This window comes from Gibbsiella greigii (assembly GCF_039540155.1).
In the GTDB taxonomy this organism is placed as follows: domain Bacteria; phylum Pseudomonadota; class Gammaproteobacteria; order Enterobacterales; family Enterobacteriaceae; genus Gibbsiella; species Gibbsiella quercinecans.
This window is the reverse complement of the sequence record NZ_BAABEM010000006.1, coordinates 172,823-230,493: the sequence shown is the minus strand read 5'-3', so window position 1 is coordinate 230,493 and position 57,671 is coordinate 172,823. Positions and strand designations below refer to the sequence as shown.

At 57.8% G+C, this 57,671-nt stretch carries 47 protein-coding genes (2 of these 47 running past the window's edge); 26 read left to right on the top strand and 21 right to left on the bottom strand.

From position 1 onward, the window contains the following. The 3 genes from rsmE to AC559G_RS04285 all read right to left on the bottom strand — a co-directional run. A protein-coding gene (rsmE, locus tag AC559G_RS04295; protein WP_498911555.1) for an RsmE family RNA methyltransferase crosses the window boundary here: on the bottom strand, positions 1 to 336 show its 5' portion. It extends 396 nt beyond the left edge of the window; 336 of the gene's 732 nt are visible here — the first part of the coding sequence; it begins with the start codon at positions 334 to 336; the stop codon falls past the left edge of the window. A 77-nt stretch (positions 337 to 413) separates the two neighbouring features. Next, complete coding sequence (gene endA / locus AC559G_RS04290; protein ID WP_438596574.1) at positions 414 to 1,109, bottom strand: deoxyribonuclease I; 696 nt, start codon at positions 1,107 to 1,109, stop codon at positions 414 to 416. 98 nt (positions 1,110 to 1,207) lie between these two features. Next, positions 1,208 to 1,723 (bottom strand): SprT family zinc-dependent metalloprotease, encoded by a 516-nt coding sequence (locus tag AC559G_RS04285; protein ID WP_498911553.1) that lies wholly within the window; start codon positions 1,721 to 1,723, stop codon positions 1,208 to 1,210. Between the two features lie 321 nt (positions 1,724 to 2,044). Between AC559G_RS04285 and fumA the strand changes: the two genes are divergently transcribed. Beyond that, a complete protein-coding gene (gene fumA / locus AC559G_RS04280; protein ID WP_498911551.1) occupies positions 2,045 to 3,691 on the top strand; it encodes a fumarate hydratase in 1,647 nt (548 codons plus the stop codon). Between the two features lie 86 nt (positions 3,692 to 3,777). Here fumA and AC559G_RS04275 read toward each other — a convergent pair whose 3' ends face one another. Continuing rightward, positions 3,778 to 5,154 carry an amino acid permease gene (locus AC559G_RS04275; protein ID WP_438599370.1) on the bottom strand — a complete coding sequence of 459 codons (1,377 nt, stop codon included), beginning with the start codon at positions 5,152 to 5,154 and terminating at the stop codon, positions 3,778 to 3,780. Between the two features lie 613 nt (positions 5,155 to 5,767). Between AC559G_RS04275 and pdhR the strand changes: the two genes are divergently transcribed. From pdhR to AC559G_RS04230, 9 genes are all read left to right on the top strand, one after another. Beyond that, positions 5,768 to 6,532 carry a pyruvate dehydrogenase complex transcriptional repressor PdhR gene (gene pdhR / locus AC559G_RS04270; protein WP_438599371.1) on the top strand — a complete coding sequence of 255 codons (765 nt, stop codon included), beginning with the start codon at positions 5,768 to 5,770 and terminating at the stop codon, positions 6,530 to 6,532. Between the two features lie 216 nt (positions 6,533 to 6,748). Beyond that, on the top strand, positions 6,749 to 9,412 hold the full coding sequence (gene aceE, locus AC559G_RS04265) for a pyruvate dehydrogenase (acetyl-transferring), homodimeric type (RefSeq protein ID WP_498911548.1): 2,664 nt from the start codon (positions 6,749 to 6,751) through the stop codon (positions 9,410 to 9,412). A 13-nt stretch (positions 9,413 to 9,425) separates the two neighbouring features. After that, a complete protein-coding gene (aceF, locus tag AC559G_RS04260) occupies positions 9,426 to 11,309 on the top strand; it encodes a dihydrolipoyllysine-residue acetyltransferase (protein WP_498911547.1) in 1,884 nt (627 codons plus the stop codon). Positions 11,310 to 11,519: 210 nt separating this feature from the next. Further along, on the top strand, positions 11,520 to 12,944 hold the full coding sequence (gene lpdA, locus AC559G_RS04255; RefSeq protein ID WP_346081700.1) for a dihydrolipoyl dehydrogenase: 1,425 nt from the start codon (positions 11,520 to 11,522) through the stop codon (positions 12,942 to 12,944). Between the two features lie 160 nt (positions 12,945 to 13,104). Further along, positions 13,105 to 13,389, top strand: coding sequence for a hypothetical protein (locus AC559G_RS04250; protein WP_498911545.1), 285 nt, complete (start codon positions 13,105 to 13,107; stop codon positions 13,387 to 13,389). A 325-nt stretch (positions 13,390 to 13,714) separates the two neighbouring features. Further along, entirely contained in the window at positions 13,715 to 16,312 is a 2,598-nt protein-coding gene (gene acnB, locus AC559G_RS04245; protein WP_438599375.1) for a bifunctional aconitate hydratase 2/2-methylisocitrate dehydratase, read from the top strand. A 137-nt stretch (positions 16,313 to 16,449) separates the two neighbouring features. Then, positions 16,450 to 16,815, top strand: coding sequence for a YacL family protein (gene yacL, locus AC559G_RS04240; protein ID WP_498911542.1), 366 nt, complete (start codon positions 16,450 to 16,452; stop codon positions 16,813 to 16,815). Positions 16,816 to 17,098: 283 nt separating this feature from the next. Then, positions 17,099 to 18,019, top strand: a complete 921-nt coding sequence (locus AC559G_RS04235) for a DUF8812 domain-containing protein (RefSeq protein ID WP_498911540.1) — start codon at positions 17,099 to 17,101, stop codon at positions 18,017 to 18,019. Further along, positions 18,016 to 18,459, top strand: coding sequence for a lysozyme inhibitor LprI family protein (locus AC559G_RS04230; RefSeq protein WP_498911538.1), 444 nt, complete (start codon positions 18,016 to 18,018; stop codon positions 18,457 to 18,459). Before AC559G_RS04235 ends, AC559G_RS04230 begins: the two co-directional genes overlap by 4 nt. Positions 18,460 to 18,609: 150 nt before the next feature. Here AC559G_RS04230 and AC559G_RS04225 read toward each other — a convergent pair whose 3' ends face one another. The 4 genes from AC559G_RS04225 to AC559G_RS04210 are packed head-to-tail and all read right to left on the bottom strand — an operon-like array spanning position 18,610 to position 23,671. Beyond that, entirely contained in the window at positions 18,610 to 20,031 is a 1,422-nt protein-coding gene (locus AC559G_RS04225; protein ID WP_498911536.1) for an efflux transporter outer membrane subunit, read from the bottom strand. 8 nt (positions 20,032 to 20,039) lie between these two features. Then, on the bottom strand, positions 20,040 to 21,260 hold the full coding sequence (locus tag AC559G_RS04220) for an MFS transporter (protein ID WP_498911534.1): 1,221 nt from the start codon (positions 21,258 to 21,260) through the stop codon (positions 20,040 to 20,042). Further along, positions 21,257 to 22,393 carry a GNAT family N-acetyltransferase gene (locus AC559G_RS04215; RefSeq protein WP_498911532.1) on the bottom strand — a complete coding sequence of 379 codons (1,137 nt, stop codon included), beginning with the start codon at positions 22,391 to 22,393 and terminating at the stop codon, positions 21,257 to 21,259. Before AC559G_RS04215 ends, AC559G_RS04220 begins: the two co-directional genes overlap by 4 nt. Before the next feature lie 12 nt (positions 22,394 to 22,405). Then, positions 22,406 to 23,671 carry an aminotransferase class I/II-fold pyridoxal phosphate-dependent enzyme gene (locus AC559G_RS04210; RefSeq protein ID WP_498911530.1) on the bottom strand — a complete coding sequence of 422 codons (1,266 nt, stop codon included), beginning with the start codon at positions 23,669 to 23,671 and terminating at the stop codon, positions 22,406 to 22,408. A gap of 244 nt (positions 23,672 to 23,915) precedes the next feature. Here AC559G_RS04210 and AC559G_RS04205 point away from each other — a divergent pair, with 244 nt between their 5' ends. The 6 genes from AC559G_RS04205 (at position 23,916) to AC559G_RS04180 (ending at position 32,564) form a co-directional block, all read left to right on the top strand. Further along, complete coding sequence (locus tag AC559G_RS04205) at positions 23,916 to 24,614, top strand: response regulator (RefSeq protein WP_438599724.1); 699 nt, start codon at positions 23,916 to 23,918, stop codon at positions 24,612 to 24,614. Continuing rightward, positions 24,611 to 25,801, top strand: coding sequence for a sensor histidine kinase (locus AC559G_RS04200; RefSeq protein ID WP_498911528.1), 1,191 nt, complete (start codon positions 24,611 to 24,613; stop codon positions 25,799 to 25,801). Before AC559G_RS04205 ends, AC559G_RS04200 begins: the two co-directional genes overlap by 4 nt. 143 nt (positions 25,802 to 25,944) lie before the next feature. Continuing rightward, entirely contained in the window at positions 25,945 to 26,790 is an 846-nt protein-coding gene (locus AC559G_RS04195) for a MipA/OmpV family protein (RefSeq protein ID WP_462614374.1), read from the top strand. A gap of 24 nt (positions 26,791 to 26,814) precedes the next feature. Next, positions 26,815 to 28,029 carry an efflux RND transporter periplasmic adaptor subunit gene (locus AC559G_RS04190; RefSeq protein ID WP_498911526.1) on the top strand — a complete coding sequence of 405 codons (1,215 nt, stop codon included), beginning with the start codon at positions 26,815 to 26,817 and terminating at the stop codon, positions 28,027 to 28,029. Further along, complete coding sequence (locus AC559G_RS04185; protein ID WP_498911524.1) at positions 28,026 to 31,097, top strand: efflux RND transporter permease subunit; 3,072 nt, start codon at positions 28,026 to 28,028, stop codon at positions 31,095 to 31,097. Before AC559G_RS04190 ends, AC559G_RS04185 begins: the two co-directional genes overlap by 4 nt. A 537-nt stretch (positions 31,098 to 31,634) precedes the next feature. Beyond that, positions 31,635 to 32,564: a VirK/YbjX family protein gene (locus AC559G_RS04180; protein WP_498911522.1), complete on the top strand. Its 930-nt coding sequence runs from the start codon at positions 31,635 to 31,637 to the stop codon at positions 32,562 to 32,564. 67 nt (positions 32,565 to 32,631) lie between these two features. On the opposite strand, the gene speD is transcribed toward AC559G_RS04180, so the two are convergent. The 3 genes from speD to AC559G_RS04165 form a co-directional block, all read right to left on the bottom strand. Further along, positions 32,632 to 33,426 carry an adenosylmethionine decarboxylase gene (gene speD, locus AC559G_RS04175; RefSeq protein WP_438599861.1) on the bottom strand — a complete coding sequence of 265 codons (795 nt, stop codon included), beginning with the start codon at positions 33,424 to 33,426 and terminating at the stop codon, positions 32,632 to 32,634. A gap of 27 nt (positions 33,427 to 33,453) precedes the next feature. Continuing rightward, positions 33,454 to 34,317 (bottom strand): spermidine synthase, encoded by an 864-nt coding sequence (gene speE / locus AC559G_RS04170; protein WP_498911520.1) that lies wholly within the window; start codon positions 34,315 to 34,317, stop codon positions 33,454 to 33,456. 116 nt (positions 34,318 to 34,433) lie between these two features. Then, positions 34,434 to 34,781, bottom strand: coding sequence for a YacC family pilotin-like protein (locus AC559G_RS04165; protein ID WP_498911948.1), 348 nt, complete (start codon positions 34,779 to 34,781; stop codon positions 34,434 to 34,436). Positions 34,782 to 35,021: 240 nt separating this feature from the next. Here AC559G_RS04165 and cueO point away from each other — a divergent pair, with 240 nt between their 5' ends. Both cueO and hpt read left to right on the top strand, forming a co-directional pair. Then, positions 35,022 to 36,617 (top strand): multicopper oxidase CueO, encoded by a 1,596-nt coding sequence (gene cueO / locus AC559G_RS04160; RefSeq protein WP_498911518.1) that lies wholly within the window; start codon positions 35,022 to 35,024, stop codon positions 36,615 to 36,617. Positions 36,618 to 36,743: 126 nt separating this feature from the next. Beyond that, on the top strand, positions 36,744 to 37,280 hold the full coding sequence (hpt, locus tag AC559G_RS04155) for a hypoxanthine phosphoribosyltransferase (RefSeq protein WP_095847303.1): 537 nt from the start codon (positions 36,744 to 36,746) through the stop codon (positions 37,278 to 37,280). A gap of 53 nt (positions 37,281 to 37,333) precedes the next feature. On the opposite strand, the gene can is transcribed toward hpt, so the two are convergent. Beyond that, positions 37,334 to 38,026: a carbonic anhydrase gene (can, locus tag AC559G_RS04150; RefSeq protein ID WP_498911515.1), complete on the bottom strand. Its 693-nt coding sequence runs from the start codon at positions 38,024 to 38,026 to the stop codon at positions 37,334 to 37,336. Positions 38,027 to 38,213: 187 nt separating this feature from the next. Here can and AC559G_RS04145 point away from each other — a divergent pair, with 187 nt between their 5' ends. Both AC559G_RS04145 and AC559G_RS04140 read left to right on the top strand, forming a co-directional pair. Continuing rightward, entirely contained in the window at positions 38,214 to 39,137 is a 924-nt protein-coding gene (locus AC559G_RS04145) for an ABC transporter ATP-binding protein (RefSeq protein WP_279024796.1), read from the top strand. Further along, the gene (locus AC559G_RS04140) at positions 39,134 to 39,904 is read left to right on the top strand and encodes an ABC transporter permease (RefSeq protein WP_346081145.1); all 771 of its coding nucleotides are present in this window, start codon (positions 39,134 to 39,136) and stop codon (positions 39,902 to 39,904) included. Before AC559G_RS04145 ends, AC559G_RS04140 begins: the two co-directional genes overlap by 4 nt. Positions 39,905 to 39,954: 50 nt before the next feature. On the opposite strand, the gene panD is transcribed toward AC559G_RS04140, so the two are convergent. From panD to panB, 3 genes are all read right to left on the bottom strand, one after another. Continuing rightward, positions 39,955 to 40,335 (bottom strand): aspartate 1-decarboxylase, encoded by a 381-nt coding sequence (gene panD / locus AC559G_RS04135; RefSeq protein WP_498911513.1) that lies wholly within the window; start codon positions 40,333 to 40,335, stop codon positions 39,955 to 39,957. A 259-nt stretch (positions 40,336 to 40,594) separates the two neighbouring features. After that, positions 40,595 to 41,449, bottom strand: coding sequence for a 4-phosphopantoate--beta-alanine ligase (gene panC / locus AC559G_RS04130; protein WP_498911511.1), 855 nt, complete (start codon positions 41,447 to 41,449; stop codon positions 40,595 to 40,597). A gap of 59 nt (positions 41,450 to 41,508) precedes the next feature. Beyond that, a complete protein-coding gene (gene panB, locus AC559G_RS04125) occupies positions 41,509 to 42,303 on the bottom strand; it encodes a 3-methyl-2-oxobutanoate hydroxymethyltransferase (protein WP_498911509.1) in 795 nt (264 codons plus the stop codon). Between the two features lie 172 nt (positions 42,304 to 42,475). On the opposite strand from panB, the gene qseB reads away from it, so the two are divergent. Then, positions 42,476 to 43,138: a quorum sensing response regulator transcription factor QseB gene (gene qseB, locus AC559G_RS04120; protein ID WP_279024803.1), complete on the top strand. Its 663-nt coding sequence runs from the start codon at positions 42,476 to 42,478 to the stop codon at positions 43,136 to 43,138. Beyond that, positions 43,135 to 44,505, top strand: coding sequence for a sensor histidine kinase family protein (gene qseC, locus AC559G_RS04115; protein WP_498911507.1), 1,371 nt, complete (start codon positions 43,135 to 43,137; stop codon positions 44,503 to 44,505). The genes qseB and qseC overlap by 4 nt, the downstream gene beginning before the upstream one ends. Positions 44,506 to 44,516: 11 nt before the next feature. Here the strand turns inward: qseC and folK are convergent, their stop codons facing one another. From folK to thpR, 6 genes are all read right to left on the bottom strand, one after another. Next, positions 44,517 to 45,011, bottom strand: coding sequence for a 2-amino-4-hydroxy-6-hydroxymethyldihydropteridine diphosphokinase (gene folK / locus AC559G_RS04110; protein WP_498911505.1), 495 nt, complete (start codon positions 45,009 to 45,011; stop codon positions 44,517 to 44,519). Further along, on the bottom strand, positions 45,011 to 46,555 hold the full coding sequence (pcnB, locus tag AC559G_RS04105) for a polynucleotide adenylyltransferase PcnB (protein ID WP_498911947.1): 1,545 nt from the start codon (positions 46,553 to 46,555) through the stop codon (positions 45,011 to 45,013). The genes folK and pcnB overlap by 1 nt, the downstream gene beginning before the upstream one ends. 61 nt (positions 46,556 to 46,616) lie before the next feature. Continuing rightward, positions 46,617 to 47,528 carry a glutamyl-Q tRNA(Asp) synthetase gene (gene gluQRS, locus AC559G_RS04100; RefSeq protein ID WP_498911503.1) on the bottom strand — a complete coding sequence of 304 codons (912 nt, stop codon included), beginning with the start codon at positions 47,526 to 47,528 and terminating at the stop codon, positions 46,617 to 46,619. A 63-nt stretch (positions 47,529 to 47,591) separates the two neighbouring features. Next, positions 47,592 to 48,047, bottom strand: coding sequence for an RNA polymerase-binding protein DksA (gene dksA, locus AC559G_RS04095; protein ID WP_095847315.1), 456 nt, complete (start codon positions 48,045 to 48,047; stop codon positions 47,592 to 47,594). Positions 48,048 to 48,229: 182 nt separating this feature from the next. Then, positions 48,230 to 48,937 (bottom strand): DNA/RNA nuclease SfsA, encoded by a 708-nt coding sequence (gene sfsA / locus AC559G_RS04090; RefSeq protein ID WP_498911501.1) that lies wholly within the window; start codon positions 48,935 to 48,937, stop codon positions 48,230 to 48,232. Continuing rightward, complete coding sequence (gene thpR / locus AC559G_RS04085) at positions 48,934 to 49,476, bottom strand: RNA 2',3'-cyclic phosphodiesterase (protein WP_438596998.1); 543 nt, start codon at positions 49,474 to 49,476, stop codon at positions 48,934 to 48,936. The genes sfsA and thpR overlap by 4 nt, the downstream gene beginning before the upstream one ends. A 136-nt stretch (positions 49,477 to 49,612) precedes the next feature. Here thpR and hrpB point away from each other — a divergent pair, with 136 nt between their 5' ends. The 4 genes from hrpB to fhuC form a co-directional block, all read left to right on the top strand. Next, complete coding sequence (gene hrpB / locus AC559G_RS04080) at positions 49,613 to 52,051, top strand: ATP-dependent RNA helicase (RefSeq protein WP_498911499.1); 2,439 nt, start codon at positions 49,613 to 49,615, stop codon at positions 52,049 to 52,051. 99 nt (positions 52,052 to 52,150) lie between these two features. Next, positions 52,151 to 54,673, top strand: coding sequence for a penicillin-binding protein 1B (gene mrcB, locus AC559G_RS04075; protein WP_498911497.1), 2,523 nt, complete (start codon positions 52,151 to 52,153; stop codon positions 54,671 to 54,673). A gap of 224 nt (positions 54,674 to 54,897) precedes the next feature. Continuing rightward, entirely contained in the window at positions 54,898 to 57,087 is a 2,190-nt protein-coding gene (gene fhuA, locus AC559G_RS04070) for a ferrichrome porin FhuA (RefSeq protein WP_498911495.1), read from the top strand. Positions 57,088 to 57,132: 45 nt separating this feature from the next. Further along, a protein-coding gene (gene fhuC / locus AC559G_RS04065; protein WP_498911493.1) for an ATP-binding cassette domain-containing protein crosses the window boundary here: on the top strand, positions 57,133 to 57,671 show its 5' portion. Its footprint extends 256 nt past the window's final position; 539 of the gene's 795 nt are visible here — the first part of the coding sequence; it begins with the start codon at positions 57,133 to 57,135; the stop codon falls past the right edge of the window.

Genomic DNA, 57,671 nt, shown 5'->3' with positions numbered 1-57,671 from the left:
GGAAAACAGTGGGGTAATCACATTGACGCCGAGTTCGATCGATTTCTGAATGGTGAACTCCATCTTTTCACCGCGCGAGATCACCTGGCCAAGATGCAGGTTCAGCGGCGACTCGCGGTCTTCTGGCTGGCCCGTGCCCACCTGTACCCGCACATTTTTTTTATCCACGTGGCTGATGGTGGCATCGAACACGCAATTGCTGCCATCGAACAGTTGCAGCGCCTGACTAACGCCCATGCGCAGTACGCGCCCTACGTGGTTGGCGGCATCGTCGCTCAGCGCGATGTCGGTATTGGCGGCCAGCGGTTGCGGGTGATAAATGCGGGGTATACGCATAATGGTTGTTTGATCCTGATGAAAGCGCGCCGCATCCGGCGGCGCGGCGAAAAGAAATAGATAGCCACTATAGTAGGTTAGCCTTTTTGCCGCTGGCAAGCCCGTTGAATATAGGGGTTATGCTGGCCTTGTACTTTAGCGATGCGTGCGTCACGGGTGCATTCCCACTGGCTGACGGGGTATTGGCGGTTCCAAACCTCAAACAGCTGGGTTTGCTGGCGCGAGAGTTGCAGGTGGTATCGATCGCGCATATAAAAATAGGTGCGGGCGATGGCGCCGCGGGCCCGTGCCGGCGGTTCGGCCTGCTTGTTTTTGAAATCCACTTTCATCGGGCACTGGCCGTATTGGCCTTCGCCGCCACGCCACTGACTGTACATAAAGTTATTACGGTCGCCATTCACCTCGCCAATGGCCGGCTGCAGGTTGTGCAGATCGGTTTCTATTTGGCGGTAGAGCGGATCTTTATTGCAGTTTTTGCGCCCGCCGTTTTGCCAACATTGCAACTGATGGCCGAACTGCCAGGCGGGCACCACGTGTTCCCATTCGATACGGGTGGCGCGCTGCGCATTTTTACGCACCTGGTAGCCACAGCTGGCGAGATCCGGCACGCCTTTCTTACCCTGCCAGTGTATTTGGCAACCGCAGTAAAAGCTGCCGGGCGCATCGCGGTTGATGGCCGCCGCCGCCGCTTTGGCCTGGCTAAAGTTATTGATGCCGTGCGCCTGTACGGTGCCGATCGTCAGTAGTGTTGCGAACAAAATTTTGCGAAGCATATTCCAAAACAACTCGAAATTGGAAAAGCAGGCAGGGTAACGGAAGTTGCATGGCGTAGCAAAGGGTGGAAATTCCTAGTTTTAACGCATAAAGCGTTTCATTTAGGCGTTTCTGTAGCGGTAAATTTTAACTTTTCGCCGCAGCGGCGGCAGCGGTATTCACTCTCGCCGCGCATGACGCGGTTATGGCGGCGTAGGGTGAGCTGGTGCATCTGGCAGGCGCAGCGGTAAGGGAAGGTTTTGCTCTGCACCGAGCTGATTTCAAAGCGGTGCGTGCGGCTGGCCGGCACTGACAGCACCGTTTCCATCATCCATTTCCATTCACGCCCGTGTGGCGGTACGCGGCCGAACTGGCGGAACACCAGCAGGTGCGCAAGCTCATGCGGCACCACTTCGTCAATAAATGGCTGTTGGTTTTCGAGCAGCAACACCGGGTTGAGGCGGATCTCCCAGGCTTGCAGCCAGGCCGTTCCTGCGCTGGTGCCGCGTTGCTGGTAAACCAGCTTTGGCTCGGGGAAATCGGTCGCAAAATGCGTACGCGCCAACTGGAGTTTTTCCCGCAGGCAACGCATCACCGCCTGCTGCAGCGCAATGGGGATTCTTACTTTGTTCATTGCCGCTAGCATAGACGGGGGCGCAGCGGCTGGCAATATGCCAACCGCTTTATACCCGGATTGAAGGTGATGGATTGTAATGGATGTGTTAATTAATGGATAATGAATCGTGTCTTCGGATACGGCTTCACGGCCTTTACCGCACGGCGGCGCCAACGCAACTATCGCGATTATCATTATACATTGAGTGGGTATTGCGATTTGGCGCAATAATAGCGTGAACAAAAATACGTAAGGTAAAGGCTGGTTTTGATACAGCGCGCCGATGCCGTGCGCTGACGTGTGAATTTTTGCGCAACTAATGTTGCAAGTGAGAGATCAATGTCGAATAAACCGTTCCACTATCAAGAGCCCTTTCCGCTAGCGAAAGACTGCACGGAATATTATCTGTTAAGCCGTGATTATGTCTCCGTCACCCAGTTTGAAGGGCAGGAGATTTTGAAGGTCGATCCTAAAGCGCTCACTCTGCTGGCCCAGCACGCGTTTCATGATGCTTCTTTTATGTTGCGCCCGGCGCATCAGCAGCAGGTCGCCGCCATTCTTGATGATCCCGAGGCCAGCGAAAACGACAAGTACGTGGCGCTGCAGTTCCTGCGCAACTCTGAAATCGCCGCCAAGGGCATTCTGCCTACCTGCCAGGACACCGGCACCGCGATTATCGTCGGGAAAAAGGGGCAGCGCGTCTGGACCGGCGGCGGCGATGAGGAAGCGCTGTCGCGCGGCGTGTACAACACCTTTATCGAAGATAACCTGCGCTACTCGCAAAACGCGGCGCTGGATATGTATCAAGAAATGAACACCGGCACTAACCTGCCGGCACAGATCGATCTCTACAGCGTGGACGGCGATGAATACAAATTCCTCTGCATCGCCAAAGGCGGTGGTTCCGCCAACAAAACTTATCTGTACCAAGAAACCAAAGCGCTGCTTTCGCCGGGCAAACTGAAAAACTACCTGGTGGATAAAATGCGCACGCTGGGCACCGCGGCTTGCCCACCGTACCATGTGGCGTTTGTTATCGGCGGCACCTCGGCAGAAGCCACGCTGAAAACCGTCAAGCTGGCTTCCACCCACTACTATGATCAATTGCCCACCGAAGGTAATGAACACGGCCAGGCGTTCCGTGACGTGCAACTGGAGCAGGAACTGCTGAAAGAGGCGCAGAACCTGGGGCTGGGCGCACAGTTCGGTGGCAAATACTTCGCCCACGATATCCGCGTGATCCGCCTGCCGCGCCACGGCGCTTCTTGCCCGGTTGGCATGGGGGTGTCCTGTTCGGCTGACCGTAACATCAAAGGCAAGATTAACCGCGACGGCATCTGGCTGGAAAAACTGGAGCACAATCCGGGGAAATTCATTCCGGCCGAGCTGCGCCAAGCGGGCGAGGGGGATGCCATCAAGGTGGATCTGAACCGCCCGATGAGCGAGATCCTCAAGCAGCTTTCGCAATACCCGGTTTCCACCCGCCTGTCGCTGAGCGGCACCATTATCGTGGGGCGCGATATTGCGCACGCCAAACTTAAAGAGGGCCTGGAACGGGGCGAGGGGCTGCCGCAATATGTGAAAGATCACCCGATCTACTACGCCGGCCCGGCCAAAACGCCGGAGGGGTATGCTTCAGGTTCCCTGGGGCCAACCACTGCCGGGCGCATGGATTCCTACGTTGATCTGTTGCAGTCCAACGGCGGCAGCATGATCATGCTGGCGAAAGGCAACCGCAGCCAGCAGGTGACCGATGCCTGCCACAAACACGGCGGCTTCTACCTGGGCAGCATCGGCGGCCCGGCGGCGGTGCTGGCGCAGCAGAGCATCAAGAGCCTGGAATGTGTGGCCTACCCTGAGTTAGGGATGGAGGCGATCTGGAAAATCGAGGTTGAGGATTTCCCGGCCTTTATCCTGGTGGATGACAAGGGCAATGATTTCTTCCAGAAAATACAGGCGGCGCAGTGCACGCACTGCGTGAAATAGCCGCCGTCGTCCCAGGTTGAGGGCTATAAAAACGCCGCCCGGTGAGTCACCGGGCGGCGTTTTGCCTGTGAGGCATGTCGCTTCGATTAGCGATTGGCGGCAGCGGCCGTTTTTTGGCTGCGTTGCTTGATGAAGTAGCCCAACGCCAGAACCGCAATCCAAACCGGGATCAGCAGTACGGAAATGCGGATGCCCGGCGTCAGGTACATGATCACCAATATCCCGGCCAGGAACAGCAGGCATAGGTAGTTGCTCAATGGGTACCAGAAGGCTTTGAACTTCGGCTCAATGCCTTCGCGGCGCTTGGCGGCACGGAACTTCAGGTGGGCCAGGCTGATCATCGCCCAGTTGATCACCAGCGCGGAAACCACCAGCGCCATCAGCAGTTCGAACGCGCGGCCAGGGATCAGATAGTTGATCAGCACGCAGAATGCGGTTGCCAGGGCGGAGAGGCCGATCGCCACCACCGGCACGCCGCGGCCGTCCACGGTCAGCAGGCTTTTCGGGCCGTTGCCCTGTTTGGCCAGACCGTACAGCATGCGGCTGTTGCAGTATACGCAACTGTTGTAAACCGACAGTGCGGCGGTGAGTACGACGATATTCAGCACCGTCGCCACCACATCGCTGTTCAGCGCATGGAAGATCAGCACGAACGGGCTACCGCCTTCAACCACTTTCACCCACGGGTACAGCGACAGCAGGATGGTCAGGGAGCCGATATAGAAAATCAGGATACGGTAAATGACCTGATTGGTGGCCTGCGGGATGCTTTTCTCCGGGTTGTCGGCTTCCGCCGCGGTGATCCCGACAAGTTCCAGCCCGCCGAACGAGAACATGATCACCGCCATCGCCATAACCAGCCCCAGGATACCGTTAGGGAAGAACCCGCCCTGCGCCCACAGGTTGGTGACCGTCGCCTCCGGGCCGCCCATACCGCTGAACAGCAGATAGGCGCCGAATACGATCATGCCGATAATCGCCACCACTTTGATGATCGCGAACCAGAACTCCATCTCGCCGTAAACCTTGACGTTCGCCAGGTTGATGGCATTGATCAGCAGGAAGAACACGGCGGCGGAGACCCAGGTCGGAATACCCGGCCACCAGTACTGGACATAAATCCCTACGGCAGTCAGTTCCGCCATCGCCACCAGGACATACAGCACCCAGTAGTTCCAGCCGGAGGCAAAGCCGGCGAAGTTGCCCCAGTATTTATAGGCAAAGTGGCTGAAGGAGCCGGCGACCGGTTCTTCCACCACCATTTCGCCCAGTTGGCGCATGATCAGGAAGGCGATAAAACCACCGATCGCATAGCCCAGGATCACTGAAGGGCCGGCCATCTTTATTGTTTGTGCGATACCGAGGAAGAGCCCGGTACCAATTGCGCCACCTAAGGCAATCAACTGAATATGGCGGTTTTTCAGGCCACGTTTCAGCTGATCGCCCTGCGTTTTCCCATCCATCCATTTACCCTCTGTCGTTACAGAATAACCACCCGCCTGTAAAGCGGTGGTTACGGTGTGTGTATCATATTTTTTACGGTGTTATTGCTGTTTATTCCACGGCACCGCTACCGTTCAGCTCAGAATAATGTTAAGCGCGGCGGTTTGCACCTGCTTTATCATCAGAGTGATTAATATTGCAGCATTTTTGCCAATAAAGTGCGGATTGTGTGTCTTTATTGGCTGTGTGGCGCATGAAACAAGCAACCACTGCGTTTTCTTGCAAGACCTTGCGCTATTTCCGGGGGATTGATGCCTGGCCGGCGGCTGCCCGGCACGAAGGCGGCATTGCGCCCGCCGTTCATAAAATCGTCATGGCGTTATCGTAGCTTGGCCTGCCGGACGGAAGTTTCGCAAAGGTTAAATTGGGTGGTGGGCGGGTAAAGAGTATGACTAACGCCGCGTTATCGTATTGCAGCCGGCCATGAGGCGAGGTGTTAAAATGTGCGGCAAATCATGATTTCGATCAAGCCCAATATGGACATGAGGTGAATACTTTGTTACTTTACGGTCACGTTTTTTAAATTGGTATTACCAATTGACTCCGCGCCATTTCGCAGAGAAGAAATCACCCATGGCCTACACCAAAATCCGTCAGCCCAAGCTGTCAGACGTTATTGAGCAGCAGCTCGAATATCTGATCCTTGAAGGGACTCTGCGCCCAGGCGAAAAACTGCCGCCCGAGCGTGAACTGGCGAAGCAATTTGATGTTTCCCGTCCTTCTCTGAGAGAGGCTATCCAACGTCTGGAAGCCAAAGGCCTGCTGTTGCGCCGCCAGGGCGGCGGCACCTTTGTGCAGGCAAATCTGTGGCAAAGCGTTAGCGATCCTCTGGCTGAACTGCTGGCCAATCACCCTGAATCACAATTCGATCTGCTGGAAACCCGCCATGCGCTGGAAGGCATCGCCGCCTACTATGCGGCGCTGCGGGGCACGGACGAAGATTTAGCGCGCATCCGTGATTGCCACCAGGTGATCCAGCAGGCGCAGGATAGCGGCGATCTGGCCGCTGAAGCCGATGCGGTCATGCAGTATCAGATCGCCGTCACCGAGGCGGCCCATAACGTCGTTTTGCTGCATCTGCTGCGCTGTATGGGGCCGATGCTGGAGCAGAATGTCCGTCAAAATTTTGAATTGCTCTACTCGCGCCGGGAAATGCTGGCAACAGTGAGCAGCCACCGCGCCGGTATTTTTGCGGCGATTGTGGCACGCGAGCCGGAGAAGGCACGCGAAGCCTCGCACCGCCATCTGGCGTTTATCGAGGAAATCTTGCTGGATCTCAGCCGGGAACACACCCGGCGTGAGAGATCGCTGCGGCGTCTCCAGCAACGCAAGGATTGAGCGTTGTTCCCTTCAGGGCACACCAGCCTGGGGGGAATGGGAGCTCGGGGTGCTGGGGCCGTAGGCCGGCGTGGTGCGTGAGCACGGGCGCTGGCATACCGTCTGATTAAGTACTTTTGCGGCAACCAAACTGACGAGCCTGTCTTCGTGTATTTCGCTTTGGAGTACAGGAAGACAGGCTCCTTACAAACCATTAGACAGATAAGGAATACCACCATGTCAGAACGTTTAAACAATGACGTGGATCCGATCGAAACCCGCGACTGGCTGCAGGCGATCGAATCGGTCATCCGTGAAGAAGGTGTTGAGCGAGCTCAGTTTCTGATTGATCAGGTATTGGGCGAAGCGCGCAAAGGCGGCGTTAGCGTTGCAGCGGGCGCTGCAGCGAACGATTACGTCAACACCATCGCAGTGGAAGATGAACCTGAATACCCAGGCAATTTGGATCTGGAGCGCCGTATTCGTTCAGCTATCCGCTGGAACGCTATCATGACCGTTCTGCATGCATCCAAGAAAGACCTGGAGCTGGGTGGCCACATGGCATCCTTCCAGTCTTCCGCGACTTTCTATGAAGTCTGCTTTAACCATTTCTTCCGCGCGCGCAACGAGAAAGACGGCGGCGATCTGGTGTATTTCCAGGGCCACATCTCTCCGGGCGTTTATGCGCGCGCCTTCCTTGAAGGCCGCCTGACCGAAGAACAAATGAACAACTTCCGCCAGGAAGTTCACGGCAACGGCCTGTCTTCCTATCCGCATCCAAAACTGATGCCGGAATTCTGGCAGTTCCCAACCGTTTCCATGGGCCTGGGCCCAATCAGCGCCATCTATCAGGCTAAATTCCTGAAATACCTGGAGCACCGCGGCCTGAAAGACACCGCCGGCCAGACGGTTTATGCCTTCCTGGGCGATGGCGAAATGGACGAGCCGGAATCCAAAGGGGCGATCACCATCGCCACCCGTGAAAAACTGGATAACCTGGTGTTCGTGATCAACTGTAACCTGCAGCGCCTGGACGGCCCGGTTACCGGCAACGGCAAGATCATCAACGAGCTGGAAGGTATCTTCGGCGGTGCTGGCTGGCAGGTGATCAAAGTGATCTGGGGCGCGCGTTGGGACGAGCTGCTGCGCAAAGATACCAGCGGCAAGCTGGTGCAGCTGATGAACGAAACCCTGGACGGCGACTACCAGACCTTTAAATCCAAAGACGGTGCCTACGTGCGTGAGCACTTCTTCGGCAAATACCCGGAAACTGCTGCGCTGGTCAAAGACATGACCGACGACGAAATCTGGGCGCTGAACCGCGGTGGTCACGATCCGAAGAAAGTGTTCGCGGCACTGAAAAAAGCGCAAGACACCAAGGGCAAACCGACCGTCATCCTGGCGCATACCATCAAAGGCTATGGCATGGGTGAAACCGCGGAAGGCAAAAACATCGCTCACCAGGTTAAGAAAATGAACATGGAAGGGGTGCGCCACTTCCGCGATCGTTTCAATGTGCCGGTTGCTGATGCAGACATCGAAAAACTGCCGTACATCACCTTTGATAAAGATTCTGACGAGTACAAATACCTGCATGAACGCCGTCAGGCGCTGCAAGGCTACCTGCCAAGCCGCCTGACCCACTTCAGTGAGAAGCTGGAAATCCCGGCGTTGGAAGACTTCTCTGCGCTGCTGGAAGAGCAGAACAAAGAAATTTCTACCACTATCGCTTTCGTGCGCGCCCTGAACGTGATGCTCAAGAGCAAATCGATCAAGGATCGTCTGGTGCCGATCATCGCCGATGAAGCGCGCACCTTCGGTATGGAAGGTCTGTTCCGTCAGATCGGTATTTACAGCCCGAACGGCCAGCAGTATACCCCGCAGGACCGTGAGCAGGTTGCTTACTATAAAGAAGACGAGAAAGGCCAGATCCTGCAGGAAGGCATCAACGAACTGGGTGCGGCTTCTTCCTGGCTGGCGGCGGCGACTTCTTACAGCACCAACGATCTGCCGATGATCCCGTTCTACATCTACTATTCGATGTTCGGGTTCCAGCGTATCGGCGATCTGTGCTGGGCGGCGGGTGACCAACAGGCGCGCGGCTTCCTGATCGGCGGCACCTCCGGGCGCACCACGCTGAACGGCGAAGGCCTGCAGCACGAAGATGGCCACAGCCACATTCAGTCGCTGACCATCCCGAACTGCATCTCTTACGATCCGGCCTATGCCTACGAAGTGGCTGTCATCATGCACGATGGCCTGGAGCGCATGTACGGTGAGAAACAAGAGAACGTTTACTACTACATCACCACGCTGAACGAAAACTACCACATGCCGGCCATGCCGCAGGGTGCGGAAGAAGGCATCCGTAAAGGTATCTACAAACTCGATACCCTGGCAGGCAGCAAAGGCAAGGTACAGCTGTTGGGCTCCGGCTCCATCCTGCGCCACGTGCGTGAAGCGGCCAAGATCCTGGCTGAAGAATACGGCGTGGGTTCCGATGTTTACAGCGTGACCTCCTTCACCGAATTGGCGCGTGACGGCCAGGATTGCGAACGTTGGAACATGCTGCACCCAACCGAAGCCCCGCGCGTGCCTTACATCGCTCAGGTGATGAACGATGCACCGGCGGTGGCATCTACCGACTATATGAAACTGTTCGCAGAACAGGTTCGCACTTATGTGCCGGCCAGCGATTATCGCGTACTGGGCACCGATGGTTTCGGTCGTTCCGACAGCCGCGAAAATCTGCGTCACCACTTCGAAGTTGATGCTTCCTATGTGGTTGTGGCTGCGCTCGGTGAACTGGCCAAACGCGGCGAAGTTGAAGCTTCCGTAGTGGCTGAAGCCATTAAGAAATTCGACATCAATCCTGAGAAAGTTAACCCGCGTCTGGCATAAGAGGTACAGGACAATGGCAATTGAAATTAAAGTACCGGATATCGGTGCGGATGAAGTTGAAGTCACCGAGATCCTGGTGAAGGTGGGCGATAAGGTTGAAGCCGAACAGTCGCTGATCACCGTTGAAGGCGATAAAGCCTCAATGGAAGTGCCTTCCCCGCAGGCCGGTGTGGTTAAAGAGATCAAAATCGCCGTTGGCGATAAAGTGGAAACCGGTTCGCTGATCATGGTCTTTGAAGCCGAAGGCGCCGCGCAAGCGGCTCCGGCCAAAGAAGAAAAACCTGCGGCGGCGGTCCCTGCTGCTGCGGCAGCCAGCGCGGTGAAAGACGTTGAAGTGCCTGATATCGGCGCCGATGAAGTTGAAGTCACCGAAGTTCTGGTGAAGGTGGGCGATAAGGTTGAAGCTGAACAATCGCTGATCACCGTTGAAGGCGATAAAGCCTCGATGGAAGTGCCGGCGCCGTTCGCGGGCACCGTGAAAGAAATCAAGATCGCCACCGGCGACAAGGTGAAAACCGGCTCGCTGATCATGACCTTTGAAATCGCCGGCGCCGCGCCTGCCGCACAGGAAGCTGCGCCAGCCGCCGCACCTGCTGCTGCCGCGCCTGCCGCATCGGCGGTGAAGGACGTTAACGTACCGGATATCGGCGGCGACGAAGTTGAAGTCACCGAAGTGATGGTAAAAGTGGGCGATAAGGTTGAAGCTGAACAGTCGCTGATCACGGTTGAAGGTGATAAGGCCTCGATGGAAGTGCCTGCGCCGTTTGCCGGCGTGGTCAAAGAATTGAAAGTGGCCGTTGGCGACAAGGTGAAAACCGGTTCGCTGATCATGACCTTTGAAGTGGAAGGCGCCGCTCCTGCTGCTGCACCGGCTGCGGCCTCTGCGCCAGCACCTGCGCCGGCCAAACAGGAAGCTAAAGCGGCCGCGCCGGCCGCCGCTGCGGCGGGCAAGAGCGAGTTCGCCGAGAACGACGCTTACGTGCATGCTACCCCGGTCATTCGCCGCCTGGCGCGCGAATTCGGCGTGAACCTGGCGAAAGTGAAAGGCACCGGCCGCAAAGGCCGCATCCTGCGCGAAGACGTCCAGGCTTACGTGAAAGACGCGGTTAAGCGTGCCGAAGCGGCGCCGGCTGCTGCTGCCGGCGGTGGTCTGCCGGGCATGCTGCCATGGCCGAAAGTCGATTTCAGCAAGTTTGGCGAGATCGAAGAAGTGGAACTGGGCCGCATCCAGAAAATCTCGGGCGCCAACCTGAGCCGCAACTGGGTGATGATCCCGCACGTTACGCACTTCGACAAAGCGGATATCACCGATCTGGAAGCGTTCCGCAAACAGCAGAACGTTGAAGCGGAGAAAAGGAAGCTGGACGTGAAGATCACGCCGGTTGTCTTCATCATGAAAGCCGCCGCCGCTGCGCTTGCGCAGATGCCGCGCTTCAACAGCTCTCTGTCCGAAGACGGCCAGAAACTGACGCTGAAGAAATACATCAACATCGGTGTTGCGGTTGATACGCCGAACGGCCTGGTGGTTCCGGTCTTCAAAGACGTGGATAAAAAAGGCATCGTTGAGCTGTCTCGTGAACTGATGACCATTTCCAAAAAAGCGCGTGATGGCAAGCTGACCGCGGGTGAAATGCAGGGCGGTTGCTTCACCATCTCCAGCATCGGCGGCTTGGGCACGACCCACTTCGCGCCGATCGTCAACGCGCCGGAAGTGGCGATCCTCGGTGTTTCCAAGTCCTCTATGGAACCGGTCTGGAATGGTAAAGACTTTGTGCCGCGTCTGATTCTGCCGCTGTCTCTGTCCTTCGACCACCGTGTCATTGACGGTGCTGATGGTGCTCGCTTTATCACCATCATCAACAACACGTTGTCTGATATCCGCCGTCTGGTGATGTAATCGGCAAGCCGGCCTGACGGCCGGCTTTTTTCTGGTAAGCTATCTTTTGGTGGCGGTTGCCAGTGATAAAGGACAAATCGTTTGTCGCTTGTTGTTTCAAAATTGTTAACGATTTTGTAAACTGTCGCGGCAAGACACGTCCCGGTGGAACAGGGCGTTAAGACAAGAACAATAACGTCAGACCCGCCGGAAACAAATTAAGAGGTCATGATGAGTACTGAAATCAAAACTCAGGTCGTGGTACTTGGCGCAGGCCCTGCAGGTTACTCTGCTGCCTTTCGTTGCGCTGATTTAGGACTGGAAACCGTGTTGGTTGAGCGTTATTCAACGCTGGGCGGGGTGTGCCTGAACGTGGGTTGTATCCCTTCCAAAGCGTTGCTGCACGTTGCCAAAGTGATTGAAGAAGCCAAAGCGCTGGCGGAGCATGGCATCGTATTCGGCGAACCGAAAACCGATATTGATAAAGTTCGCCTCTGGAAAGAAAAAGTCATCAATCAGCTGACCGGTGGTCTGGCTGGCATGGCGAAAGGCCGTAAGGTCAAAGTGGTCAATGGCCTGGGCAAATTCACCGGTGCGAACACCCTGGTGGTTGAAGGTGAAAATGGCGCCACCACTATCAACTTCGACAACGCGATCATCGCCGCAGGTTCCCGCCCGATCAAGCTGCCGTTTATTCCTCATGACGATCCGCGCGTATGGGATTCTACCGATGCGCTGGAGCTGAAAACCGTTCCTGAACGTTTGCTGATCATGGGCGGCGGTATCATCGGCCTGGAAATGGGCACCGTATACCATGCGCTGGGTTCGCAGATCGACGTGGTCGAAATGTTTGATCAGGTGATCCCGGCCGCCGATAAAGACGTGGTGAAAGTCTTCACCAAGCGTATCAGCAAGCAGTTCAACCTGATGCTGGAAACCAAAGTTACCGCGGTAGAAGCGAAAGAAGACGGCATCTACGTGACGATGGAAGGCAAAAAAGCGCCGGCAGAACCACAGCGCTATGACGCGGTGCTGGTTGCTATCGGCCGTGTACCGAACGGCAAACTGCTGGATGCCGGTAAAGCGGGCGTGGAAGTGGACGAACGCGGCTTCATCCACGTTGATAAGCAACTGCGCACCAACGTGCCGCACATCTTCGCTATCGGCGACATCGTCGGCCAACCGATGCTGGCGCACAAAGGCGTGCATGAAGGCCACGTCGCCGCGGAAGTGATCGCCGGTAAGAAACACTACTTCGATCCGAAAGTCATTCCTTCCATTGCCTACACCGAACCGGAAGTGGCATGGGTGGGCCTGACCGAGAAAGAAGCCAAAGAAAAGGGCATCAGTTACGAAACCGCGGTGTTCCCTTGGGCGGCTTCAGGCCGTGCTATCGCCTCTGACTGTTCTGATGGTATGACCAAGCTGATCTTCGACAAAGAAAGCCACCGCGTTATCGGTGGGGCGATTGTCGGCGCCAACGGCGGCGAACTGCTGGGTGAAATCGGCCTGGCTATCGAGATGGGCTGTGATGCTGAAGACATCGCGCTGACGATCCACGCGCATCCAACGCTGCATGAATCCGTTGGGCTGGCGGCGGAAGTCTACGAAGGCAGCATCACTGACCTGCCGAACCCGAAAGCCAAGAAAAAGTAATTTTTCCTTTCCGGCAAAAGCATAAGCGGCTCTGAGAGCCGCTTTTTTTACGCCGGATGTTCAGAACTATGTCAGCGTTAACAACCTGGTACATCTTATAGATACCCGGGAATAGTTTCATACTAAACTTATAGCGTGTTAATAATGAGTGAGGTGTGTTATGAAAATACTTTTAACAACGGCTCTGTTAACCGCAACGTTGGCTTCCGGGATTGCCTGCGCCGCGGATCCTTCGATTCCCTGGGCGACCAACAGCGGCGGGACTGAAAGTACGCATATCGCCGCAATGGGCCAGGATCTGAACGGGCAGCATCAGAAGATAACAAAAACGATGGAAGGGGTATGGGCAAAGAACTCCGGCAGCATCCATGATGACGAAGCCGCGTTGAGCAGCAACAAGCCGGCATTTAAAGGCTACTCGGAATTGATGCCCCATCAGGGCTAACAAAACGCCCGGCCGCAGGGTAATGCGCCGGGCGTTTTTTATGGTTGAAGCCCCAGCAAAGGCGTATCAGCCTGTCCCCGTGAGCAGCTATCGGCAAGAGGATGAAATTCATATCCCGGGAAAGGCACGGAAAGCCTGCAAAATTCCTGACCTTAACGATTCAGCTAAATTTTAATGTTGCTTTTTTGTAAACAGATTAACGCACCGCCAAAATCCTGCTATGCTGCCGATGCGGTACCGGGCATTTACCCTACAAACTACTGTCTCACAGGAGCGTGAAGAGAATCGCCTGCCGCATTTTACAATGAGAGCGAGGAGAACCGTCGTGCTAGAAGAATACCGTAAGCACGTAGCTGAGCGTGCCGCCATGGGGATTGTTGCCAAACCCTTAGATGCAACCCAAATGGCCGCGCTGGTAGAACTGCTGAAAAACCCGCCTGCGGGCGAAGAAGAATTCTTGTTGGACCTGTTAATCAACCGTGTTCCACCGGGCGTCGACGAAGCGGCGTATGTCAAAGCCGGTTTCCTGGCGGCCATCGCCAAAGGCGAAGCAACCTCTCCACTGATTACTCCCGAAAAAGCCATCGAACTCTTGGGCACCATGCAGGGTGGTTATAATATTCACCCGCTGATTGAAGCGCTGGATAACGAAAAACTGGCGCCGATCGCCGCCAAAGCGCTGTCCCATACGCTGTTGATGTTCGATAACTTCTACGATGTGGAAGACAAAGCGAAAGCCGGCAACCCGCACGCCAAGCAGATCATGCAGTCGTGGGCCGAAGCGGAATGGTTCCTGTCACGCCCCGAGCTGGCAGAAAAAATCACCGTTACCGTGTTCAAGGTGACGGGCGAAACCAACACCGACGATTTGTCGCCGGCACCCGATGCCTGGTCGCGCCCGGATATCCCGCTCCACGCCCTGGCGATGCTGAAAAACGAACGTGACGGCATCGTGCCGGATCAGCCGGGCAGCGTGGGGCCGATCAAGCAGATCGAACTGCTGAATAAAAAAGGCTTCCCACTGGCCTATGTGGGCGACGTGGTGGGCACCGGTTCTTCGCGTAAATCCGCCACCAACTCCGTGCTATGGTTCATGGGCGACGATATTCCGTACGTGCCGAACAAGCGCGGCGGCGGCGTAGTGCTGGGCGGTAAAATCGCGCCGATCTTCTTTAACACCATGGAAGACGCCGGCGCGCTGCCGATCGAAGTGGACGTGAGTGAGCTGAACATGGGCGATGTAATCGACATCTACCCCTACAAAGGCGAAGTCCGTAACCACGAAACCGGCGAACTGCTGGCCAACTTTGAACTGAAAACCGACGTGCTGCTGGATGAAGTGCGCGCCGGCGGCCGTATCCCACTGATTATCGGCCGTGGCCTGACCACCAAAGCACGCGAAGCGCTGGGCCTGCCGCATAGCAAGGTGTTCCGTATCGCCAAGGCGGTGGCCGCCAGCACGAAAGGCTTCTCGCTGGCGCAGAAAATGGTAGGCCGCGCCTGCGGCGTTGCCGGCGTGCGCCCCGGCGAATATTGTGAACCGAAGATGACCTCTGTGGGCTCGCAGGACACCACTGGCCCGATGACGCGTGATGAACTGAAAGATCTGGCTTGCCTGGGCTTCTCTGCCGATCTGGTGATGCAGTCGTTCTGCCATACCGCCGCCTATCCGAAGCCGGTCGACGTCACCACCCACCACACGCTGCCGGATTTCATTATGAACCGCGGCGGCGTTTCGCTGCGCCCGGGCGATGGTGTAATCCACTCCTGGCTGAACCGCATGCTGCTGCCGGATACCGTCGGCACCGGCGGCGACTCCCACACCCGTTTCCCGATCGGTATCTCTTTCCCTGCCGGCTCCGGGCTGGTGGCGTTTGCCGCCGCCACCGGCGTGATGCCGCTGGACATGCCGGAATCGGTACTGGTGCGCTTCAAGGGCGAAATGCAGCCTGGCATTACCCTGCGCGATCTGGTGCACGCTATCCCGCTGTACGCGATCAAGCAGGGGCTGCTGACCGTTGAGAAGAAGGGCAAGAAAAACATCTTCTCCGGCCGTATCCTGGAAATCGAAGGCCTGCCGGATCTGAAAGTGGAGCAAGCGTTCGAACTGACCGATGCTTCCGCCGAACGTTCTGCCGCCGGTTGCACCATCAAGCTGGGTAAAGCGCCGATCGAAGAGTACCTGAACTCCAACATCGTGCTGTTGAAGTGGATGATCTCTGAAGGCTACGGCGATCGCCGCACGCTGGAGCGCCGGATTCAGGGCATGGAAAAATGGCTGGCCGATCCACAACTGTTGGAAGGCGACGCGGATGCCGAGTATGCGGCGGTGATCGATATCGATCTGGCCGAGATCAAAGAACCTATCCTGTGCGCCCCGAACGATCCGGACGACGCGCGCCTGCTGTCTGACGTGGCCGGTGCGAAGATCGACGAAGTGTTTATCGGCTCCTGCATGACCAACATCGGCCACTTCCGCGCCGCCGGTAAGCTGTTGGATCAGCACAAAGGGCAATTGCCGACCCGCCTGTGGGTCGCGCCGCCGACCAAAATGGATGCCGCGCAGTTGACCGAAGAGGGCTACTACAGCGTCTTTGGCAAGAGTGGCGCGCGCATTGAAATCCCCGGTTGCTCGCTGTGTATGGGCAACCAGGCGCGGGTGGCGGACGGCGCCACCGTGGTTTCCACGTCGACGCGTAACTTCCCTAACCGCCTGGGCACTGGTGCCAACGTTTATCTGGCATCGGCCGAGCTGGCGGCGGTGGCTTCCCTGCTGGGGCGTTTGCCGACGGCGGAGGAATATCAGGCTTACATGGAGCAGGTTGATAAAACCGCGCTGGACACCTACCGTTACCTGAACTTCGATCGGCTGAGCCAGTACACCGAAAAAGCCGATGGCGTCATCTTCCAAACGGCCGTTTAAGCCGCTATATTGCGCAACGCGACAAACGGGGGGCCTTGGCCTCCCGTTTTCTTTTCCGGCCGTCAACTTTGCGAGCGCGCGCCAGGTAAGAAATGCATTAATGATTAAACTGGTAAAAACGGCTCAGGAGGCATGCTATGGACTACGAATTTCTGCGTGATGTGACCGGGCAGGTAATGGTCAGATTTTCGATGGGGCATGAAGCGATCGGCCACTGGATCAACGAAGAGGTAAAAGGCGATCTTGCCCTGTTGGATAAAATCGAAGCCGGGGCGGAGCAGGTAAAAGGCAGCGAGCGCCAGTGGCAGTTGGAAGGGCATGAATATACGCTGCTGATGGACGGTGAAGAGGTCATGATCCGTGCCAACCAACTGGCGTTTGAAGGCGATGAGATGGAAGAGGGCATGAATTACTACGATGATGAAAGCCTCTCCTTCTGCGGCGTGGAGGACTTTCTGGCGGCGCTGAAAGCCTACCGCACCTTTATCCGTCAATATGGCTGATACCGGGGTGGGGCATTGCGGCGCGGCTACGTTACAGGGCCTTGGCATTCGTTCAAGGGTTCCCTGTCGTGATTGCCCTAAGGGGACGCGGCAGTTGTTCGTGGTTGCGACACGACCGGCACGTGTTACAGTATCAGGATAGAAAAAATCTGGTGGCAGTATGGATGTATCGCCAGTGATTGCAAAGGGCTGGATGTTACTGCCGTTAGAACATTAAGGAAACCCGCAAAATACAACGGGTGAGCCGCACATGGTCGTGTGGCTGTTAGCAAGGAGCACTTTCATGTCATATCATCCACCTCGTGTATATCACCTTAGCGGAAGCGTTGGCGCGTGCGGTTCGAACAACCCTGACGACGTGAAAGCCATTCAGCAAATGGTTAACCAGGCCGGGTACCATTTGGCTTCTGGGCGAAGTGTGCGTGTTAGTGGCCAGTGTGATGGTCAGACACTGGAGGCTATTATCTGGTACCAGCGATTGCTGAATATGTCACCGAGTGGCCTGGTACAACCGGTAGACACCTGGTTTATGCAGGCGCTTAAAAATGCGCTGGAGCCGCATTGGCGACCTAGACATACTGCTGGGCCTCTGCGTGTCAGGGAGGGGCAGATTACCTTCGATGCGGAGGGTTTAGACTATATCACCGCTGCGGAACCTTTTCGGCAACCTTTGCATCTGCAGCAGTTTTCGCGCATCTTGCACTGGCCTGGTGGGAATTCTGGTGTCACTATCGGGCGGGGCTATGATATGAAAGATCGCAGCGCCGGTAAAATCCTGACTGAAATAAAGCTTGCTGGGATTGAAGAGTATAAAGCCGTGATTTGTTCTAAAGCTGCTGGGCTCTATGGCCGAGAGGCGGCTCAGTTTGTGTCGGTTTACGGTCGTCTTATTGGGGAAATAACACACGTTCAGCAGATCAGACTATTTGATATTTCTTATACTGAGAAGGTTCAATACGCCAAAGGTGTATATATGAGAGGTTCGTCTCGTATAGAAAACAGAGTATTATGGGAGGATATTGATATTAAAATACGTGAGACTTTCGTTGATGTAATCTATCAGGGTATATCAGGGATAAGTGCGCTAATTAAAGTGATTGCGACAGGGGGAGGCCGTGACGATATCATCAGATATATCGAAACTGACCCCAGGCAAACTGTCTATCCGGAACGCTTGCGTGTAAAAATAAGGAATCTTAGATGAAAATATTATTTTTTATTTTGTTTGTTATATCTTTTTCGTCCCTTGCCTCAAATAAAGGATATGGGAATATTGCTCAATCTAGTGAAGTTGATGAGTGTATTAAAAAATTCAAAAGCGAGAATATAGAATGTCTGGATGATATTGTTAGCCAATCCGAAAATATGTTACACGATGTTTTTGAAAGAAAACTGGAAGAGATTGCTAAAATTAATCCTGAAAGGTGGTGGATGGGGAATGAGCAGCAGAAAAAGATAATGTTAGAAAATCTAAAGATAAATCAGAAAGAATGGATTGATTACAGAAATAATTACTGTGGTGTTGCCTTATCAAAATATCAAAATCTTGACTCTCTCGGCGAGGCTCAAGCCAGTTGTGAATTAAAAATGAATAAGAGAAGAGTTGAAGAAATAAATATGATTGATGCTCAGCCTGATGAATAATCAGGTTGCGTAAGGTTGTTGTATTAGCCCTTGGAATATAATTCTGCGTAAACGTGGTTTTCTTTAAAGGTGAATGTTTATACATTCACCGAGTTTAATACTAGAACGGTTCACCGCCCGCTACCTGTTTTGCAGCGGCGATGATGCTCTTCAGCTCTGTGTCGGCGGCAATATCTGTGCCGGCACCGCGTGTTTGTCCCAGCCGCCGCCCAGCGATTTATACAGCGAAATCAGGTTTAACTGCTGGTGCAGGCTGGCCTGAACCCACGCTTGCTGCGCATCCAACCAAGTGTTTCGTGCGTTGAGCTGCTCCAACATATTGTCACTGCCGTCGCGGTAGCGTTGCTCCGCCAGTTCGGCGCTTCTGCCCAACGCTTGCGCTTTGGCGCGGGCTGCCGCCAATTCGTTGCGCCACGTTGTTTCTGCACTCAGCGCGTCGGCCACTTCCCGAAAGGCGGTCTGAATGGTTTTTTCATATTCCGCCACCGCCATCTTTCTTTCCGTTTTGGCTGCCTCCAGGTTGGCGCTATTGGCGCCGAAATCGAACAGGGGCAGGGTGAGCTTCGGCGAGAACGACCAGCCTAGGGTTGAATGGTTGAACAAGTCAGACAGGTTGGAACTGGCCTGGCCGTAGGAGCCGGTCAGCGCGATGCGGGGAAAGAAGGCGGCGCGTGCGGCACCGATGTTGGCGTTGGCGCCGATCAGCTTTTGCTCGGCGGCGATGATATCGGGGCGGCGCGTCAGCAGATCGGCCGGCAGGCCGACGGGAACGGCCGGCAGCGTGTTGAGGCCGGCAAGCTGCGCATCTGTGCCGGCGGGCAGATCGGCTGGCAATTGGGGCACCCCAACCAAAAACAGCAGCGTATGCAGATCCTGCGCCTGTTGCCGCTCCAGTTGCGCCACGTTGGTGGCGGCATCCTGCAAAGCCACCGCATGTTGATGATAGGTGGTTTCGCTGTCCAGGCCTTCGTTAACGCGCTGCTGCGCCAGCGCAGTGGTTTTCTGCTGCGCCTGCAGCGCGTCGCGGGCGAGCTGCAGCTGTTGGTCGTCGGCCCGCAACGTGAGATCCGCCGTTGCCACCGCGGCGATCAAACTGATCTGCGCCGCCTGGCGCGTGGCGACGGAGGAAAAATAATCCGCCAGCGCGGCGTCTTTCAGGCTGTGAACCCGGCCGAACAAATCGAGTTCGTATTCCGTGACTGTGACGCCGTAGGTGGCGAGATCTTCCGTGGTTTCCGGGCGAATGCGGCTTTGCTCTATGCCGGCGTTGATCGTCGGCAACAGTTCTGCGCGGCGCACCCGATATTGCGCCTGCAGCCGTTCTGCGTTTAGCGCTGCGAGCCGCAGATCGCGATTGTTGTCGAGCGCCAGCGCGATCAGGCGGCGTTGGCGTTCATCGCGGTAGAAATCCTGCCAGTCTGGCGTTTCACTATGCACTGTCGCCGCTTTCGCCTCGTGCGGCGGGTAAAGCGGGGCGACCGGCAGCGGCGGGCGTTGATAATCCGGCGCCATCGTGCAGCCCACCAGCGGCAAAGCGAGTAGCAGGCCGGTGCGGCGCAGCGTTTTGTTCATAACGGCTCTCATTGTTTTGATAAATGTTTGTGTGAGCGACGGGTATTGCCCGTTTGCGTCAGAATGAATCCCAGCGCCAGTAATGCGGAGAGCGTTAGCGCGATCCCGTGCAGCAACACGTCGGCGGCGTAACGATCGGCCAAAAACCCCGTCAGCAGCACTGATACCAGGTAAGCGGCGCCGGTGCCGGTATCTAACAAGGCGATAACCCGGGCGCAAAATTCATCCGGCACCTGCGTATAAATCCGCAGCAGGCTGAGCGTGATCACCAGCCCTTCCGCCAGGCCGGCGATCGCCACCATCGGCAGCGCCCAGGCCATCGTTTTGGCCTGAGAAAGCGCCCAGATGGAGACGCACATCAAAACCAGGCTGATCAGCATCCAGCGGTTATAACGCGGCAGGCTGTTCTTCATTGACGACAGCACCAGCCCGGCCAACATGCCGAAACCATAGCAACCGAACAGCAGGCTGACGTCTGAGGAGGGGCGGTGGAGGATGCGGGAAACATAAATCAGCGCGAGGATTTCAAAGCTGCCCAGCGCCAGCATGACCAGCATACTGGCTGCCAGCGGCAGCGTCAGGCTGGCGCCGTAACGGGTAATCGTCAGGCGCAGATCGCCCCACAGGCTGCCTTCGTGGGCTTGCGGCGGCTGGCTGCGCAGGCCGGGAATCGCCAGGCACAGTACGCCGGCAATGAGCAACAGCACGGCGATAGCACTCACCGCCACTGTATGCCCATAGTGGCTGGCGACAACGCCGGCGATCAGCGTGCCCGCCGCCATGCCGGCCATGCGCACGCTCATGATCAGGGCATTCGCCGCCGACAACGTCTCGGCCGGCACCAGCCGCGGCAACAGCGCGCTGGCCGCCGGCACGAAAAAGCGATTGCAGGTTGCGCTGAGCGCCGTCACCACGAACAACGGAATGAGCTGCTGGCGAAAAAACGGCACCAGCAACGCCGCAATCACCACCAAGCGCAACAGGCAGGCCCAGCCGAGCACCTGCTTAAGATTGGCGCGATCCGTCAGCGCACCGGCCAATGCGCCGAACAGCAGCATGGGTACCAGCTCGCAGATGATCAGCAGCATCACGTTGAACGCCGAATGCGTCAGATCGAAAACGATGATTTGCAAAAGTACGATCAGCATCCAGTCGGCCAGCGAAATAATCAGTTGCAGAGCGGCCAGCTGGGAAAACGCCGCGTTTTGGAAAACAAGGTGCGGTTTCATTGGCAGGCTTCCGGCGCGCTGATTTTCTTCTGGGTTTCATGGGGCGTCACCTCTTCGTTTTCCAGTACGAATTTGAAAATCAGCGGGCGGAAAAGGAACCCAAGCCAGCTGGGGTTGGCTTTGAACCAGGCGTAACAGGTTTCCAGCCGGCACCCCATATCAACTTTGCTTTGTTCGTTGGATATGCCGAAGTTGATGCTGCGCAGCCCCTGTTCGAGCGCGTAACGTACGATCTCATAACCCATAACGCGGTGAACCGAGAGCCGCCCCGTTTGTTCAAAATCCACGCCGCAGTATGTGGATTCTAGCGTATCGCCCAGGGTGAAACACATATCGAACGCGTCAATGCGGCCATCTTTGCGTAACAGGAGCCATACGGCGTGTTCCAGCCGGCTCATTTCAAGAAAAAATGCCTTCGTCACCATGATTTGATCGGGCGACTGGTATTTCTTGTACAGTTGCAACCACAACGCATGCAGGCGCAGCGCTTCTTCTTCCGACAGCCTTTGGCCTTTGCGGATTTCAAGCTCATAACCCGCTTTCCCCAGGCTGCGAATATCGCGGCGCAGTGATTTACGTTTGGGTTGCCCGGCCAGATAAGTTTCAAAATCGGGCCAGGCCAGATCCAAATGGGCGCAGGCATAGAGCCGATCAAGCCGGGTGGGCCCTAAAAAACGCGCCTCAGGAAAATCCCTGCCGATAAACAGGCGGGATCCCTGTTTGCCTGACTGCGCCGCCAGCGCCTGAACCAGCTTTTGCGACACCGCCGCAGGCTCTGCCCAGGGGGCGATCATCAAGGGGAGCCCGGTGTTGACCGGCGTGCCCAACGTCGTCGTGCTGAGCGACAGGCGGCAGGGCATGGCGATCGACCACTGGGTGGCGATGCCGATGCCCGCCAGCCCGGCTGGCGTTATTGCCAGTGCATATAGAAAGCGGCAGTCCAGCCCGCTGGCTTCCAGCGCCGTCATATAGTCGTGCCGGCAGAATTGATGCGGCTGACACAGCCGGTCCCAATCCTGCGCGTCGATGTCGGCTACCGAATGTCTGAATTCTATACGTAGCGCACCTTCCGCGCCCATCGCCGGGCGGCTTGCCTGACATGTGGAGGCCGGCTGGCAATTAACACCTTGCATATCAATATCTCCCTATGAGTGCGCGGTAAGCAGATCGCGCTGCGCAGCCTCTTTTTCCGTGCCGTTGTTGAGCGCATTCGTCAGGCTGTGAATGAACTGCTCGATTTCGCTATCAGTATGATCTTTATGCAGAATCAGACGTATCAGCGCTTGGTTCAGTTTGACGGCGGGGTAACGGAAAATCGGCACGCAGTAATGTTGTTTTTCCAACATGACGCGCACTTTCTCCGCTTGGCTGTCGGAGCCAAGCAGCACGGAGGTGATATAGGACGGCGTTTCGTTCAGTTGCAGCCCCGCTTCCAGCAAGCGGCGGCGGAAGCGTTCGCTTTTCTGCAGATAGCCGTCCATGATTGCCGGCTCATCATGCAGGCGTTGGATGATCGATGCCGCAACGTCCGCGGTCGGCGGTTGGATGGCTGCGGTAAAGATGGAGGTTCCGCTCAGAATTTCGAAAGCATCGATATATTCCGCATTCGCACTGATGGCGCCGCCTTCAAGCCCCACGGCTTTAGACAGTGAAACCATCACGAAATCGGCGCGCGTCACATGGCGGAATTCGTTATAGAACGCACGTTGCGGCTCGCCGTAGACCATAAAGCCGTTTGCGTCATCAATGTAGCTCAGCGCGCCGTAGCGTTCGCAAAGATCGAGGATAGTGCCGATTGGCGCGATGCTGCCGTCGGAAGAATAGATGCTTTCGAACACCACGATGGCTTTGCGATCGCCGACGCGGCGCAGCAGACGTTCCAGATCGTCTGGATCGTTATGTTTAAATGCAAATAGCTGCTCACCGTATTTCAGGTGTGAGGCGGCTTTCCATAGGCTCCAGTGGCAATCGTGATCGAAAATCAACACCGCATCGTGGTTGTCGATGCCGCACTTGGCTGAGAAATTGAATTTCGCCGTTATCGCATTGATAAACCCGATATTGGCCAATAGCCCGGAGGCGAAGGTCAGCGTTTTGTCCTTGCCGTGAAGTTTGCTGAGCAGCGTTTCCAGCCGGTAATGCGGTTCGCAGATGCCTTGCGTCGCGCGCGAGCCGCCGGTTGACAAACCATAGCGTTTGACCGAATCGCAGAAGGCGTCGAGCACTTCGGGATCCTGCTGCCAGCCGAGGTAATTAATACCGGAAAAATTAACATGCTGTTGGCCGTCGCGTATGATTCGCGGCCCTGACATTCCTTGCATGACGACCGGCTCGCGTAAGAAGCCTTCCTGTTTGGAATGTTCAACAAAACTTTTTAATCCCCAACGATCTTTGCTGTGAATATTATCCATAATATGTTGCCCCATTGACCCGATACCCGCTCGGGATGTTACCGTTTCTGTTAACCGAATTGCCCATAAAAACAATTGAAATTGAAATAACTAGCTGCTTTTTCTATAATTACCCGCAGTCACCGCCGCTTGATGAATACCAGCAGAAAACCGCACGCATAAACAAGAAGCGAGATTGATCTTCGCATTGCAAAATCAAGTGATGCTTAATGAATTATCAAGGTTTCATGAAGGGATAGAATCTATGAGTCTGCGGAGAGTATTGATCGTCGAAGATGATTTCGACGGTGCCGAGGTGTTGAGTGCTTACCTGAGCCGGGATGGATTCCAGACTCGTCATGTGGCCGATGGGCGCCAGGCGTTGGAACAACATGCGCAGTGGCGGCCGGATTTGGTCTTACTGGATATCATGCTGCCGGGGTTAAGCGGCAATGACGTGCTGGCGGCGATCCGCCAGCATGCGTCCACCCCGGTGATTATGGTGACGGCAGTCGGCAGTGAATCCAACCGTATTAATTCATTGCTGTATGGCGCCGACGATTATGTGGTTAAACCTTATAACCCCAGCGAAGTGGTGGCCCGCGTTCATGCCGTCTTGCGGCGCTGGGGCAACAATGCCCAGTCGCGCACCCGCTGCCTGCGGCACGGTAATTTAATTGTGGATATCGATGCGGTGCAGGTTTCGGTTGAGGCCGATGGCGTTCGGCAACCGCTGGAACTGACGCGCACGGAGTTCAACCTGTTGGCCATGTTGATGGCCTGCCCGACCCGGATGTTCTCACGTGCGGAACTGCTCGCCGGCTGCCTGCCGGAAAGCGACGCGTTGGAGCGGGTGGTTGATGCGCACATCTATAATTTGCGCCGTAAACTGGAGCGTGCCGGCATTAGCGATGTGCTGCAGACGGTGCGTGGGCTGGGCTACCGTTTCTGCAACGTGCTATGACGAACAACGATATAAACAAAAGTGAGCGCTGTGCCGCCGAACCGTTATGGCGCTGGATAAGCCTGCGTATGATCGGCCTGGCGATGGCGGCGATTCTGGTGATCGGCGGCGGCATGTGGCTGCGTTTCTCCTGGTGGGAGGCGCATCAGCGCGCGACGATCCCTGAACCGGTGCGGCAGGAGTTGCAGCAACTGGAGGCACAGCCGACCGAACACCGGCAGCGTCTATTGCAAATTTACGGTGAATATCTGTATGGCGAATACTTCACTAACGAAGCCGTGAATGAAGACATGCTTTTTTTCGGCGCGTTCGTGCTGTTGTCGATCCCGCTGATTGTCGGCGGCGGCGTCTGGGTTTCGCTGCATCTGTCGCGTCAGCTCAGCGCCGTGGCGGTCGCCGCGGATCACATCGCCCAGGGGGATTTCACCACGCGGGCTACGCGGGTGGCCCATACGCCGCCGGCGCTGCGTAGCCTGACGAGCGATTTTAATCGTATGGCCGAGCGGCTGGAGCGCCAGGAACGGGAGTTGCAGGCCTCCAGCGCGGCCACCGCTCATGAACTACGCACGCCGTTAACGGCGGCCAAGGGCCGTTTGCAAGGGTTGCTGGACGGCGTGTTCGAACCAACGCCGCAAAACTTCCAACTCATTATGTGCCAGTTGGATCAGTTGAACCGGCTGATCGACGATTTGTATCTGTTGTCTCTGGTTTCCGCCAGGCAACTGTCGCTGTTGCCCTCTGAGTTTACGCTGTGCGCCCTGCTGGAAGAGCGTATCGCCTGGGCTGCGCCGCGTTTGCAGGCCTCACAGATGCAGGCGAGCCTTGATGTGGCGGACGATTTACGCGTGCTGGCGGATCGCGGGCGCGTGGGGCAGGTGATTTCCATTCTGCTTGATAACGCCATCCGCTACGCGGCGTCAGGTGGCTGGGTTGCGCTAAGCGCCCGGCGGCAAGGCGCTGGCGTTCGTATCGAGGTGGAAGACGGCGGCGCCGGTTTCGCGCCGGAGCACCTTGACCGTGTGTGCGATCGTTTCTGGCGCGCCGAAAGTTCGCGTTCACGGCATGCCGGCGGCAGCGGGTTGGGGCTGGCGGTCGCGGTGGCGATTTGCCAGGCGCATGGGGGGCAGCTTTCCGTATGCAACCGCGACGGCGGCGGCGCATTGACGCGTATCGATCTGCCCGGTTAGGCTGTATCCCGCCACGGTCTATGGCGGTGTACCCGCGAAGATTTTCCCCTCTCTTCATAGAATCTTCATCGTTTCTCGGCTGGAACTTGTCCGAATGCTGCTTTACTGCATGCGGTTTCCATTCAGCTTGAGGATGAGTACGGATGAGCGATACACACCGTTTCCCGGCGCGGCGCTATACGCCTGCGTTGATCTGTCTGGCTTGCGCCCTGGCGGTATTGCCGCAGGCCAGCCAGGCGCAGCCAATCGATCCCCTGGCGCCTGCGCCGACCAGCCTGTTCGGCGATAAAACCGACGTCAACGTGGGGTTCGGGGCCTCTATCGGCCCGCGTTACATGGGGGCACGCCAGACGCGGGTGTCGCCAGAACTGGCGTTAAGCGTCTCTCGCGGTATCTTTTTTATCGATACATTGCGCGGCATCGGCGCAGAGTATCTGACTGACAGTGGGTTTTATATGAGCGGCGCACTGTATTACGACCTTGGCCGCAAAGATGAAAACAGCACCTGGCAGCCCGGCTCCAAACGGCTGCGCGGCATGGGCGAAGTCAAAGGCGCCACCACGGCCGATTTTCTGATATCTCAACAAATTACCTCCTGGCTGGCGATCAATAGTGAAGCCGAGTTTCGCGTGGCTGGCGCCGATCGTGGGAACCGCTATCGGGTGGGGCTGGAAGGCACCGTCTTTCGCGATAGCCGCGATGCGTTCACCTTGGGCGTAAACGTGCATGCAGGCGACAGCCGCTATAACCGCACTTACTTTGGCGTGAGCGAAGAGCAGCACCGCCATTCACGTTTTTCCCGCTTTGACGCCAAGTCCGGGATTTATGCCTATTCGGCGTCGGCCGATTGGGAACACAATTTTGATCAGAACTGGTCGTTGTTCGTCGGGCTGGAAGTGATGACGTTCAGCGATCGGGCGCACCGTAGCCCGGTGGTGGAAGGCAACACCAACGTGACGGGCATTGCGATGCTCAATTATACGTTCTGAGACAGAAGGCGGCAGTAGTACACAATGGATTCCCATAGGAAAGATTTACGGCGTATCAGGCCGGTGGTTTTCCTGGCGATAGCCGTCTTGGTGTTATTGCTGGGCGGATGGTTGCTGTCTGGCGGCACTGAGCATGCTCAGCCGGCGCCGGTGCAACAGGTGGAAACGCAGCGCCTGGCACCGCGGTTATTGGTGCGGCTGCTTGATGTGTCTGGCCACTGGGCCGCGCGTGAAGAAGTGACGTTGATGGCGCCGGTGGAAGGGTTGCGCGTCAGTGAGGTGTTGGCGGACGTCGGCGAACGGGTACGACAGGGGCAAGTGCTGGCGCGCCTGGAACGCAATATGCTGGACGCACAGCTGGAACAGAGCCGCCAGGGCGTACTGCGTGGCAACGCCGAACTTTCCCAGGCACAGTCGCGGCTTAACGAGGCCGCGGCTGCTTATGCCCGTGCGCGCCGTTTACAGCCTGACGGCGCAATCAGCCGCCAGGAGTTTGAAGCCGCCGCTGCCGCTTATGCCGCGGCGCGGGCGACGTGCGATCAGGCGCAGGCAGCGCTGCGGCAAGCCCGCGCGCAGGTGGAAGAGACGCGCATTCGTTTTGCCCATGCGGAAGTGCACGCCCCCATGGCTGGTTTGATCGTCAAACGGCAGGTACAGGCCGGCGCGCTGGTTAATGCTCAGAGTGCGTTGTTCAGTTTGGTACGTGACGGCGAGCTGGAGTTTGTCGCGCAGATCCCCGCTTCGGCATTGGCGGATCTTCAAGCCGGCATGACCGCGCAGTTGGTGTTGCCGTCACAGACGTTGGCTGGGCAGATCCGGCTGGTGGGCGCCATGGTGGATCTCGACAGCGGCTATGGCGAAGCGCGCATTACCGTTAACGGCTCCGTGCCGCCGCAGTTGCGTGTCGGCGCCGTGGGCGGCGCGCGCATAGAGCTGGGCCAGCGTCAGGCGATGGCGTTGGATGCGCGCGCATTGCGCTATGCCAGCGATGAGCAACCCTATGTGTTTATCGTCGGGCCGGATGGTCGCGTGAAGCGCGTGGCGGTGCGGATTGGCTGGCGTGACGGTGAGTGGGTGGAGATTCAGCAAGGGCTGTCGCCACAGGATCGGGTGGTGCTGGCCGGCGCTGCGCTGCTGGCGGAAGGGGAGCCGGTTGAGAGCGTAGCTGCGGCGGTGCCCGGCCAGGATCTCCGCGTAATGCCGACAGAGCGGCGCACAGCGGAGAACGCGCAACCATGAAACAAGGTATTTCTTCATGGGCGATTCGCCGCCCGATTCCGACGCTGGTGTTGTTTTGCGTGCTGACGTTGGCGGGCATCGCCGCTTTTTTGCGTTTGCCGGTGAACGCCAACCCGCCGGTGGCTTTCCCGTTGGTCAGCGTCACGGTGTTGCAGCCGGGCGCTGCGCCGGCGGAAATTGAAGCCGAAATCACCCGCCGCGTTGAAAACGCGCTGTCAGGTTTGCCGAGCGTGCGCCATCTGGAATCGACCGTCAAAGCCTCAGTCAGCACCACCACGGTGGAGTTCCAACTGGGTACCGATCCCGATCGCGCCGCAAACGACGTGCGCGCGGCGGTGGACGAGATCCGCGGTGAGCTGCCGCAAAATATTCCGGCGCCGGTGGTGCAGCGCGTCGACGTCGAAGGCGGCGCGATGCTGCAATACATTATGGAGGCGCCTGGGCAGTCGGAACAGGCGCTGTCCTGGTACGTTGACGACAGTATCAGCCGTGAGTTGCTGGCCGTGCCGGGGGTACAGCGTGTCGCCCGTTTTGGCGGCGCTGAACGCGAGTTGCGCATCGAGCCGAAACCGGCGGTGCTGGCGCAGTACGGCATGACGATCGATACGCTGAATAGCCAGTTGCGTGAGACGTTCACCGACGTGCCCGGCGGCCATTTGGAAACGCAGCAGCAACGCCAGACGATCCGGGTGCAAGGGCGCCTGGCTTCGCCGGAAACCCTCAGCGCGCTGCCGATCGCGATGCCGGGCGGCAGTTGGCTGCCGCTGGGCGACATTGCGCGCATCAGCGATACCGTCGCCGAGCGTTCGGGGTTCGCCCAGTTTAATGGTAAACCGGCGGTGGGTTTCTCGGTGTGGCGGCGTAAAGGGTTCAGCGACACCGAAGTTGCCGCCCGCGTGGCCGAACGGCTGCAAACGTTGCAGGCGCAGCACCCCGGCGTCGTCATCCGCGAAGTGACATCGACGGTGGAATACACCCGCGCCAGTTACGACACGGCGATGCATACCCTGGTTGAAGGGGCGGTGCTAACGATTCTGGTGGTGTTCCTGTTTCTGCGTGACTGGCGCGCCACGGCTATTGCGGCCGTCGCCTTGCCGCTGTCCGTCCTGCCGGTGTTTTTGGCCATGCTGTGGCTGGATTTCACGCTTAATAGCATCACGATGTTGGCGTTGACGCTGGTGATCGGCATTTTGGTTGATGATGCGATCGTCGAGATCGAGAACATCGACCGCCATATTCATATGGGCGAGCGGCCCTACAGCGCGGCGCTGCACGCAGCAGACGGCATTGCGCTGGCGGTATTGGCCACCACGCTGACTATTGTTGCGGTGTTTGCGCCGGTCGGCTTTGTTCAAGGGGTAGTTGGGCAATATTTCCGCCAGTTCGGGCTGACCGCCTCCATCGCGGTACTGTGCTCGCTGTTGGTGGCGCGCTTGCTGACGCCGTTGCTGGCGGCCTATTTCCTGCGCGCCACGCGCAAGGTGAACACCGCACCTGAGGACCACGGCGAGCCGCAAGGGCGGCTGATGCGCCGCTATGTGAGCTGGTTGGAACAGGTGTTGCGGCACCCCTGGAAAACCCTGCTGGCTGCCGGAGCGCTGTTTGTGGCGGCCATACTGTTGGCTGGGTATCTGCCCGGCGGTTTCCTGCCGGCTAACGATGCGAACCTATCGCAGCTACGTGTAACGCTGCCGCCGGGCGGTTCATTGTCGCAGGCGCAACAGACCTCGGAACGTATCACCGCCGTGCTGCGCGCCCATCCGGCGGTTAAGCATGTGTTGGCGGTCGCCGGCTCGCCGGATGAAGCCAGCTTCAGCATCACACTGCAACCGCGCGATCAGCGCCAAGTGACGCGTAAGGAGTTTGAAAACTCGATCCGCCGGCAATTAGCGGCGTTACCCGACATGCGCTTCCAGTTTCTGGTTGATGGCGGCAGTGAAGTCTCGATCATGCTGGTGGGGCGCGATGCGCAGGCGCTGGAGGCCGCGGCGCGGCAGTTGGCGGGTGAAATGCGCGGGCTGCCGCAGTTGACCAACGTGCAGATAAGCCTCTCGCCCGTCAGCCCGGAACTGCGGGTGCGGCCGCGCCCGGGCGACGCGGCCCGGCTTGGCGTCAGTACCAGCGCCATCGGTGACATATTACGTATCGCCACGACCGGCGAGCAGAAGTCCTTGTCTGCGCATTACAACTTGCAGGAACGGCAGATCCCGCTGCGCGTCCGGCTTGCCAAGCGCGATAGCGCCGATCTGGATCTGTTGCGCAGCCTGCGCGTTTCCAGCATCCGGCGGGAAGGCGGGGTGCCGTTGTCGGCGGTGGCGGACATCAGCTACGGCGAGGGGCAAACACGCATCGATCGTTACGATCGCCAACGGCGTATCAGCGTCGAGGCCAACCTGCAATCGGCCTCACTGGGGCAGGCGTTGGATGCGGTACAAGCATTGCCGGCGTTGCAGCATTTGCCCGCCGGGGTACAGCAGGTGCAATACGGCGATGCGGAATACATGGCGGAGATGTTCGACAACTTTTCGCTGACGATGGCGGCCAGTATTTTGACGATGTACGCCATTCTGGTGTTGCTGTTTCGCGATTTCCTGCAGCCGTTCACCATTCTGTTCACGCTGCCGCTGTCGCTGGTCGGCGCCATCGCCGCACTGTGGCTGATCGGCGCTGCGCTGGATCTGCCGGCGATCATCGGGTTGCTGATGCTGATGGGGATCGTCACCAAAAACGCTATCCTGCTGGTGGATTTCACGCTGGAGGGCCGCCGTCAAGGGATGACGACGCATGATGCGTTGATCCATGCCGGTATGATGCGGGCGCGGCCTATTGTGATGACCACGGTGGCGATGGTCGCCGGTATGGCGCCGGCGGCGCTGGGCTTTGGCGCCGATTCGGGGTTCCGTATCCCGATGGCCACGGCGGTGATCGGCGGGCTGGTAACCTCGACCTTGCTCAGCCTGGTGTGCGTGCCGGTGGTGTTTGCGCGTATCGACAATCTGCGAGCATGGCTGGGGCCGCGTTTAGCCCGCCTGACGACGGTCAGCCCGGAAGATTTGGCAGGCGAATAAAAGGAGATGGGCGGCGCCCTGTGTGCAGGCGCCGCCAGAGCCTACGGCAGGTTATTTAAACCGCGGCATCCTCGTTATTTTTAATTACATTATCGCTACCTGTTTAAGTGTCATTGACAGTTTCTTAACGAAACGCTGATAGAATCCTAACGATACGGGTTCATCATAATTTTGTTAGCCATCAATTTCCTTCGCTATTGCTGCCGATGATAACGGGCTGGCCTGGTGTTTTTATTGGCGGGCAAACAGGCAAAGGCGGCGGTTGTATACCCAAAATAATTCGAGTTGCAGGACAAAAACGCAAAAGCGTTTTTGAACAGCGCTAGCGCTGGCCCCGTAGGGGTGAGGCCGTATGGCCGAATCACGCGGCAACGCAGCGAATCCCCAGGAGCTTACATAAGTAAGTGACTGGGGTGAGCGACAAATCTGCCGGGAGCAGATTTGAACGCTGTTGGCAGCGGCCCCTTTGGGCCGAGTAACCAAGCCAACACACCTGCAACTTGAAGTATGACGGGTATAGTCATTACAGGTGAGAATATGTATTTAATAGAAAAGGAAACGTCAAATGCTCAGCCGTTGAATAACATCGGCTTTGCGCTGTCGTTAGCGACAGGAAAGTTGTGCCCGAATACCTATTGGGATAAAAAATCGCATCGGGTAAAGTTCCTGCTGCGTTCGTTAATTTTCCCGCTGCAAACATCCCGACTGCTTTCGCTGCTTGCTGGGCTGCCCTATTATCGTGAGTTATTACAATCGCAAAATAATATACCGATAAAAGTGCACCGCCCGTATCTCTATCGCGCGTTGACCGTTAAACAACGCACGGACGTCATCATTAATCATTATACCTTCCTAGGGGAAATGCAGAATTTCCAAATGAGCAACGCGCTCACCAGTTTGGAAGATAAATGTATTTATACTCTGAAAGGGAAGGATGACGTTGAGTTTACTATTTGCGCCAGCACGGCGAAAAGGGCAGAGCGTGAAGGGGAAAGCACCGTATTTTTAAAAATGGGCGATACGCTGCTTGCCAGCATCACCTTTTCCGTGGCTAGCCATCATCAACGGCAGAGTATTTTTATCGGCGGCGTGCAGGGGGCAAGCAAAGGCGTTGGCAACGAGGTGATAAAAAAAGCCACCAAACTGTGCTATGGGTTATTCCCCAAAAGAATTTTAATGGAGGTTATTTTCAAGTTCGCTCGTGAAAATAATATCGATAAAATTTTTGGCGTGAGTGATAACGCGCATGTATTTAGAAGCCTGCGTTACGTATTCAGTAAACGAAGCCAGTTCCATGCCAGCTACAATAATTTCTGGCAAGAGATTGGCGGGCAGAGAGTCTCCAAACATCTCTATGCGTTGCCGCTATCTATTCCGAGAAAGGACAGTAGCGAATTGCCAAGCAAAAAGCGATCGGAATACCGTAAGCGCTATGAACTGCTCGATCAATTGAGCGCCGGTTTATAAGCCTGGTTTCTTGGCGGCCGCGATGAATGCGGGAAAGTAGGCCGTGCCTCGGGGGCACGGCCTGCCATTACAGGTGCGGAATATTGCGCCCGTAATAGATCTCCTGCATTTCTTTCCACAGCAGATCGGTAATCCGTTTCCGTTCTTCTTCACCGAGCGCTTCCGGCTTGGCATTGAACAGATAGTGTTGCAGATCGAAGTCCTTCAGTAGCATCTTGGTATGGAAGATGTTCTCCTGATAAACGTTCACATCCATCATGTGATACAGCGATTTCATATCCTCAGACATAAAGTTCTGGATCGAGTTGATCTCGTGATCGATATAGTGTTTCACACCGTTGACGTCGCGCGTAAAGCCGCGCACGCGGTAATCCATGGTGACGATATCGGATTCCAACTGATGGATCAGGTAATTAAGCGCTTTCAACGGCGAAATCACCCCGCAGGTCGACACTTCAATGTCGGCGCGGAAGGTGCAAAGGCCGCCCTCCGGATGGCTTTCCGGGTAGGTGTGAACGCAGATATGGCTTTTATCCAGGTGTGCGACTACCGTGTTTGGCAGCGGGCCTGGGTGCTCCGAGGTATCGACATCTTTCGGATCCACCGGTTCTTCGCTGACCAGGATGGTGACGCTGGCGCCCTGTGGCTCGTAGTCCTGACGTGCGATGTTCAGAATGTTGGCGCCGATGATTGAGCAGGTCTCGGTAAGGATCTCCGTCAACCGGTTGGCGTTGTATTGTTCGTCAATGTAGGCGATATAGCCGTCGCGGTCATCCGCGGTTTTGGCGTAACAAATATCGTAAATACAAAAACTCAGGCTCTTGGTCAGGTTATTGAAGCCGTGCAGTTTCAGCTTGTGCAATTTGGTTCACCTCCTTTATCTTCTCGCTTAACGTGAAACGTTCAGTGCATTGAGTAAATATTGCGGCAGAGCAAAGCTGCCCACGTGGATCGCCGGGTTATAGTAACGGCAAGGCAGCCCGCTTTGTACAAAACGTTGCTGCAGCGTGGCCAAATCAAGCTGGCGCAACGCCGGATTTTGGCTGGCCCAGGCAAACGTCATAATGCCGCCATAGTAGGTTGGGATCGCCGCCTGGTAAAAACTGACGTCCTTGAAGTAGTGGCTCAGTTTGGTATGGCTGTTCACCGCTTCATCCTGCTGCAGGAAGCAGACGCCGTTCTGGGCCACGAAGATCCCGCCTTCGCTCAGGCAGCGTGCGCAACCCTGGTAGAAGGTTGAGGTGAACAGGCTTTCGCCTGGGCCGATCGGATCGGTACAGTCTGAAATGATGACGTCGAATTTTTCATCGGTTTGGCTGACGAAGTTGACGCCGTCGTCAATCACCAGACGAAAGCGCGGATCGTCATAAGCACCGGCGTTATGATTGGGCAGGTACTGGCGGCAAAACGCCACCACGCCGGCGTCGATCTCCACCATGGTAATCTGTTCGACGCCTTGATGACGGCTGACTTCACGCAGCATGCCGCCGTCGCCGCCGCCGATAATCAGGACTTTCTTCGCCTGGCCGTGCGCCAGCAGGGGAACGTGGGTCAGCATCTCATGGTAGATAAACTCATCGCGTTCCGTGGTTTGCACCACACCGTCGAGCGCCATGACGCGGCCCATCTCCGGGTTTTCAAAAATCACCAGATCCTGATGCTCGGTTTTCTCGCGGTACAGCACCTTCTCGACAGAGAAGTACTGACCGAAGTTGGCATGCAGCGTCTCATACCAAATTTCTTTCTGGGTCATATTCGGCACACTCCGTAAATAACAGCCATGAAAAATTGGCGCAACATGATAGCTAACTCTGCCTGATGTTGCACGGCTGAATTTCAAACAGAGATAGCAGAAGAAGGGAAGAGGGGCTAGTTTGCGTAGGCTAACAGGCTGAGTGAATCGCGCGCCAGAGATTTGCATTTTGTCTGGGTCGGAATGGCGATGCCGCGCAGATCGTGGTAGCTGGCTTCACCCAGAGCTTTCATGTTGTAACTGTCGTAGTTGCTGAGATCCCAACGGTTTTGCTGGGCGAAGAACACGATCGCACGTTTGATTTGCGTATTGGGCAAATCGTTGTAGCCACAGTCGTTCTTCAGATAGACGAACACCGCGGTAAGATCGGCCAGATCTTCCGCTTCAGACTCATTCAAGGCCAGGGTGGCGCGTGAGAACCCCAGCATAGACAGTAACAGCATCAGTAACGTTGTTTTTTTCAGCATGAAATAGACCCGTTGATTATCAGGTTGTGCTCCCAGCGGCAATGGTTTGCCGTTTGGCTTTTGACGGCATGTATCCATCGCCGGAGACAACCTGTGTGACGTTACCACACTTGTTTGTAAAGGCACCAAATTTTATTACCGGCACGCCCGTGGCGGGCTGTTAAGGCTTGACCTTCCGCCAGGGGGAGGGTTTAGGCTTGGGTCTATATGCTATGCCATTCATCAAGGGAGCCTGCGATGCTGCGCCGTGATTTTATCAAACTGACCGCCGCACTGGGTGCGGCGAGTGCTTTGCCGCTATGGAGCAGTGCCGCCTGGGCGGCTGAACAGCCTGCGTTGCCGATCCCGCCGCTGTTGGCGCCGGACGCACAGGGGAACATCGCGCTGGCGTTCCAGGCGGGGGAAACCCGTTGGTTGCCGCATGTAGCGAGCAAAACCTGGGGCGTGAATGGCGCATTGCTGGGGCCGGCAGTCAGGCTGCAGCGCGGGAAGCCGGTGACCGTCGATATCCGTAACCAGTTGCCTGCGGCCAGCACCCTGCATTGGCATGGCCTGGCGATCCCCGGCGAAGTCGACGGCGGCCCACATGCGCTGATCCCGCCGGGGGAAACCCGTACGGCGCATTTTACCGTCGATCAGCCCGCGGCGACCTGTTGGTTCCATCCGCATACCCATGGCAAAACCGGCCAGCAGGTGATGATGGGCCTGGCGGGGCTGGTGCTGATAGAGGACGAAGAAAGCAGCCGTCTGCCGTTGCCGAAAACCTGGGGCCAGGACGACATTCCGGTGATCTTGCAGGACAAACGCCTGGGTAACGACGGCCAGATCGCCTATCAGCTGGATGTGATGAGCGCGGCCGTCGGCTGGTTCGGCGATCGGCTGTTCACCAACGGCGTGCAGTATCCGCAGCACCCGGCGCCGCGCGGCTGGCTGCGCCTGCGCTTTCTCAACGGTTGCAATGCGCGCTCACTGACGCTGGCCGCCAGCGATAACCGCCCGCTGTATGTAATAGCCAGCGACGGCGGTTTTCTCAATGAACCGGTCAAGTTGCATGAACTGCCGATACTGATGGGCGAGCGTTTTGAAGTGCTGGTGGATACGTCGGATGGCCAGCCGTTTGATATCGTCACGCTGCCGGTCAAACAAATGGGGATGACGCTGCCGCCGTTCGATAAGCCGCTGCCGGTGCTGCGCATTCAGCCCACCCAAGCGCCAGGGGTAACAACGCTGCCCGATACGCTGGTGGCGTTGCCGGCCTTGCCCGCGCTTGATGGCGTGCAGGCGCGCTGGCTGCAACTGATGATGGATCCCACGCTGGATAAGCTCGGTATGCAGGCCTTGATGCAGCGTTACGGCCACCAGGCGATGGCCGGCATGAGCATGGACCACGGCAACATGGGCGAGGCAGGGCACGGTGGTATGGCCGGAATGGATCATGGCGATATGGCCGGCATGGCGCATGGCGAAGCGCCGTTTGATTTCAGTCACGGCAATATGATCAACGGCAAGGCTTTCGACATGATGAAGCCGATGTTTGCCGCCAAACGCGGCCAGTATGAGAAATGGACCATCTCCGGCGAAGGCGACATGATGCTGCATCCGTTCCACATTCACGGCACCCAGTTCCGCATCCTGTCGGAAAACGGCAAGCCGCCGGCGGCACACCGGGCGGGCTGGAAAGATACCGTGCACGTTGAGGGTTGGCGCAGCGAGGTGCTGGTGCGGTTCGATCATCTGGCCAGCGCAGAACATGCCTATATGGCGCATTGCCATCTGTTGGAGCACGAAGATACCGGCATGATGCTGGGCTTTACGGTTACCGACCAGGCATAATTCTGCCTGATGCGAGCCGCGTTTCAAACGGCGGGTGCGGCGGTTTGCCATGCCGCTGCGCGTCGCCAGCGCCTTCCTGCTGTGATAAACTTTGCGCCTTCCTTCCGGCAACCGATCTGAAAACCTATGAAACACACTGTAGACGTCATGATTTCCGAACAGGAAATTAAAACCCGTATCGCCGAACTCGGCCGCCAGATCACCGAACATTACCGCAACAGCGGCAGTGAAATGGTGTTGGTGGGCCTGCTGCGCGGCTCATTCATGTTCATGGCCGATCTGTGCCGCACGATTGACGTGCCGCACGAAGTGGATTTCATGACCGCCTCCAGCTATGGCAGCGGTATGTCCACCACCCGCGACGTAAAAATCCTGAAAGACCTGGATGAAGATATCCGCGGTAAAGACATTCTGATCGTTGAAGACATCATCGATTCCGGCAACACGCTGAACAAGGTGCGCGAAATCCTGGCGCTGCGCGGGCCTAAATCACTGGCGATTTGTACGTTGCTGGATAAACCGGAGCGCCGTGAAGTGGAAGTGCCGGTCGAGTTTGTCGGCTTTTCCATTCCTGACGAGTTCGTGGTGGGCTACGGTATTGACTACGCTCAGCGCTATCGCCATCTGCCGTACGTGGGCAAAGTCGTCCTGCTGGACGAATAAACCTAATGCCGGCGGCCGCACCTGGAGAGTAAAGGTGCGGCCGCCGGTTGCCTTTAATCGGCGTGCAGCGGGTTCGGTTTGTCGACGACGCTCTTTTCTTTCTCTTGCAGCAGCGTGGCCATCCCTTTGCGGTAGCCCATCTCCAGGCTCTCTCGGCTGGTGGCGGTGACTTCCAGATCGCGCAGGCGGCCATCATGAATACCGTACACCCAACCGTGGATCATCACCTTCTGGCCGCGTTTCCAGGCCGATTGCATAATCGTGGAGTGGCCGAGGTTATACACTTGTTCCACCACGTTGATTTCGCACAGCGCATCCAGGCGCTTTTCCGGCTCCAGTTCACCCAGGCGTGAGCTGTGTTTGAACCACAGATCGCGGATGTGCAGCAGCCAGTTGTTAATTAAGCCCAGCTCCGGGTTTTCCACCGCCGCTTGCACACCGCCGCAGCCCAGGTGGCCGCAGATAATGATATGTTCCACTTCGAGCACGTCGACGGCGTACTGCACCACCGACAGGCAGTTCAAATCGGTATGGATGACCAGATTAGCCACATTGCGGTGAACGAACAGCTCACCGGGCTCCAGGCCGGTCAATCGCTCGGCGGGCACCCGGCTGTCAGAACAGCCAATCCATAAAAAACGGGGTTTTTGCGCCTGTGCCAGGCGTTCGAAAAAACCGGGATCGTCCTGGCTGATATTCGCCGACCAAACCTGATTGTTGGCAATGAGCCTTTCTATTTCTTTCATGGAAGTTATTGACCTGTAACGAGCAGATTGCGTTGAGGTAATATAGGACAAGCGTCACCATTTGAAAATCATAACTGTTGAATTTTCCGCACGGATTAGACCGCGGTGAAAATGCGCGCGGTGATAAAATTCGCCCAATGATAAGAATTCTGCAGCATACATAACGCTACAAGGTGTTTTCTAATTTATGAGTTACGCATTGGAATTAGCGCAATTGACCAAGACCTACGCAGGTGGCGTCAAGGCATTGCGCGGTATCGATCTTCGCGTCGAGGCCGGGGATTTTTATGCCCTGTTGGGGCCAAACGGCGCAGGGAAATCCACCACCATCGGCATTATCAGCTCACTGGTCAACAAAACGTCCGGCACGGTGCGGGTATTTGACTTTGATATTGATAAAGACATCGTCAACGCCAAACGCCAGCTTGGCCTGGTGCCCCAGGAGTTCAACTTCAACCCGTTTGAAACTGTGATGCAAATCGTCGTCAATCAGGCGGGATACTACGGCGTTACGCGCCGTGAAGCGCTGAATCGCGCCGAAAAGTACCTCAACCAGTTGGATCTGTGGGGCAAACGCAACGAGCGCGCGCGCATGCTGTCCGGCGGGATGAAACGCCGGCTGATGATCGCCCGTGCGCTGATGCATCAGCCGAAGCTGCTGATCCTCGATGAGCCGACCGCCGGGGTGGATATCGAACTGCGCCGCTCCATGTGGGGCTTTTTGAAAGAGCTGAACGTGCAGGGAACCACCATTATCCTGACCACCCACTATCTGGAAGAGGCCGAAATGCTGTGTCGTAACATCGGTATTATTCAGGGCGGCCAACTGGTGGAGAACACCTCGATGAAAGCGTTGCTGGCCAAGCTGAAGTCGGAAACCTTCATCCTCGATCTGGCGGCCAAAAGCCCCTTGCCGAAGCTGGAGGGCTATCGCAGCCAATTACTGGATACCTCGACCTTAGAGGTGGAAGTAATGCGCGAGCAGGGGCTGAACGCGCTGTTTAGCCAACTGAGCGCCCAGGGCATTCAGGTGCTGAGTATGCGCAACAAGGCCAACCGGCTGGAAGAGTTGTTTGTCACGCTGGTTAACGGCAATGGAGGGAAAGCATGACGCGTTTATACTGGGTGGCATTGCAAAGCATCTGGGCGAAAGAGATCCACCGCTTCGCGCGCATTTGGGTACAGACGCTGGTGCCGCCGGTGATCACCATGACGCTGTACTTTATCATTTTCGGCAACCTGATTGGTTCGCGCATCGGCGATATGCATGGCTTCAGCTACATGCAGTTTATCGTGCCGGGGCTTATCATGATGTCAGTGATCACCAACGCCTATTCCAATGTGGCTTCCTCGTTTTTCGGCGCCAAATTCCAGCGCAACATTGAGGAACTGCTGGTTGCGCCGGTGCCCACCCATGTGGTGATCGCCGGTTACGTCGGCGGCGGCGTGGCGCGCGGGATCTGCATCGGTATTCTGGTTACCGCTATCTCGCTGTTCTTTGTGCCGCTGCATGTGCACGCCTGGTGGGTGATTGCCGCAACGCTGCTGCTGACGGCGATTCTGTTTTCGCTGGCCGGGCTGCTGAATGCGATTTTTGCCACCACCTTTGACGACATCAGCCTGATCCCGACCTTTGTGCTGACGCCGTTGACCTATCTGGGCGGGGTGTTTTACTCGCTGACGCTGTTGCCGCCGTTTTGGCAGGCGGTGTCCAAACTGAACCCGATAGTGTATATGATCAGCGGCTTCCGTTACGGTTTCCTCGGCATTACTGACGTACCATTGGCGCTGACTTTATTGGTGCTGGTGGTGTTTATTGTGGTGTTTTACCTGCTGACCTGGTATCTGATCGAGCGTGGCCGCGGCCTGCGTTCATAACTGGTGAAAGGCCGGGAAACGGGCGCCGGAGCAACTGGCGCCCGTGAGGATCAGGCAACCTGTACCGGCACGGCTTTCGCTTTGCGCAGCAGGGTGTTTTCGCCTTCGAAGTAGGCCACTTTCGGATGGTGCTGGCGTGCATCGGCATCGCTCATTTGTACATAAGAGCAGATGATCAGTTTGTCGCCCACGCAGGCACAGCGTGCGGCAGCGCCGTTGACCGAAATGATGCGCGAGCCGCGCTCGGCGGCGATCGCATAGGTGGAAAAACGCTGGCCGTTGTCAACGTTGTAAATATCAATGGCTTCATATTCCAGGATCCCGGCGGCTTCCAGGAAGTCCTGATCGATGGCGCAGGAGCCTTCATAGTGCAAGTCAGCCCGAGTCACTTTCACCCGATGCAGCTTGCCTTGCAGCATTGTACGTATCATAGCTTTTAAACCTAACTGGACGTCGGCCCTTGCGGGCGACTGGGGTTGAACATCTTCCTGCATCCCTGCCATACCCTTCATCCTTCAGGCTGCGTCTTTGTTGGCTACGTCAACGCGTCCTGGTCACATAGCTCTCTATGGCCCGGGAACTTACTGACTTGCCGCCGCGATGCAACATGAATGATTTTGTGTATTACGCTCGTTGCCGATAAGCCCGGGCACGCCTGGCACCGCCCGGGGCAACCGCTGTGCAAATGGCTTACAGCGTTAAATCGACCTGCTGGTTGTCAATCAGGCGCGCTTTGCCAAGCCAGGCCGCCATCAGAATCACCGCGCGTTTGCTTTCCACCGTGAGCGGTAGCAATGTGTCTGCATCGCGGATAAACAGCTCGTCCGGGGTGAACCCCACCACGCGTAGTTTATAGGCGGCCTGCTCCAGCAGTTCATCAATTTGCCGCTCGCCGTTGCCGAGCCGCTCGGCCAGGTCGTTCATGATCTGGTTAAGCTGCGGGGCAGTTTTGCGTTCTTCGGCGCTCAGGTAGCCATTGCGTGAGCTGAGCGCCAGGCCATCCTGGGCGCGGACAATCGGCACGCCGATGATATCAATATCGTAGCCCATGTCCGCCACCATTTTGCGGATCAGCATCAGTTGTTGGTAATCCTTTTCGCCGAAGCAGGCCAGATCCGGCTGCACCAGATTGAACAGCTTGCTGACGATGGTGGCCACGCCGCGGAAGTGGCCGGGGCGGCTGGCGCCTTCCAGCATGGTGGAGATCATCGGCACATCGACGTAGGTTTGGGTCTCCGAACCCTGCGGGTATACCTCGGCGGGCGTGGGTGAAAACACCAGATCAACGCCGCGGCGCGTCAGTTTCTCGCAGTCTTCCTGCAACGTGCGCGGGTAACGCGCCAGATCGTCCGGACGATCGAACTGCATTGGGTTGACGAAGATGCTCACCACCACCACATCGCCGCGTGCGCGCGCTTCATCAACCAGCGTCATATGGCCTTCGTGCAGGTTCCCCATGGTGGGCACCAGCGCAATTCGCTTCCCCTCTTGGCGCCAGCGCCGAACGTGTTGGCGCAGCATCGGCAGCGTTTCGATAATCAGCATTGCATAACTCCGTTACGGGCCTTTTCAGGCCCGGGCAGGCCAATTAGCCTGCGGCAAGATTAATTAAAAGAGTGTTCCGGCCCAGGGTAGCTGCCCTGTTCTACTTCATGAATATACTGCTGCACCGCCGTGCGCATATCGCCGCTCTGCGCCAGGAAGTTTTTGGCGAACTTGGGCGTGTGGCCGCCGGTAATGCCGAACGCATCGTGCATCACCAGAATCTGGCCGTCGGTGGTGTTGCCCGCCCCAATGCCAATGACCGGGATGGTGAGCTGTTCGGTAATTTTGCGCGCCAGTTCGCTGGGAACACATTCCAGCACCAGCAACTGCGCGCCGGCCAGCTCCAGGTTTTGCGCGTCTTCCAGCAGCTGTTTGGCCGCCAGTTCGTCGCGGCCCTGAACCTTATAGCCACCAAAAATATTCACGGATTGTGGCGTCAGGCCAAGGTGGCCGCAAACCGGCACGGCGCGTTCGGCCAGCATTTTCACCGTATCGCACAGCCAACTGCCGCCTTCGATTTTGACCATATTGGCGCCGGCGCGCATCAGCTCGGCGGCATTGGTAAAGGTTTGCTCCGGGGTGGCGTAGCTCATAAACGGCAGATCGGCCAGCAGCAGGCAGGCCGGTGCGCCGCGGCGCACCGCGCGGGTGTGGTAGGCGATGTCGGCGACGGTGACAGGCAGCGTGGAGTCATGGCCCTGCAGCGTCATCCCCAATGAATCCCCAACCAGCAAAACGTTAATGCCTTGCTCTTCAAACAGCTTGGCAAAACTGGCATCGTAGGCCGTAAGGGTAGCGAACTTGCGCTGTTCCTGCTTCCACTGGCGCAGATGGGTTATGGTGGTGGGTTTCATCACAACGTCTCCTGAATAGGGGCGCATGGCGTCAGCCTGGCCCCCGACTACAAAAAAAGTGCGGTCATTCTACTGTAAGCCTTACGGGGTGGGTAGCGCAGATCATGATGCTTAAGCGCTTCTTAAGAAATGGATGCTGTAATAAAGCAATGAATGGTGAATAAGGATATGCATGAGAATTCTGCTGATTGAAGACGACACGCTGATCGGCGATGGCATCAAAGCCGGCCTGACCAAGCTCGGTTTCACCCTGGACTGGTTCACCGACGGCGTGGTGGGCAAGCGCGCACTGGCCAGCGCGCCCTATGATGCGGTAATCCTCGATCTTAGCCTGCCGGGCCTTGACGGGCTGGACTTGCTGCGCGCCTGGCGCCAGGCCGGCCATGACGTGCCGGTCTTGATTCTTACCGCCCGCGATGCGCTGGAACAGCGCCTCAGCGGTTTGCAGAACGGTGCGGACGATTACCTGTGCAAACCCTTCGCGCTGGCGGAGGTGGCGGCGCGCCTGCAGGCGCTGATCCGCCGGCGTCACGGGCAACTGATGCCGCAGTTAGCGCACGGCAACGTGGTCTTCGACAGCGCCGCCCGCAGCGTTAGCGTTAATGGGGAACCGGTGGCGCTGACGCCGCGCGAGCTGGCGGTGCTGGAACTGTTCTTGCACAACAAAGGGCGGGTGCTGGCGCGGCCGTTGATTCAGGAAAAGCTCTACGCCTGGGACGATGAGGTGAGCAGCAACGCGGTGGAGGTGCATATTCACCACCTGCGGCGCAAGCTGGGCAGCGGTTTTATCCGCACGGTGCACGGCGTGGGCTACACCTTGGGGGCGGCTGAATGAAACGTTGGAGCCTGCGGCTGCGGCTGATCGTTATTTTCGGCCTATTGGCGCTGGTGACCTGGTGCTGCGCCAGCCTGGTGGCGTGGAAGATCACGCGTGATAACATCAACGAAGTGTTCGACACCCAGCAGATGCTGTTTGCCAAACGGCTGGCTACCGCCAACCTGGGCGATCTGCTGGCCAGCGAGCAGGTGCGCAGCCTGCCGCAGACCAAGAGGCTGGTGCGCAACGGAAAACGGGGTGAACAGGATGACGATGCGCTGGCCTTCGCCATTTTCGACCGCCAGGGCCACATGCTGTTGCATGACGGTGAAAACGGCGCCGACGTGATGTTTGATGAGCGCAACGACGGGTTTATCGTTGGTCGCCTAAAGGACGATGACGATGCCTGGCGGCTGCTGTGGCTGACCAGCCCCGATGGCCGCTATCGCATCGTAGTGGGGCAGGAGTTGGAGTACCGCCAGGATATGGCGCTGGATATGGTGACCGGGCAACTGCTGCCGTGGTTGATCACCTTACCGATTCTGATGCTGTTGATCGCCTTGATTGTGGGGCGGGAACTGCGGCCGCTGCGCGCCGTGGCTGCCGGGCTGCGCCAGCGGGCGCCGGATGATGCGGCGCCGATCGACGCCCGGCAGGTGCCAACGGAAGTGCGCCCGCTGGTGGACGCGCTCAATACGTTGTTTACCCGTATCAACACCATGTTGGTGCGCGAGCGCCGCTTCACCTCCGACGCCGCCCATGAACTGCGCAGCCCGTTGGCGGCGTTGCGGGTGCAGGCTGAAGTGGTGCAACTGGCCGGTGATGATGTGCCGGTGCGTATGCATGCGGTAGAAAACCTGATGGTCAGTATCGACCGCGCCACACGCTTGGTGGACCAATTGCTGACGCTTTCGCGGCTGGATTCGCTGTCGGATCTTGAGCCGCTGGAGCCAGCCGACTGGTGCCAACTGGTGCCGGCGGCGCTGGCCGAGCAGGAGCGGTATGCCAACAGCCGGAGTGTTGCATTGCACTATCAGCCGCAGGGCTCGCCGAAGCCGCTGCCAGGGCAACCGCTGCTGCTGTCGTTGCTGGTGCGCAATCTGGTGGATAACGCGCTGCGCTATACGCCGGTGGGCGGCCGGGTTACGGTCACGTTGAATGAAGGGCAACTGCAGGTGGCGGATAACGGGCCGGGGGTGAGTGCGGAGCAGCTTGCCAGGTTGGGCGAGCGTTTTTACCGGCCGCCGGGGCAGGTGCAGAACGGCAGCGGATTGGGCTTATCGATAGTGCAACGTATCGCCGCATTGCATGGGCTGACAATGCGTTTTACTAACCGCACGGAAGGGGGCTTTATTGCTACGGTGGTGTTCCCGAGGCGCGGCTAGCCGGCCCAAGATCACTCGCCGGGCTGGTGCCATAGCTGCATGCCGTTTCGCGGCACACGCTTCAGGCATTCGGTCAGTGGCGTGCCGTCGGGCAGCACCAGAGCCGGTGCGATCTCGGCCAGCGGGTAGAGCATAAACTCACGTTCTTTCAGGCCATAGTGCGGCACCGTCAGCCGTTCAGTGGCGATTTGGTTATCGCCATACAACAGCATGTCCAGATCGAGAGTGCGCGGCCCCCAGCGCTCGTCTTTGCGCACCCGCCCCTGGTTGAGCTCAATGTGCTGGGTGTGATCGAGCAACTGCTCGGCGGGCAACCGGGTATCCAGCGCCACCACCGCATTGAGGAAATCAGGCTGGTTTTGCGGCCCCAGCGGCTTGGTGCGATAAAATGACGAACACACGATCAGCCGGGTTTGCGGAATGTGCGCCAGCGCTTCCAATGCCGCATTCGCCTGTTGCAACGGCTGCGCCTGGTTGCTGCCGATCGCAACATAGACGCGGATCATTATTCGCCTTCTTTACGCGGCGCACGGCGGCGTGGCCGGCGTTGGCGTGAACGGCGCGGCGCCGGATCGTCGCCCAGCGTACTGAGCATGCTTTTCTGCTGCGCAGCCGTGGCAGCCTGGAATTCGCCCCACCAGTCGGCCAGGCGTTGCATTTCCGGGTTGTTTTCCACCTGGGCGCGCAGCGCCAGCAGATCGTAAGCCGCGCGGAATTTGGGGTGCTCCATCAGTTTGTGGGCACGTTTACCTTGGCGGCGTGACAAACGCAGCTGTAATTGCCAGATATCACGCACCAGCGTGGTAATGCGTTTTGGAATCGCCAGCGAACGGCACTGCTCATCCAGTACGTCGTTCATGGCCAGCGCGAAGGCATCGTAATAGGCCAGCCCGCTTTCCTGCGCCAGCTTCTGCGCGTGCTCCAGCAGCGGATACCACAGCATGGCCGAGAACAGGAATGCCGGGTTGACGCGCATGTTGTTCTGCAAGCGGTGATCGGTGTTTTTCAGCACCTGGATCAGGATGCGCTCCATCGGCGTATCGTGGTTCGGCGTGAAGTTGCGCGCGATTAACGGGAACAGCGGCTGGAACAGCTGGTATTCACACAGCTTCAGATAGGTCGGTAGCCCGTAGCCGGCCTGCAGCAGCTTGAGCGACTCTTCAAACAGGCGCGCCGGCGGAATCTCGTGCAGCAGGGCGGCCAGGCGAGGGATCGGCTCCGCGGTTTCTTCGCTGATGGTCATATCCAGCTTGGCGGCGAAGCGCACCGCCCGCAGCATGCGTACCGGATCTTCCCGATAGCGGGTTTCCGGATCGCCGATCAGGCGTATCACGCCGGCTTGCAGATCGCGCATGCCGCCGACGTAATCGCGCACCGTGAAGTCCGCCACGCCGTAATACAGGCTGTTGATGGTGAAGTCGCGGCGCTGGGCATCTTCTTCGATCGAACCAAAGATGTTGTCGCGCAACAGCATGCCATTTTGCGCCTGCTGGGATGAATTCTTATCGTGCTCCTGGTCTTGCTCCAGGTGCTGTTCATGGTGGCCACGGAAGGTGGCCACTTCGATGATTTCCGGCCCGAACATCACGTGCGCTAGGCGGAAGCGGCGGCCGACCAGACGGCAGTTGCGGAACAGCTTGCGCACCTGTTCCGGCGTCGCATTGGTGGTGACGTCGAAATCTTTGGGCTTTTTGCCCAGCAGCAAATCGCGCACGCCGCCGCCGACCAGATAGGCTTCAAAGCCTGATTTATTCAAGCGGTACAGCACCTTCAGTGCGTTATCGCTGATGTCTTTGCGTGAAATGGCGTGCTGATCGCGGGGGATGACGGTCATTGAGCCGGCGCTTTCGCTGACGGGCGGCTGCGGGCGTTTTGCCGGCGCAGTGCGGCGACGCGGGGCTTCTTTGCTGCTTTCGATGGCGCGCGGCGGCTTGGCAGCCGGGCGGGGTTCGCGAGCTGCGTTTTTATCGCTGGCGGGCGATTGTTCGCCTGCCGGCTTGTCATCGCGGATTAGTACCTTACGGCAGAAATTGGCTACTCGGGTAAAAATGGTACACCTCGATAGTGACTGATAAAAATGGCGCTAATAAAAAATAGCGGCTAATCATAGCTCACCATGGCGCCTTTGAGAATGCTGATGTGGCTTTATCCAGGGGAATGGCCTTCTGGCGCGGGATGCTTTCCAGCGCCCAATGGTCCACTGCCCAGCTCAATAATAACGGCAGGTCAAGATCTTGCCAGCTTTCCGGCAGCGGTTGGCGCAGAAATTTCAGCGCTGCAACCAGCACCGGGCGTGGATCGCCCGCCGGTAGCGCCGGAGCATGGTTTTGCTTGGAGAGTTTCAGCCCGTGTTCACCCAGCGCCAGCGGCAGGTGCACGTAGGCCGGCACCGGTGCCTTTAACTGCCGGTAAAGGGCGATCTGGCGGACGGTGGGTTCGATCAGATCGGCGCCGCGGACAATTTCACTGACGCCCTGCGCGTGATCGTCCACCACCACCGCCAGGTTATAGGCAAACAGGCCATCGCGGCGGCGGATGATAAAGTCCTCTTGCGCCAATGCCGGATCGGCCAGCAGTTCGCCCTGCAGGCGATCGTGGAAGCGGTATACCGGATTGGTCTGGTGCAGGCGGATTGCCGCACCCTGTGGGCCAAGCTGCAGATTGCGGCAGTGGCCGTCATACAGCCCGCCGGTTTGTTGAATGCGGCTGCGGGTACAGGTGCAGTAATAACAGAGCCCTTGCTGCCGAAGCCACGCTAAGGCGGCGCGATAGGCGTCGTGGCGCTGGGATTGGTAGAGCACCGGGCCGTCCCAATGCAGGCCGTAGTGTTCCAGTGTAAACAGGATGCTGTCGGCGGCGCCGGCGATTTCACGGGGGGGATCGATATCTTCAATACGCAGAAGCCACTGCCCATGTTGCGAGCGGGCTTGTAAATAGCTTCCCAAGGCGGCAATCAGTGAACCGAAGTGCAGATCCCCGGAAGGCGATGGAGCGAAACGCCCCACATAATGATGTTCAGACATAGTTGGAAAAGGCCGTTACCTCATGATGCGGCGCGCCGTTAAGCGCGCCGCAGGGTAACGTGATTAGCCGGCCATCTGCTTTTCGCGGATCTCGGCCAACGTTTTGCAATCAATACACAAATCGGCAGTTGGGCGCGCCTCAAGGCGGCGAATGCCGATCTCCACGCCGCAAGATTCGCAGTAGCCGAAATCTTCGTCTTCCACTTTCTTCAGCGTTTTTTCGATCTTTTTGATCAGTTTGCGTTCACGGTCACGGTTACGCAGTTCGAGGCTGAACTCTTCTTCCTGAGCGGCACGATCGACCGGATCCGGGAAGTTGGCAGCTTCATCTTGCATATGCGAGACAGTACGGTCCACTTCGTCCCTGAGCTGGTTGCGCCATGCTTCAAGAATACGCTTGAAGTGCGCCAACTGGGCGTCGTTCATGTACTCTTCGCCCGGCTTCTCTTGATACGGCTCCACCCCAGCGATGGCGAGAATGCTCAAGGACGAGGTTTTACGGTTTTGCCCTTCTTGCATGTTGCTTCTCCTACATACACACGCACTATCGAATCCCCAATGCGGGGGAAAAACAGGCCGCTATAAATAACAGATGGTGAGGGGGTTGGCAATTATTCCTGTCGCCTGCTTGACAATGGTGTGAAGGAAGGCGTATTTGGCGGCGTAATATCTCTCTTTTACATTATTAATGCCGGGCATTATTAACCGGAAAATAATGGCACTTTACCGCCAAGAGATAGGCCGCCGGGCGAGACATCGGCCCCGTAACACACCACTTCCACCCCCGACTGCTGAACCTGAGCCAAAAGCTCTGCATAATGCGCATCTATATGATGTGCCGGGGCAACCTGCGTGATGCCGGTATGCAAAACGGCAAAAAACAGCACCGCTCGTTGCCCGTCAGCCGCCATGTTTTGCAACTCCCGCAGATGCTTCTGCCCCCTGAGCGTTACCGCATCAGGAAAGTAACCACGGTTGTGTTGCAATAATGTGACCGACTTGACTTCAATATAGCAGTTAACCCGGTTTTCCGCTTGTAATAACAAATCGATACGGCTGCTTTCACTGCCGTATTTGACCTCACCGCTGATTTTACTGTAACCGGATAATTCCGGAATACGGTTTTGCTCGATCGCCTCACGCACCAGGCCGTTTGCCCGCATCGTGTTGACGCAGATCCAGTCGCCCTGCTGGGTGTGAGTCAGTTCCCAACTGTGCGCATATTTGCGTTTAGCATTATCCGAAGTGGAGTACCAGACGGTATCGCCCGGCGTCGCGCAGCCCGTCATGGCACCGGTGTTGGCGCAGTGCAGGGTGAAGGTTTCCCCTTGCGGGGTCACGACATCGGCCAGAAAGCGTTTATAGCGCTTGATCAGCGTGGCGGGTTGCAGCGGTGGGGTGAATTTCATGTGTTTCCTGCGTTGTTCAGCGGCCATTGGGCCAGCTCGTGGTAGCGTGTGCGCCCGTTTTCAAAGATGGACTGGCAAAGGGAAAAATGGTCGGCCTGGTAAGCCCAGCCGGGCGTTGCCGGTGGGATCGCCACCGGTTGGTTGGCGGCGCGCAGTAAGGTGATATGGGGGTGAAACGGCAAAGGGCTTTGGTAACAGCCGCTGCGCGCCGCCTGTGAGCGCAGCATCTCCGCCAATTGCAGTAACCCGCGCGGCGCGTGTTTGGCGCCAAGCCAAACCACGCCGGGGCCGGGCCAATGGCCGAGATCGTCCAGCACCAGCTTGAACTGGCGTTGGCGAATGCGGCCCGCCAGCGCTTGCAGCGCCGCTTCTTTTTGCGCGCTGATCTCGCCAAGGAACGCCAGCGTCAGGTGCAGGTTTGCCGCCGCGACCGGCCGGCCGGCCTCTGCGGCAAACGCGCCGGCCCGCCAGCGGACGATCTGCTGTTGCAGCGAAGCCGGCAGCGGCAGTGCAAAAAACAGACGGCGTGAGTTGGACATGGAACCCCGGTAAATGAATGAAACGCTGGGCGTAATGCTACAATGTGCGCCATTTAATGTTAACCATCCCCTTCACCTTTCTGGCAACGGCGCCTGTGCCGCCATCAGGTGTTGGGAGGAACCCAGGGAGAATGCTGTGTCTTCACTGCCCGTCAGCGAGGTCGTCGATGAGATCTTGGCCGCGCTGCAATCCGCTCCGCAGGTGCTGCTGCACGCGCCGACCGGCGCCGGTAAATCTACCTGGTTGCCGCTACAGATACTGGCGCGGGCCAACCTGCCCGGGCGCATTATCATGCTGGAGCCACGGCGGCTGGCGGCGAAAAACGTGGCTTATCGGCTGGCGCAGCAGTTGGGCCAGGAGGTGGGCCAAACCATTGGCTACCGTATGCGCGCGGAAAGCAAAAGCGGGCCCAACACCCGGCTGCTGGTGGTGACTGAAGGCATTCTGACGCGGATGCTGCAGCAGGATGCCGAACTGCAAGGGGTCTCCTTGGTGATCCTGGATGAATTCCATGAGCGCAGCCTGCAAGCCGACTTGGCGTTGGCGCTGTTGCTGGATGTTCAGCAGGGGCTGCGTGACGATCTCAAACTGCTGATCATGTCGGCGACGTTGGACAACGCGCGCTTATCGCAGTGCCTGCCGGCGGCGGCAGTGGCGGTGTCGCAAGGGCGCAGCTTCCCGGTGGCGCGCCAGTATCATCCGCTTGCCAGCCATCAGCGTTTTGAAGACGGCGTGGCCAATGCCGTTAAGCGTCTGCTGGCTGAGCAGCACGGTTCGCTGCTGCTGTTTTTGCCGGGCGTGGGGGAGATCCACCGCGTGCTGGAGCGGCTGAACGGCGAACTGGCGGCGGATACCGAACTGTGCCCGCTCTACGGCGCGCTGCCGCAGGCGGAACAACAAAAAGCGATCCAGCCCGCCGCAGCCGGGCGGCGCAAGGTGGTGTTGGCGACCAACATTGCCGAGACCAGCCTGACTATCGAAGGGATCCGCCTGGTTGTGGATAGCGGCTTGGAACGCGTGGCGAACTACGATCAGCGCACCGGCCTGACGCGGCTGGTGACGCAGCGTATCAGCCAGGCTTCGATGATCCAGCGCGCCGGCCGGGCAGGGCGTCTGGAACCGGGCATCTGCTGGCACCTGTTTGCCAAAGAGCAGGCGGAACGCGCCCCGGAACATGCGCAGCCGGAGATATTGCAAAGCGAACTCACCGGTTTCTGGCTGGAACTGTTGCAATGGGGCTGCCATGACGCGGGCCAGCTCACCTGGCTGGATGCTCCGCCGGCCAGCGCGCTGGCGGCCGCCCGGTGCTTGCTGCACGATCTTGGCGCGGTGGATGCCGGCGGCAAGCTCACCGCCAACGGGCGGCAGATGGCCGCGCTGGGGTGCGAACCCCGGCTGGCGGCGATGCTGCTGGCCGGGGCGCAGTTAGGGGCGGATGGGCTGGCGACGGCGGCGTTGCTGGCGGCGTTGCTCGAAGAGCCGCCGCGTTCAGGCCAGGCGGATATCGGCTACTGGTTAAGCCGCCCGCAGCCGCACTGGCAGCGCCGCGCTGCGCAGTTGGCCAAGCGCGTGGCGCAGCGCGCTGGGCAGGTAGATGTCGATCTGGCGCCGCGCCTGTTGGCGCAGGGTGCGAGCGATCGCATCGCTCAGCAACGCGGCCAGGACGGGCATTATCTGCTGGCTAACGGTTTTGGCGCCGCGTTAGAGCGTGATGAGGCGCTGTCGCGTGCGGCCTGGCTGATCGCGCCGGCGCTGCTGCAAGGGGCGAACAGCCCGGAAGCGCGCATTCTGTTGGCGTTGCCGGTGGAGATAACGGCGCTGGCGGCGGAACTGCCGGGGTTGGTTTCACAACAGACGGCGGTCGAGTGGGATGAAGAAAAAGGCACGCTGCGCGCCTGGAGGCGCCAGCAAATCGGCCGTTTGACGCTGCGGGCGCAGCCGCTGGCCAAGCCCGCCGATGAAGAGCTGCAGCAGGCGCTGCTGGCGTGGGTGCGGGCGCAGGGGCTGGCGGTGTTGAATTGGGATGCGGCCGCCGAGCAACTGCGGGCCCGGCTGCAGTGCGCCCGTCAATGGTTACCGGAGGCGGCGTGGCCGGCGGTGGACGACGAGGCGCTGTTGGCGGCGCTTGAGCAGTGGCTGTTGCCCTCACTCACTGGCGTGCGCGATTTGCGCGGCCTGAAGCAGGTGAATATCGCCGAGGCGCTCAGCCGCCTGTTGGACTGGTCGCAAAAACAGCGGCTGGATAATGCGCTGCCCACTCATTACACTGTGCCAACCGGTAGCCGTCTGCCTATCCGCTATCATGTTGATAAACCGCCGCTGTTGCCGGTTCGCCTGCAGGAGATGTTTGGCGAACGCAGCAGCCCGATGCTGGCGGAAGGGCGCATCGCTGTGGTGCTGGAGTTGCTTTCGCCGGCGCAGCGGCCGCTGCAAATCACCGGCGATCTGGCGGCGTTTTGGCAAGGCGCCTACCGGGAAGTGCAGAAAGAGATGAAAGGGCGTTACCCGAAACACGTATGGCCGGATGATCCCGCCAACGCGGCGCCGACGCGGCGCACTAAAAAATATCAGTAAGATAATTCAGATGTTTCTTCTGTTCAGCGGCCGGGCGCAGGAACAGATTAAGCGACAAGATGATGGCCAGCAGAGCCGCAAGCGTGGAGAACGACAGCAATGGCTGGGGATGACCGCGAACCGATTGGGCGCAAAGGGAAACAACCGAAACGCAGTACGCCGCGCAGGCCACTGCGTCGTCGCAGAGACGACTACGATGATTACGAGGAAGACGAGTATCAGGATGAGTATGACGATGATGAGAAGGATGACGAGGAGGCGCCGATGTCACGTAAGGTAAAAGCGGCCCCTCCGCGTAAAAAACGCCGTTGGCTCGGGCTGATAATCAAACTGTTGCTGGTGATTGCCGTGTTGGTGGCGATTTACGGCGTGTATCTCGACTCCCAGATTCGTAGCCGCATCGACGGCAAGGTATGGCAACTGCCGGCGGCGGTTTACGGCCGGATGGTCAACCTGGAGCCGGGCATGCCGTACAGCAAAAACGAAATGGTCAATCTGCTGACGGGCATGCAGTACCGCCAGGTCACCCGGATGACGCGCCCTGGCGAATTCACTGTGCAGGCCAACAGCATCGAGATGCTGCGCCGCCCGTTTGATTTCCCGGATGGGAAAGAAGGGCAAATCCGTGCGCGGCTGTACTTCCAGAACAACCGTTTGTCGAAGATCGAGAACCTGGATAACCAACGTAGCTTTGGCTTTTTCCGGCTCGATCCTCGCCTGATCACCATGCTGCAATCGCCGAACGGCGAACAGCGCCTGTTCGTGCCGCGCGCCGGCTTCCCGGATCTGCTGGTGGATACCTTGCTGGCGACGGAAGATCGCCATTTCTATGAGCATGACGGCATCAGCCTGGGCTCGATCGGCCGCGCGCTGCTGGCAAACCTGACTGCCGGCCGCGCGGTGCAGGGGGGCAGCACCTTGACGCAGCAGTTGGTGAAAAACCTGTTCCTGACCAACGAACGTTCGCTGTGGCGTAAGGCGAACGAAGCCTATATGGCGCTGCTGGTGGACTATCGTTACAGCAAGGATCGCATCCTGGAGCTGTATCTGAACGAGGTGTACCTGGGCCAGAGCGGCAGCGATCAGATCCGCGGTTTCCCGCTGGCCAGCCTGTATTACTTCGGCCGCCCGGTGGACGAATTGAGCCTCGATCAGCAGGCCCTGCTGGTGGGCATGGTGAAAGGTGCTTCGCTATATAACCCGTGGCGCAATCCACGGCTGGCGTTGGAGCGCCGCAACCTGGTGCTGAAACTGTTGCAAAACCAGGGGGTGATCGACGCGGAGTTGTACGACATGCTGAGCGCGCGCCCACTGGGCGTGCAGCCGAAGGGCGGCGTGATTACACCGCAGCCGGCCTTTATGCAACTGGTGCGCCAGGAATTGCAGGCCCGGCTGGGCGATAAGGTGAACGATCTGTCCGGTGTGAAAATCTTCACCACGCTGGATCCGGTATCGCAGGATGCGGCGGAAAAATCGGTGGAAGACGGCATTCCGGCATTGCGCGCGGCCCGCCACGTCAGCGATCTGGAAGCGGCGATGGTGATTGTCGATCGTTTCAGCGGTGAGGTGCGCGCCATGGTGGGCGGGGCCGAGCCGCAGTTTGCCGGCTTTAACCGCGCGATGCAGGCACGCCGCCTGGTGGGCTCGCTGGCGAAGCCGCCGACCTACCTGACCGCGTTATCCGAGCCGGACAAATATCGCCTGAATACCTGGCTGAGCGATCAGCCGGTAAGCATCAAATTGCCGAACGGCACGAATTGGCAGCCGAACAACTACGATCGTCAGTTCCGCGGCAAGGTGATGCTGGTGGACGCGCTGGCCAACTCGCTCAACGTGCCAACGGTCAACCTGGGGATGTCGGTGGGGCTTGATCAGATCAGCGCCACGCTGCAGCGCCTGGGGATACCGAAAAGCGCCATCAACCCAGTGCCTTCGATGCTGCTGGGGGCAATCGGCCTGACGCCGATGGAAGTGGCGCAGGAATACCAGACCATTGCCGGCCTGGGGAACCGGGCGCCGTTATCGGCCGTGCGTTCAGTGATTGCCGAAGACGGCACCGTGCTGTACCAGAGCTTCCCACAGGCAGAGCGTGTGGTGCCTGCTCAGGCGGCATACCTGACGCTGTACGCCATGCAACAAGGTGTAGCGCGTGGTACGTCCCGTTCGCTGTCGGTGAAGTTCCCGAATTACCACCTGGCGGCCAAAACCGGTACCACCAACGATTTGCGTGACAGCTGGTTCGCCGGCATCGACGGCAAGGAAGTGGCGATCGCTTGGGTAGGGCGCGACAATAACGGCCCGGCCAAGCTGACGGGCGCCAACGGTGCCTTGACGCTGTATCGGCGTTATCTGGAAAACCAAACGCCGTTGCCACTGATGCTGCAACCGCCGGAAGGCATCAGCCAAATGGGCATCGACTCTGCCGGCAACTTCCTCTGCGGCGGTGGCAGTTGGCGCACGATCCCTGTCTGGACAGACAACCCGCAGGGAATGTGCCAGGCCAGCCAGGCTGAAGTGCAACAGCAGCAACAGGCACAGCAGCCAGCGCAGCAGCAACAGCAGAATGAGCACAAAGACAGCGACGGCGTTGCCGGTTGGATTAAGGACATGTTCGGCCAGTAAGCGCCATCCACCCTGTTGTGCGTATCAGGCCCGTAGCGAATGCTACGGGCTTTTTTTATTTTTTTTCAGTTGGATACAGCATCATTATGCTCCGCGTTTGCTCGCGTGCCGCTGCCGGCCCAAATATTGTTCAGTTATTATTCTCCCCGAATGAACAAGATGATATGCTTATAATAATCATTATTATTAGCATTATTGTGGTTTTTATCTGGGGGAGTTGAAGAATGCCGAACAAACGCCTGGTTTTAGCGCATACCCGCAAAAGGAAAAATGGTTTGCGGGGCGTCGCGTTAGCCGTCGCTGCTGCAGTAGCCGGCCCTGCCTTTGCGGCGCAGAGCACCGTGGACAATAGCGAAACGCTCACGGTTGTCGGCAGCGATGCGTCGCAGGAGAGCGCCTGGGGGCCGGTAGGCACCTATGTGGCCAGGCATAGCGCCACCGGGACGAAAACTGATACGCCGCTGGAAAAAACGCCGCAGTCGGTTTCCGTGGTGACGCGTGAAGAAATAGAGATGCACCAACCGGTTTCGGTGAAAGAAGTGCTGGGCTATACGCCGGGGGTGATGGTGGGCACGCGCGGCAGTTCCAATTCCTATGATGCGCTATCGATCCGCGGCTTCACGGAAGTCAACACCAACCAGTACCTGAATGGCCTCAAGCTGCAGGGGGATAACTACTCTGAAGCGAAAATCGACCCCTACATGCTGGAGCGTATAGAGGTGCTGCGCGGCCCGATTTCGGTGCTGTACGGCAAAAGCAATCCTGGCGGGGTGGTTTCCCTGGTCAGCAAGCAGCCGACCACCGAAACCCTGCGTGAAGTGCAGTTCCAAATGGGCACCGATAACTTATTTTCCACCGGCTTTGACTTCGGCGGAGCGCTGGATGACAGCGGGGTATACTCCTATCGCCTGACCGGGTTGGCCAGCAGCGCCGACAGCCAGCAGGAAATGGCGAAGGAAAAACGTTATGCCATCGCACCGGCCTTTAGCTGGCGGCCGGATGATAAAACCACCTTGACCTTCCTGAGCTATTTCCAGAATGAGCCCGACGCCGGCTTCTACGGTTGGCTGCCACGGCAGGGCACCGTGGTGCCCTATACCGATGCTGAAGGCAACCAGCATAAGTTGCCGACCAATTTCAACGAAGGCGAGGCCAGTAATACGTTGGCGCGTAAGCAGAAAATGGTGGGCTACAGCGCCGAGCACCAGTTCGATGATGTCTGGACGGTGCGCCAGAACCTGCGTTATATGCAAATCGACAGCGATTATAAAGCGGTGTACGGCAACGGCTACAGTGTGCCCGCCACGCTGAACCGCGCCTATGCCCAATCGCAGGAAAAGTTGAACAGTTTTACCGTGGATACCCAGGCCCAGGCGAAGTTCCGCTACGGCGACGTTGACCATACCCTGTTGCTGGGGGTGGATTACATGCGCATGCGTAACGACATCAATGCCTATTACGGCACCGCCAGCAGCCTCAACATGCTGGCGCCTGACTATGGCAACCCGAATATCGTGCTGAACTACCCGTATAAAATGCTTAACCGGCAGGAACAAACCGGTCTGTATGTGCAGGATCAGGCTGAGTGGAACCACTGGGTGCTGACGCTCGGCGGCCGTTACGACTGGGCGACCACTTCGGCATATAATCGCTCTACACTGAGTACGGTAGAAAAAAATGATGCGCAGTTCACCTGGCGTGGCGGGCTGAACTATTTGTTTGATAACGGCATTGCACCGTACTTCAGCTACAGTGAATCTTTCCTGCCGACGCCGGGAACCGATGCGTTAGGTCAACCTTTTGATGCCTCCCGGGCCAAACAGTACGAAGCCGGAGTGAAGTATATCCCGCAAAATCTCCCCATTACGCTGACGGCGGCGCTTTACCAACTGACCAAAACCAAAAATCTGACGGCGGATCCGGACCCAGATCATGCCGGCTTTAACGTACAAGGCGGCGAGATACGCGCGCGCGGCGTCGAACTGGAAGCCAAAGCCGCCCTGAACGCCAATATCAATTTGACCGCGGCCTATACCTATACCGACGCCGAGTATACTCACGACAACACTTACCAAGGCAACACTCCGGAGCAGGTACCGGCCCATATGGCATCGCTCTGGGCGGACTACACCTTCAACGAAACGGCGTTTAGCGGCCTGACGGTCGGCGGCGGTGTGCGCTATGTCGGCAGCTCACAGGGCGATACCGCCAACAGTTTCAAAGTGGCCAGCTACAGCGTGGTTGACGCCGCCGTTAAGTACGATTTGGCGCGTTTCGGGCTGGCCGGTTCTTCCGTTGGCCTTAATGTGAAAAACCTGCTCGATCGTGAATATGTCGCCAGTTGCTACACTGATTATGCTTGCTACTGGGGCAGCGATCGCCAGGTGGTAGCTACCGCAACCTTCCGTTTCTAATTGATAACCGGGCGGCACCATGCCGGCCCGGTAAAAACAGGGCTTATGCAGGATACACATCATCACGAAGCGCGATTTTCACTGGCCGAGGTGAGCTTCGCCGTGGCGGGGCGCGTGCTGTTGCAGCCGCTGTCGCTGGCCTTTCCACCAGGCCAGGTCAGCGGGCTGATCGGCCATAACGGTTCCGGTAAATCCACGCTGTTGAAAATTTTGGGCCGCCACCAGCCGCCCAGTAGCGGCCTGGCGTTGCTCAATGATCGGCCGCTTGCCCAGTGGGGCAACAAAACCTTTGCGCGCCAGGTGGCCTATTTGCCGCAGCAATTACCCGCTGCGGAAGGGATGACGGTGCGTGAACTGGTCGCGGTGGGGCGCTATCCGTGGCATGGCGCGTTGGGGCGTTTTAGCGCCGACGATCGCCAACGGGTAGAAGAAGCGATTGAGCTGGTTGGTTTGAAGCCGTTTGCCAACCGCCTGGTGGATAGCCTTTCCGGCGGCGAGCGCCAGCGCGCCTGGCTGGCGATGCTGGTGGCGCAAGACAGCCGCTGCCTGTTGCTGGATGAACCCACATCGGCGCTGGATATCGC

Coding starts and splice junctions, on each gene's coding strand:
- hpt (WP_095847303.1), top strand. CDS start 36,744: ATGAAACACACTGTAGACGTCATGATTTCCGAACAGGAAATTAAAACC.
- AC559G_RS04235 (WP_498911540.1), top strand. CDS start 17,099: ATGTCATATCATCCACCTCGTGTATATCACCTTAGCGGAAGCGTTGGC.
- cueO (WP_498911518.1), top strand. CDS start 35,022: ATGCTGCGCCGTGATTTTATCAAACTGACCGCCGCACTGGGTGCGGCG.
- thpR (WP_438596998.1), bottom strand. CDS start 49,476: ATGTCCAACTCACGCCGTCTGTTTTTTGCACTGCCGCTGCCGGCTTCG.
- AC559G_RS04205 (WP_438599724.1), top strand. CDS start 23,916: ATGAGTCTGCGGAGAGTATTGATCGTCGAAGATGATTTCGACGGTGCC.
- AC559G_RS04145 (WP_279024796.1), top strand. CDS start 38,214: ATGAGTTACGCATTGGAATTAGCGCAATTGACCAAGACCTACGCAGGT.
- fumA (WP_498911551.1), top strand. CDS start 2,045: ATGTCGAATAAACCGTTCCACTATCAAGAGCCCTTTCCGCTAGCGAAA.
- AC559G_RS04140 (WP_346081145.1), top strand. CDS start 39,134: ATGACGCGTTTATACTGGGTGGCATTGCAAAGCATCTGGGCGAAAGAG.
- endA (WP_438596574.1), bottom strand. CDS start 1,109: ATGCTTCGCAAAATTTTGTTCGCAACACTACTGACGATCGGCACCGTA.
- AC559G_RS04275 (WP_438599370.1), bottom strand. CDS start 5,154: ATGGATGGGAAAACGCAGGGCGATCAGCTGAAACGTGGCCTGAAAAAC.
- lpdA (WP_346081700.1), top strand. CDS start 11,520: ATGAGTACTGAAATCAAAACTCAGGTCGTGGTACTTGGCGCAGGCCCT.
- aceE (WP_498911548.1), top strand. CDS start 6,749: ATGTCAGAACGTTTAAACAATGACGTGGATCCGATCGAAACCCGCGAC.
- gluQRS (WP_498911503.1), bottom strand. CDS start 47,528: ATGTCTGAACATCATTATGTGGGGCGTTTCGCTCCATCGCCTTCCGGG.
- AC559G_RS04220 (WP_498911534.1), bottom strand. CDS start 21,260: ATGAAACCGCACCTTGTTTTCCAAAACGCGGCGTTTTCCCAGCTGGCC.
- AC559G_RS04180 (WP_498911522.1), top strand. CDS start 31,635: ATGTATTTAATAGAAAAGGAAACGTCAAATGCTCAGCCGTTGAATAAC.
- yacL (WP_498911542.1), top strand. CDS start 16,450: ATGGACTACGAATTTCTGCGTGATGTGACCGGGCAGGTAATGGTCAGA.
- AC559G_RS04285 (WP_498911553.1), bottom strand. CDS start 1,723: ATGAACAAAGTAAGAATCCCCATTGCGCTGCAGCAGGCGGTGATGCGT.
- panC (WP_498911511.1), bottom strand. CDS start 41,449: ATGCTGATTATCGAAACGCTGCCGATGCTGCGCCAACACGTTCGGCGC.
- qseC (WP_498911507.1), top strand. CDS start 43,135: ATGAAACGTTGGAGCCTGCGGCTGCGGCTGATCGTTATTTTCGGCCTA.
- sfsA (WP_498911501.1), bottom strand. CDS start 48,937: ATGAAATTCACCCCACCGCTGCAACCCGCCACGCTGATCAAGCGCTAT.
- pdhR (WP_438599371.1), top strand. CDS start 5,768: ATGGCCTACACCAAAATCCGTCAGCCCAAGCTGTCAGACGTTATTGAG.
- qseB (WP_279024803.1), top strand. CDS start 42,476: ATGAGAATTCTGCTGATTGAAGACGACACGCTGATCGGCGATGGCATC.
- AC559G_RS04215 (WP_498911532.1), bottom strand. CDS start 22,393: ATGCAAGGTGTTAATTGCCAGCCGGCCTCCACATGTCAGGCAAGCCGC.
- AC559G_RS04210 (WP_498911530.1), bottom strand. CDS start 23,671: ATGGATAATATTCACAGCAAAGATCGTTGGGGATTAAAAAGTTTTGTT.
- aceF (WP_498911547.1), top strand. CDS start 9,426: ATGGCAATTGAAATTAAAGTACCGGATATCGGTGCGGATGAAGTTGAA.
- AC559G_RS04190 (WP_498911526.1), top strand. CDS start 26,815: ATGGATTCCCATAGGAAAGATTTACGGCGTATCAGGCCGGTGGTTTTC.
- folK (WP_498911505.1), bottom strand. CDS start 45,011: ATGATCCGCGTCTATGTTGCGATCGGCAGCAACCAGGCGCAGCCGTTG.
- panD (WP_498911513.1), bottom strand. CDS start 40,335: ATGATACGTACAATGCTGCAAGGCAAGCTGCATCGGGTGAAAGTGACT.
- AC559G_RS04230 (WP_498911538.1), top strand. CDS start 18,016: ATGAAAATATTATTTTTTATTTTGTTTGTTATATCTTTTTCGTCCCTT.
- AC559G_RS04200 (WP_498911528.1), top strand. CDS start 24,611: ATGACGAACAACGATATAAACAAAAGTGAGCGCTGTGCCGCCGAACCG.
- can (WP_498911515.1), bottom strand. CDS start 38,026: ATGAAAGAAATAGAAAGGCTCATTGCCAACAATCAGGTTTGGTCGGCG.
- AC559G_RS04250 (WP_498911545.1), top strand. CDS start 13,105: ATGAAAATACTTTTAACAACGGCTCTGTTAACCGCAACGTTGGCTTCC.
- panB (WP_498911509.1), bottom strand. CDS start 42,303: ATGAAACCCACCACCATAACCCATCTGCGCCAGTGGAAGCAGGAACAG.
- speE (WP_498911520.1), bottom strand. CDS start 34,317: ATGACCCAGAAAGAAATTTGGTATGAGACGCTGCATGCCAACTTCGGT.
- AC559G_RS04225 (WP_498911536.1), bottom strand. CDS start 20,031: ATGAACAAAACGCTGCGCCGCACCGGCCTGCTACTCGCTTTGCCGCTG.
- mrcB (WP_498911497.1), top strand. CDS start 52,151: ATGGCTGGGGATGACCGCGAACCGATTGGGCGCAAAGGGAAACAACCG.
- AC559G_RS04195 (WP_462614374.1), top strand. CDS start 25,945: ATGAGCGATACACACCGTTTCCCGGCGCGGCGCTATACGCCTGCGTTG.
- fhuA (WP_498911495.1), top strand. CDS start 54,898: ATGCCGAACAAACGCCTGGTTTTAGCGCATACCCGCAAAAGGAAAAAT.
- AC559G_RS04185 (WP_498911524.1), top strand. CDS start 28,026: ATGAAACAAGGTATTTCTTCATGGGCGATTCGCCGCCCGATTCCGACG.
- dksA (WP_095847315.1), bottom strand. CDS start 48,047: ATGCAAGAAGGGCAAAACCGTAAAACCTCGTCCTTGAGCATTCTCGCC.